The organism is Pseudomonas sp. WC1, from assembly GCF_050586565.1.
Classification (GTDB): Bacteria; Pseudomonadota; Gammaproteobacteria; order Pseudomonadales; family Pseudomonadaceae; genus Aquipseudomonas.
In genome coordinates this window covers 1-55,768 of record NZ_JBOBDQ010000027.1, presented here as the reverse complement: position 1 = coordinate 55,768, position 55,768 = coordinate 1, and the positions used below count along the sequence as shown (strand labels likewise).

The 55,768-nt window shown below is 63.1% G+C and carries 50 protein-coding genes and 1 tRNA gene (1 of these 51 cut by a window edge); 23 read left to right on the top strand and 28 right to left on the bottom strand.

Features of this window, described 5'->3' with window-relative positions; translation table 11 throughout:
• Together ACQ4OD_RS14270 and lpxO are read right to left on the bottom strand one after the other, a co-directional pair.
• On the bottom strand, positions 1 to 196 hold the 5' portion of the coding sequence (locus ACQ4OD_RS14270) for a carboxymuconolactone decarboxylase family protein (RefSeq protein ID WP_046856072.1). Its footprint begins 149 nt before the window's first position; 196 of the gene's 345 nt are visible here — the first part of the coding sequence; its start codon is at positions 194 to 196; the stop codon falls past the left edge of the window.
• A 139-nt stretch (positions 197 to 335) separates the two neighbouring features.
• The gene (gene lpxO, locus ACQ4OD_RS14265) at positions 336 to 1,235 is read right to left on the bottom strand and encodes a lipid A hydroxylase LpxO (protein ID WP_258598332.1); all 900 of its coding nucleotides are present in this window, start codon (positions 1,233 to 1,235) and stop codon (positions 336 to 338) included.
• 216 nt (positions 1,236 to 1,451) lie between these two features.
• Between lpxO and thpR the strand changes: the two genes are divergently transcribed.
• Entirely contained in the window at positions 1,452 to 1,997 is a 546-nt protein-coding gene (gene thpR, locus ACQ4OD_RS14260) for an RNA 2',3'-cyclic phosphodiesterase (protein ID WP_430944465.1), read from the top strand.
• Here thpR and ACQ4OD_RS14255 read toward each other — a convergent pair.
• The 3 genes from ACQ4OD_RS14255 to ACQ4OD_RS14245 all read right to left on the bottom strand — a co-directional run bounded on the left by ACQ4OD_RS14255 (position 1,961) and on the right by ACQ4OD_RS14245 (position 4,191).
• A complete protein-coding gene (locus ACQ4OD_RS14255; RefSeq protein WP_430944464.1) occupies positions 1,961 to 3,388 on the bottom strand; it encodes an ABC-F family ATP-binding cassette domain-containing protein in 1,428 nt (475 codons plus the stop codon). The two genes, thpR and ACQ4OD_RS14255, sit on opposite strands and share 37 nt — an antisense overlap.
• Positions 3,389 to 3,512: 124 nt before the next feature.
• Entirely contained in the window at positions 3,513 to 3,725 is a 213-nt protein-coding gene (locus ACQ4OD_RS14250) for a cold-shock protein (protein WP_007956027.1), read from the bottom strand.
• A 163-nt stretch (positions 3,726 to 3,888) separates the two neighbouring features.
• Positions 3,889 to 4,191 carry a hypothetical protein gene (locus ACQ4OD_RS14245; protein WP_198754842.1) on the bottom strand — a complete coding sequence of 101 codons (303 nt, stop codon included), beginning with the start codon at positions 4,189 to 4,191 and terminating at the stop codon, positions 3,889 to 3,891.
• Positions 4,192 to 4,527: 336 nt separating this feature from the next.
• On the opposite strand from ACQ4OD_RS14245, the gene thrS reads away from it, so the two are divergent.
• The 9 genes from thrS (at position 4,528) to ACQ4OD_RS14200 (ending at position 12,004) form a co-directional block, all read left to right on the top strand.
• A complete protein-coding gene (gene thrS / locus ACQ4OD_RS14240; RefSeq protein ID WP_046856069.1) occupies positions 4,528 to 6,450 on the top strand; it encodes a threonine--tRNA ligase in 1,923 nt (640 codons plus the stop codon).
• Complete coding sequence (gene infC / locus ACQ4OD_RS14235) at positions 6,450 to 7,001, top strand: translation initiation factor IF-3 (RefSeq protein WP_172670897.1); 552 nt, start codon at positions 6,450 to 6,452, stop codon at positions 6,999 to 7,001. The genes thrS and infC overlap by 1 nt, the downstream gene beginning before the upstream one ends.
• Before the next feature lie 63 nt (positions 7,002 to 7,064).
• Positions 7,065 to 7,259, top strand: coding sequence for a 50S ribosomal protein L35 (gene rpmI, locus ACQ4OD_RS14230; RefSeq protein WP_003250667.1), 195 nt, complete (start codon positions 7,065 to 7,067; stop codon positions 7,257 to 7,259).
• A gap of 27 nt (positions 7,260 to 7,286) precedes the next feature.
• Positions 7,287 to 7,643 carry a 50S ribosomal protein L20 gene (rplT, locus tag ACQ4OD_RS14225; RefSeq protein WP_003250671.1) on the top strand — a complete coding sequence of 119 codons (357 nt, stop codon included), beginning with the start codon at positions 7,287 to 7,289 and terminating at the stop codon, positions 7,641 to 7,643.
• Between the two features lie 111 nt (positions 7,644 to 7,754).
• Complete coding sequence (pheS, locus tag ACQ4OD_RS14220; protein WP_023629191.1) at positions 7,755 to 8,771, top strand: phenylalanine--tRNA ligase subunit alpha; 1,017 nt, start codon at positions 7,755 to 7,757, stop codon at positions 8,769 to 8,771.
• Positions 8,772 to 8,802: 31 nt separating this feature from the next.
• On the top strand, positions 8,803 to 11,184 hold the full coding sequence (gene pheT / locus ACQ4OD_RS14215) for a phenylalanine--tRNA ligase subunit beta (RefSeq protein WP_430944463.1): 2,382 nt from the start codon (positions 8,803 to 8,805) through the stop codon (positions 11,182 to 11,184).
• A 4-nt stretch (positions 11,185 to 11,188) separates the two neighbouring features.
• On the top strand, positions 11,189 to 11,491 hold the full coding sequence (gene ihfA / locus ACQ4OD_RS14210) for an integration host factor subunit alpha (RefSeq protein ID WP_009394049.1): 303 nt from the start codon (positions 11,189 to 11,191) through the stop codon (positions 11,489 to 11,491).
• Complete coding sequence (locus ACQ4OD_RS14205; protein WP_023629031.1) at positions 11,472 to 11,828, top strand: MerR family transcriptional regulator; 357 nt, start codon at positions 11,472 to 11,474, stop codon at positions 11,826 to 11,828. The genes ihfA and ACQ4OD_RS14205 overlap by 20 nt, the downstream gene beginning before the upstream one ends.
• A gap of 99 nt (positions 11,829 to 11,927) precedes the next feature.
• A tRNA-Pro gene (locus ACQ4OD_RS14200) sits at positions 11,928 to 12,004 on the top strand.
• 60 nt (positions 12,005 to 12,064) lie between these two features.
• Here the strand turns inward: ACQ4OD_RS14200 and ACQ4OD_RS14195 are convergent.
• Both ACQ4OD_RS14195 and ACQ4OD_RS14190 read right to left on the bottom strand, forming a co-directional pair.
• Entirely contained in the window at positions 12,065 to 13,093 is a 1,029-nt protein-coding gene (locus tag ACQ4OD_RS14195; protein ID WP_430944462.1) for a DUF4238 domain-containing protein, read from the bottom strand.
• A gap of 203 nt (positions 13,094 to 13,296) precedes the next feature.
• Positions 13,297 to 14,388, bottom strand: coding sequence for an HNH endonuclease (locus tag ACQ4OD_RS14190; protein WP_430944461.1), 1,092 nt, complete (start codon positions 14,386 to 14,388; stop codon positions 13,297 to 13,299).
• Between the two features lie 471 nt (positions 14,389 to 14,859).
• Here ACQ4OD_RS14190 and ACQ4OD_RS14185 point away from each other — a divergent pair, with 471 nt between their 5' ends.
• From ACQ4OD_RS14185 to ACQ4OD_RS14175, 3 genes are all read left to right on the top strand, one after another.
• Positions 14,860 to 15,096, top strand: coding sequence for a hypothetical protein (locus ACQ4OD_RS14185; RefSeq protein ID WP_198754847.1), 237 nt, complete (start codon positions 14,860 to 14,862; stop codon positions 15,094 to 15,096).
• Between the two features lie 76 nt (positions 15,097 to 15,172).
• The gene (locus ACQ4OD_RS14180; protein ID WP_198754848.1) at positions 15,173 to 15,481 is read left to right on the top strand and encodes a DUF3077 domain-containing protein; all 309 of its coding nucleotides are present in this window, start codon (positions 15,173 to 15,175) and stop codon (positions 15,479 to 15,481) included.
• 305 nt (positions 15,482 to 15,786) lie between these two features.
• Entirely contained in the window at positions 15,787 to 16,437 is a 651-nt protein-coding gene (locus ACQ4OD_RS14175) for a BRCT domain-containing protein (RefSeq protein ID WP_198754849.1), read from the top strand.
• Positions 16,438 to 16,596: 159 nt separating this feature from the next.
• Here the strand turns inward: ACQ4OD_RS14175 and ACQ4OD_RS14170 are convergent, their stop codons facing one another.
• Positions 16,597 to 16,986 (bottom strand): hypothetical protein, encoded by a 390-nt coding sequence (locus ACQ4OD_RS14170; protein ID WP_430944460.1) that lies wholly within the window; start codon positions 16,984 to 16,986, stop codon positions 16,597 to 16,599.
• On the bottom strand, positions 16,983 to 17,546 hold the full coding sequence (locus tag ACQ4OD_RS14165) for a hypothetical protein (RefSeq protein ID WP_430944459.1): 564 nt from the start codon (positions 17,544 to 17,546) through the stop codon (positions 16,983 to 16,985). Before ACQ4OD_RS14165 ends, ACQ4OD_RS14170 begins: the two co-directional genes overlap by 4 nt.
• Positions 17,547 to 17,850: 304 nt before the next feature.
• Between ACQ4OD_RS14165 and ACQ4OD_RS14160 the strand changes: the two genes are divergently transcribed.
• Together ACQ4OD_RS14160 and ACQ4OD_RS14155 are read left to right on the top strand one after the other, a co-directional pair.
• A complete protein-coding gene (locus ACQ4OD_RS14160) occupies positions 17,851 to 18,060 on the top strand; it encodes a hypothetical protein (RefSeq protein ID WP_110698248.1) in 210 nt (69 codons plus the stop codon).
• Positions 18,061 to 18,078: 18 nt separating this feature from the next.
• A complete protein-coding gene (locus ACQ4OD_RS14155) occupies positions 18,079 to 18,546 on the top strand; it encodes a type II toxin-antitoxin system YhaV family toxin (protein WP_256591494.1) in 468 nt (155 codons plus the stop codon).
• 37 nt (positions 18,547 to 18,583) lie between these two features.
• On the opposite strand, the gene ACQ4OD_RS14150 is transcribed toward ACQ4OD_RS14155, so the two are convergent.
• The 8 genes from ACQ4OD_RS14150 to ACQ4OD_RS14115 all read right to left on the bottom strand — a co-directional run bounded on the left by ACQ4OD_RS14150 (position 18,584) and on the right by ACQ4OD_RS14115 (position 28,459).
• A complete protein-coding gene (locus ACQ4OD_RS14150) occupies positions 18,584 to 19,528 on the bottom strand; it encodes a carbohydrate kinase family protein (RefSeq protein WP_430944458.1) in 945 nt (314 codons plus the stop codon).
• A gap of 41 nt (positions 19,529 to 19,569) precedes the next feature.
• Positions 19,570 to 21,060 carry a xylulokinase gene (gene xylB / locus ACQ4OD_RS14145; RefSeq protein ID WP_430944457.1) on the bottom strand — a complete coding sequence of 497 codons (1,491 nt, stop codon included), beginning with the start codon at positions 21,058 to 21,060 and terminating at the stop codon, positions 19,570 to 19,572.
• A gap of 16 nt (positions 21,061 to 21,076) precedes the next feature.
• The gene (locus tag ACQ4OD_RS14140; protein ID WP_430944456.1) at positions 21,077 to 22,552 is read right to left on the bottom strand and encodes a mannitol dehydrogenase family protein; all 1,476 of its coding nucleotides are present in this window, start codon (positions 22,550 to 22,552) and stop codon (positions 21,077 to 21,079) included.
• Positions 22,553 to 22,929: 377 nt separating this feature from the next.
• A complete protein-coding gene (locus ACQ4OD_RS14135) occupies positions 22,930 to 24,042 on the bottom strand; it encodes an ABC transporter ATP-binding protein (RefSeq protein ID WP_198754856.1) in 1,113 nt (370 codons plus the stop codon).
• Positions 24,043 to 24,168: 126 nt separating this feature from the next.
• Positions 24,169 to 25,002 (bottom strand): carbohydrate ABC transporter permease, encoded by an 834-nt coding sequence (locus ACQ4OD_RS14130; protein WP_046856056.1) that lies wholly within the window; start codon positions 25,000 to 25,002, stop codon positions 24,169 to 24,171.
• Positions 25,003 to 25,012: 10 nt separating this feature from the next.
• Positions 25,013 to 25,936, bottom strand: coding sequence for a carbohydrate ABC transporter permease (locus ACQ4OD_RS14125; protein WP_430944455.1), 924 nt, complete (start codon positions 25,934 to 25,936; stop codon positions 25,013 to 25,015).
• A 70-nt stretch (positions 25,937 to 26,006) separates the two neighbouring features.
• Complete coding sequence (locus ACQ4OD_RS14120; protein WP_139671509.1) at positions 26,007 to 27,317, bottom strand: ABC transporter substrate-binding protein; 1,311 nt, start codon at positions 27,315 to 27,317, stop codon at positions 26,007 to 26,009.
• 236 nt (positions 27,318 to 27,553) lie between these two features.
• Complete coding sequence (locus tag ACQ4OD_RS14115; protein WP_139671506.1) at positions 27,554 to 28,459, bottom strand: AraC family transcriptional regulator; 906 nt, start codon at positions 28,457 to 28,459, stop codon at positions 27,554 to 27,556.
• A 366-nt stretch (positions 28,460 to 28,825) separates the two neighbouring features.
• Between ACQ4OD_RS14115 and ACQ4OD_RS14110 the strand changes: the two genes are divergently transcribed.
• Positions 28,826 to 29,122, top strand: coding sequence for a DUF3077 domain-containing protein (locus ACQ4OD_RS14110; protein WP_102685025.1), 297 nt, complete (start codon positions 28,826 to 28,828; stop codon positions 29,120 to 29,122).
• An 82-nt stretch (positions 29,123 to 29,204) separates the two neighbouring features.
• On the opposite strand, the gene ACQ4OD_RS14105 is transcribed toward ACQ4OD_RS14110, so the two are convergent.
• The 8 genes from ACQ4OD_RS14105 to ACQ4OD_RS14070 all read right to left on the bottom strand — a co-directional run bounded on the left by ACQ4OD_RS14105 (position 29,205) and on the right by ACQ4OD_RS14070 (position 43,407).
• A complete protein-coding gene (locus tag ACQ4OD_RS14105; protein ID WP_102685024.1) occupies positions 29,205 to 30,884 on the bottom strand; it encodes an alpha-keto acid decarboxylase family protein in 1,680 nt (559 codons plus the stop codon).
• Positions 30,881 to 32,635, bottom strand: a complete 1,755-nt coding sequence (locus ACQ4OD_RS14100; RefSeq protein WP_198754858.1) for a flavin monoamine oxidase family protein — start codon at positions 32,633 to 32,635, stop codon at positions 30,881 to 30,883. The genes ACQ4OD_RS14105 and ACQ4OD_RS14100 overlap by 4 nt, the downstream gene beginning before the upstream one ends.
• A 178-nt stretch (positions 32,636 to 32,813) precedes the next feature.
• Positions 32,814 to 33,581, bottom strand: a complete 768-nt coding sequence (locus ACQ4OD_RS14095) for a hypothetical protein (RefSeq protein ID WP_198754859.1) — start codon at positions 33,579 to 33,581, stop codon at positions 32,814 to 32,816.
• A 63-nt stretch (positions 33,582 to 33,644) separates the two neighbouring features.
• Positions 33,645 to 34,922, bottom strand: coding sequence for a bifunctional O-acetylhomoserine aminocarboxypropyltransferase/cysteine synthase (locus ACQ4OD_RS14090; RefSeq protein WP_430944454.1), 1,278 nt, complete (start codon positions 34,920 to 34,922; stop codon positions 33,645 to 33,647).
• A gap of 126 nt (positions 34,923 to 35,048) precedes the next feature.
• On the bottom strand, positions 35,049 to 38,270 hold the full coding sequence (locus ACQ4OD_RS14085) for a DEAD/DEAH box helicase (RefSeq protein WP_430944453.1): 3,222 nt from the start codon (positions 38,268 to 38,270) through the stop codon (positions 35,049 to 35,051).
• Between the two features lie 107 nt (positions 38,271 to 38,377).
• Positions 38,378 to 38,800, bottom strand: coding sequence for a hypothetical protein (locus ACQ4OD_RS14080; RefSeq protein ID WP_139671491.1), 423 nt, complete (start codon positions 38,798 to 38,800; stop codon positions 38,378 to 38,380).
• A 140-nt stretch (positions 38,801 to 38,940) separates the two neighbouring features.
• Positions 38,941 to 39,897 carry an SCO family protein gene (locus tag ACQ4OD_RS14075; protein WP_139671489.1) on the bottom strand — a complete coding sequence of 319 codons (957 nt, stop codon included), beginning with the start codon at positions 39,895 to 39,897 and terminating at the stop codon, positions 38,941 to 38,943.
• A gap of 144 nt (positions 39,898 to 40,041) precedes the next feature.
• Positions 40,042 to 43,407: an Ig-like domain-containing protein gene (locus tag ACQ4OD_RS14070; protein WP_430944452.1), complete on the bottom strand. Its 3,366-nt coding sequence runs from the start codon at positions 43,405 to 43,407 to the stop codon at positions 40,042 to 40,044.
• A gap of 394 nt (positions 43,408 to 43,801) precedes the next feature.
• Here ACQ4OD_RS14070 and ACQ4OD_RS14065 point away from each other — a divergent pair, with 394 nt between their 5' ends.
• On the top strand, positions 43,802 to 44,542 hold the full coding sequence (locus ACQ4OD_RS14065; RefSeq protein WP_198754863.1) for a hypothetical protein: 741 nt from the start codon (positions 43,802 to 43,804) through the stop codon (positions 44,540 to 44,542).
• A 61-nt stretch (positions 44,543 to 44,603) separates the two neighbouring features.
• Here the strand turns inward: ACQ4OD_RS14065 and ACQ4OD_RS14060 are convergent, their stop codons facing one another.
• A complete protein-coding gene (locus ACQ4OD_RS14060; protein ID WP_198754864.1) occupies positions 44,604 to 45,521 on the bottom strand; it encodes a LysR family transcriptional regulator in 918 nt (305 codons plus the stop codon).
• Between the two features lie 183 nt (positions 45,522 to 45,704).
• Between ACQ4OD_RS14060 and ACQ4OD_RS14055 the strand changes: the two genes are divergently transcribed.
• From ACQ4OD_RS14055 to ACQ4OD_RS14040, 4 genes are all read left to right on the top strand, one after another.
• Complete coding sequence (locus tag ACQ4OD_RS14055; protein WP_139671477.1) at positions 45,705 to 47,009, top strand: MFS transporter; 1,305 nt, start codon at positions 45,705 to 45,707, stop codon at positions 47,007 to 47,009.
• Between the two features lie 16 nt (positions 47,010 to 47,025).
• Complete coding sequence (locus ACQ4OD_RS14050) at positions 47,026 to 48,267, top strand: Zn-dependent hydrolase (RefSeq protein WP_430944451.1); 1,242 nt, start codon at positions 47,026 to 47,028, stop codon at positions 48,265 to 48,267.
• A complete protein-coding gene (locus tag ACQ4OD_RS14045) occupies positions 48,267 to 49,292 on the top strand; it encodes a histone deacetylase family protein (protein WP_430944450.1) in 1,026 nt (341 codons plus the stop codon). Before ACQ4OD_RS14050 ends, ACQ4OD_RS14045 begins: the two co-directional genes overlap by 1 nt.
• 485 nt (positions 49,293 to 49,777) lie before the next feature.
• Positions 49,778 to 50,980, top strand: coding sequence for an alpha/beta hydrolase (locus tag ACQ4OD_RS14040; RefSeq protein WP_430944449.1), 1,203 nt, complete (start codon positions 49,778 to 49,780; stop codon positions 50,978 to 50,980).
• A gap of 146 nt (positions 50,981 to 51,126) precedes the next feature.
• Here the strand turns inward: ACQ4OD_RS14040 and ACQ4OD_RS14035 are convergent, their stop codons facing one another.
• On the bottom strand, positions 51,127 to 52,569 hold the full coding sequence (locus ACQ4OD_RS14035) for a PLP-dependent aminotransferase family protein (protein WP_198754868.1): 1,443 nt from the start codon (positions 52,567 to 52,569) through the stop codon (positions 51,127 to 51,129).
• Between the two features lie 438 nt (positions 52,570 to 53,007).
• Between ACQ4OD_RS14035 and ACQ4OD_RS14030 the strand changes: the two genes are divergently transcribed.
• Both ACQ4OD_RS14030 and tam read left to right on the top strand, forming a co-directional pair.
• Positions 53,008 to 54,417: an amino acid permease gene (locus tag ACQ4OD_RS14030; protein WP_046856038.1), complete on the top strand. Its 1,410-nt coding sequence runs from the start codon at positions 53,008 to 53,010 to the stop codon at positions 54,415 to 54,417.
• 144 nt (positions 54,418 to 54,561) lie between these two features.
• A complete protein-coding gene (gene tam / locus ACQ4OD_RS14025) occupies positions 54,562 to 55,338 on the top strand; it encodes a trans-aconitate 2-methyltransferase (RefSeq protein ID WP_046856037.1) in 777 nt (258 codons plus the stop codon).
• Here tam and ACQ4OD_RS14020 read toward each other — a convergent pair.
• On the bottom strand, positions 55,315 to 55,689 hold the full coding sequence (locus ACQ4OD_RS14020; protein ID WP_430944448.1) for a DUF2784 domain-containing protein: 375 nt from the start codon (positions 55,687 to 55,689) through the stop codon (positions 55,315 to 55,317). The two genes, tam and ACQ4OD_RS14020, sit on opposite strands and share 24 nt — an antisense overlap.
• Positions 55,690 to 55,768: the final 79 nt, after the last annotated feature.

Sequence of the window (55,768 nt, the reverse complement as noted above, 5' to 3'; positions counted from 1 at the left end):
TGCAGCCGTCGCAGCGGGTAGTGACGGCCACGGCCAGGGAGATCAGCTCGCGGGTCTTGGCGTCCAGGTGGTTGGTCTTGGCCCCGGCGCCACTGGCGGTCATGTAGCCGGCCACGGTATCGGGGGAGAGTTGCTTGAGATCGCCGATGCCGGCCATCAACTGCTTACGGTAGGCGTCCCAGTCCATCATGCTCATCGTCTTCACCTTGTCAGGTTGGCAACAGGAGCTTTCAGGCTAGTCGAAGACGGGATGTGCAGCGGGGAAAACACTCGCGGGGCAAGCCCGCTCCCACTGTTGGCAGGAGCGGGGTTGCCCCGCGAGGATGACGACTGGATCAGATGTAGATGAACACCAGCACCAGCGCCGCGACCACCGCCCATTTCTCCAGGTAGTAGCGGGTGCGGTTGCGCTTTTTCATGGCCTTGCCGCGCTCACGGATCTTGTAGATACGCGTGAACAGGCGGTTGATGCCGCCGGTTTTGTCATTGGCATCGTTGGGCGCGGCAGCGGCGGCCATCACGTTACGGCTGAACCAGCGGTTGAACGCAGACGCCCAGCGGTACTTCAGTGGACGCTCGACGTCGCAGAACAGGATGATGCGGTTGTGCTCGGTGGTGTTGGCGGCATAGTGAATGTAGGTTTCGTCGAACACCACGCCCTCGCCGTCACGCCAGGAGTACTTCTCGCCGTCCACGTCGATGTAGCAGCCATCGTCGTTGGGCGTGTCCAGGCCCAGGTGGTAGCGGTAGGAGCCGGCGTACGGGTCACGGTGGCGTACCAGCTTGGCGCCCGGCGGCAGGGTGGCGAACATCGCCGCCTTGACTGTGCCGATGCCGGCCAGCAGTTCGGTGGTACGCGGGCACAGGGTCATCGCCGAGGGGTGGCTCTCGCCGTACCACTTCAGGTAGAAGCGCTTCCAGCCGGTCTTGAAGAACGAGTTGAAGCCGACATCGTCATAGTTGTCGGACTTCTTGATCTCGCCGGCCTGCAGCAGTTGCTGGCCTTCCTTGCGGATCTCCTGCCAGTGGTCCTGCAGCACCTGCAGCTCAGGGAAGGCGCTGACCGGCAGGTAAGGCTTGGCCGGGTGCTTGGAGAACAGGTACAGGAAGGCGTTGACCGGGGCCAGGAAGCTGGAGTGGTCACCCAGCTGGCGGGTCAGCTTGTGACGAACCCGACCACGCAGATGAACATAGGCGATCGAGAGGACGAAGATCAGTACGAATGCAATTTTCATGGACGTTTACTTGTCGAAAAAATGGCCATGCGCCATGGCGTAAGCCCGCCAGCATAAACAATCGTGGCCAGGGTTTGTACTTATTGTTACGACAAAACGGCCCGACTTAGGTGGCATGGCCTACAGCTTGCGCAAACGATTCATCCGCATGAGTGGGTATTTCTGACGACCCGGCGTTTACAATCCGGTGGCCGTCCATCCAGCAAGGAACTCCCGATGATTCAGGACGCACGCCCTAATGGGGTCCCCTTCAAGCGGCTGTTCTTCGCCCTGTCGCTGGGCGACGAACAGCGCCGTGGCATCAGCCAGTGGCGGCGTGCTCTGGGCCTGCGCAGCGGCAAGCCGGTGCCGAGCGAGAACTTTCATGTCACGTTGCTGTTCCTGGGCGATGTCGATGCCGCCCAGGTGCCGGCGGTGTGCGCTGCGGTGGATACGCTGCGGCTTCCTGAGGCCAACCTGCGCCTGGTCCTCGACCAGTTGCAGGTGTGGCCGCGGGCTTCGGCGTTGGTGCTTGCGCCCGAGCAGGCGCCGCTGGCCCTGCGCCAGCTGGTGTATGGCTTGCAGCAGGCGCTGCTGCCCCTGGGTATCGAGCCGCAGGTGCGCGATTACCGGCCGCACTTGACCCTGTCCCGGGATTTTCCTGGCCCCTTGCCGGAGGCGGCCGAGGCGCCGGCGTTCCACCTCATCGCCCGCCACTTCACCTTGTACGAGTCACGCAAGGGCCGCTACTGGCCCTTGGCCGAGTGGTCCCTGGCGCAGTGAAAGTGACGGTCGATGCCCAGGCCGTCGAGGAAGTCCTGGTCGTGGGAAATCACCAGCAGCGCGTTGGGGTAGTCCACCAGCACTTCCAGCAGGTGGGTGCGCATGCGCAGGTCGAGGTTGTTGGTCGGCTCGTCGAGGATCAGTAGCTGCGGCGGCCGGGCGGCGATGCAGGCCAGGGACAGGCGCGCCTTCTCGCCGCCGGACAGCCCAGCCACCGGAGTCTGCACCGCATCGGCCTGGCGGAACAGGAAGTCCGCCAGGTGCGCGCGTAACTGTTCCAGCGGCCAATCCGGCACTAGTCGCGCCAGGGCTTCCTGCACATTGGCATCGACGGGCAGGGTGTCGTAGTGCTGGTCGATGTAGCCGATCTGCTCGGGCGCCGGCAGCAGCCAGTCGCCACGGCGCCAGACCCGCGGGTCGCCGAGGATCGCCCGCGCCAGGGTGGACTTGCCGCTGCCGTTGTTGCCGGTCAGGGCCAGGCGTTCGCCGCCGTCCAGCTGCAGGTCGATGCCGCTGAGCACCGGCGCGTCGGCGTAGCCGACGCTGCCGCCACGCACCTGGATCAGCACCCGCGACGACTGGCCCGTCGCCGGCAGGTGGAAGCGTGGCACGATCACCGGCTCCGGGCGCAGCTCGGCCAGTTGCTCGCCGAGCTCGCGCTGCTGCTGCAGGATCTGCGCCTGCTTGCGCCCGGCGGTGGTGTTGCCGCGGCCCAGCTTGGTCGGCGAGCGCACGGTCGCCCACTTGCTGTTCTGGATCGCCTTGACCCCGCGCTTGCGGGCGCTGGCGGCGCGGGCCTGTTCCTGCATCAGCGAGTCGTGGGCGTCGTCGCGGGCGCGGCGCACCTCGGCGATGCGCTTGTCGAGCACGCCGCGCTGCAGGTCGCGCTCGGCCATGTAGTCGGCGTAGCTGCCGTTGAACACATCCAGGCGCCCGTGGTGCAAGTGCCAGAGCGTGTCACAGGTCTGGTTCATCAGAGCCACGTCGTGGGTCACCAGCACCAGGGTGCCGTGGAAATGCTCGAGCATGCGCGACAGCGAGCGGCGGTTGGCGGCGTCCAGATGGTTGGTCGGCTCGTCCAGCAGCAGCAGGTCGGGGCCCAGGGCCAGGGCCTGGCTCAATGCCTGGTTGACACGCTGCCCGCCGCTGAGCGACGACTCGCCGTCCAGTACCTGGGCCACATGGCCGACACGCAAACCGCCGTGGCGCTCGAGGTGCCCCTCGCTGGGCGCCAGGCTGCCCTGCAGCAGGCGCAGCAGTGACGACTTGCCGCTGCCGTTGTCGCCGATGATGGCGATGCGCTGCCCCCATTCGATGCGCGCGTCGAGTTCGCTGAAGAGGTGTTTGCGGCCATGATGCAAGCCCACGCCGTGTAGTTCGATCATTGCCATGGGATGGTGGCCCTCCTGGCCACTGTCGCGCTTGATCGGCAGCGCACATGGGTACAGCCTGCCTTGGCAGGCGCCCAATAAAAAACCCGCCACGAGGGCGGGTTTTTTTGCAGCTATCCGAAAATTACTCCGGACGAACCTGCGCAGCCTGCATGCCCTTCTGGCCTTTTTCGGCTACGAAGGAAACAGTTTGGCCTTCTTTCAGGCTTTTGAAACCGTCGGTTTCGATGGCCTTGAAGTGTACGAACAGGTCGTCGCCGCCGCCTTGAGGAGTGATGAAGCCGAAGCCTTTTTCATCGTTGAACCACTTGACGGTGCCGGTTTGGCGATTGGACATGGGGTGAATCTCCAGAAACATGATTTTTTATCGGGGTGCAGTGTCGCCTAAGCTTCAGTGGCACCGACGACACTATAGTCTAATTCTTCGCATCTAGCCCCTATTACCTTCGCAGGATGTTGATCCAGGGCAAAAGATGCGACGGATCGCCGGAAAATCCGGCCTATTTCGGCTTGCAGCTGGCCTGAACCACCTGCTGGGCCTTCTGCATCAGCTTGGCGTCTACGCCGTCCTTGCTGTCGAGGTCCTCGATCTCCTTGTCATTAAAATTCTTTTTAATGGCTTGGGCACCACATTCGCAGTGCTTCTTGGCCATTGCCGCATCCACGCCCTTGGCGCTCGCCACATCCTGGCACTGCGCCATATAGGACGCTTCCTTGCCGGCGGGGAAATTGCCTGCGTTGGCAGCCAGGGGCAGCAGCAGGGCGCTCGCGGCGCAGGCAGCCAGAAGGGACTGAAGTCGCATAACCGGACACTCCTTGGTTAATGGTCTCATCAAGAGTAGGTTGCTTCAGAAAGTCTGATAGGAAATTTTCCGCAAGAGTTCACCGCCACGGCGTAAATTCCAAATATTTCTGCCGGCCGCTCTAGCCCCGTGCTAGCATGCCTCCCTTGCGCCACGCCCTGTGCGGGCGCATTTCTTTTTATACCTTCCAGTCACTCTGGTTCGTCCCTGGCAGGCCGAAAGGTCTCTGCCACTGTGAGGCAGGCTTTCCCGCGGGAAAGGCAGGGCGGATCTTGTACTGGCTCATCCCAACCCACGTGACCTTTGGTAGGGGTCACCACTAGGAGAGGAGGCGCCATGCCCGTTATTACTCTTCCCGATGGCAGTCAACGCACGTTCGACCAGCCGGTATCCGTAGCCGAAGTCGCCGCCTCGATCGGCGCAGGCCTGGCCAAGGCCACCCTGGCCGGCAAGGTCGACGGCAAGCTCGTCGATGCCTGCGACAAGATCGACCACGACGCCACCCTGCAGATCATCACCCCTAAAGATGAAGAGGGACTGGAGATCATCCGTCACTCGTGCGCCCACCTGATCGGCCACGCAGTGAAGCAGCTGTACCCGACCGCCCGCATGGTGATCGGTCCGGTGATCGACGAAGGCTTCTATTACGACATCGCCTACGAGCGTCCCTTCACCCCGGACGACCTCGCCGCCATCGAAAAGCGCATGCAGCAGCTGATCGACACGGACTACGACGTCGTCAAGAAGATGACCCCGCGCGCCGAAGTCATCGACGTGTTCACCCAGCGTGGCGAAGACTACAAGCTGCGCCTGGTCGAGGACATGCCGGATGAACAGGCCATGGGCCTGTACTACCACGAAGAATACGTCGACATGTGCCGTGGCCCGCACGTGCCGAACACCCGCTTCCTGAAAGCGTTCAAGCTGACCAAGCTCAGCGGCGCCTACTGGCGCGGCGATGCCAAGAACGAGCAGCTGCAACGCGTGTACGGCACCGCCTGGGCCGACAAGAAGCAGTTGGCCGCCTATATCCAGCGCATCGAAGAAGCCGAAAAACGCGACCACCGCAAGATCGGCAAGCAGCTCGACCTGTTCCACCTGCAGGAAGAAGCCCCGGGCATGGTGTTCTGGCACGCCAACGGCTGGACTGTGTACCAGGTGCTCGAGCAGTACATGCGCCAGGTCCAGCGTGAAAACGGCTACCAGGAAATCAAGACCCCGCAGGTTGTCGACCGTATCCTCTGGGAGCGTTCCGGCCACTGGTCCAACTACGCCGAGAACATGTTCACCACTTCGTCGGAAAACCGCGACTACGCGGTAAAACCGATGAACTGCCCGTGCCACGTGCAGGTGTTCAACCAGGGCCTGAAGTCCTACCGCGACCTGCCGCTGCGCCTGGCCGAGTTCGGCGCCTGCCACCGCAACGAGCCGTCCGGCGCGCTGCACGGCATCATGCGCGTGCGTGGCTTCGTGCAGGACGACGCGCACATCTTCTGCACCGAAGAACAGGTGAAGAAGGAAGCCGCCGACTTCATCAAGCTGACCCTGGACGTGTACAAGGACTTCGGTTTCACCGACGTCGCCATGAAGCTGTCGACCCGTCCGGCCAAGCGCGTGGGCTCCGAAGAGCTGTGGGACCGTGCCGAAGGCGCACTGGCCGACGCCCTGAACGAGTCGGGCCTGGAGTGGGAATACCAGCCGGGCGAGGGCGCCTTCTACGGGCCGAAGATCGAGTTCACCCTGCGCGACTGCCTCGGCCGTAACTGGCAGTGTGGCACCCTGCAGTACGACCCGAACCTGCCCGAGCGCCTGGACGCCAGCTACATCGCCGAAGACAACAGCCGCGTGCGCCCGGTGATGCTGCACCGCGCCATCCTCGGTTCGTTCGAGCGCTTCATCGGCATGCTCATCGAGCACTACGCCGGCGTGTTCCCGGCCTGGCTCGCCCCGACCCAAGCCGTGATCATGAACATCACCGACAAACAGGCCGATTTCGCCCTCGAGGTGGAAAAAGCCCTGAACGGTAGCGGATTCCGTGCCAAGTCGGACTTGAGAAATGAGAAGATCGGCTTTAAAATCCGCGAGCATACGTTGCTGCGGGTCCCTTATCTTTTGGTTATAGGGGATCGCGAAGTCGAAACGCAAACCGTCGCTGTGCGCACCCGCGAAGGCGCAGACCTGGGCTCGATGCCCGTCGCGCAGTTCGCTGAGCTGCTGTCGCAAGCGGTTTCCCGGCGTGGTCGCCAAGAATCGGAGTAATGACTATTAAGCGTGAAATGAGAAACGATAAACGAACTGCACCGAAAGCCCCGATCAACGAGAATATCTCGGCACGCGAGGTTCGGTTAATTGGTGCTGACGGCGAGCAGATTGGCATCGTCTCGATTGATGAAGCGCTGCGTATCGCTGATGAAGCGAAGCTGGATCTGGTGGAAATCTCTGCAGACGCGGTACCGCCCGTCTGCAAGGTGATGGACTACGGCAAGCACCTCTTCGAGAAGAAGAAGCAGGCCAACGAAGCCAAGAAGAACCAGAAGCAGATCCAGATCAAAGAAATCAAGTTTCGTCCAGGGACGGAAGAAGGGGATTACCAGGTAAAACTACGCAACCTGGTACGTTTCCTTAGCGATGGGGACAAGGCCAAGATCTCTCTGAGATTCCGCGGCCGTGAGATGGCCCACCAGGAGCTGGGCATGGAGCTGTTGAAGCGGGTCGAAGCTGACCTCGTGGAATACGGCACCGTTGAGCAGCATCCGAAGATGGAAGGACGCCAGCTTATGATGGTCATCGCCCCCAAAAAGAAGAAGTAATCTCCCGGGCACGGCAGGCCTGATGATTATTGTGTAATTTTTATTCGAATGCGGAGTTCCAACATGCCAAAAATGAAAACCAAGAGCGGTGCTGCGAAGCGCTTCCTGAAGACGGCTTCCGGCTTCAAGCACAAGCACGCTTTCAAGAGCCACATCCTGACCAAAATGTCGACCAAGCGTAAGCGTCAACTGCGCGGTGCCAGCTTGCTGCACCCGTCTGACGTGGCAAAAGTCGAGCGCATGCTGCGCGTTCGTTAATTCTGGTTAAGATAGAGGAAGTTACTCATGGCTCGTGTTAAGCGCGGCGTTATCGCTCGTAAGCGTCACAAAAAAATTCTGAAACTGGCTAAAGGCTACTACGGTGCGCGCTCGCGCGTATTCCGCGTTGCCAAGCAAGCGGTCATCAAGGCAGGCCAATACGCCTACCGCGACCGTCGCCAGAAGAAGCGTCAGTTCCGCGCACTGTGGATCGCTCGTATCAACGCCGGTGCCCGCACCAACGGTCTGTCGTACAGCCGTCTGATTGCTGGCCTGAAAAAAGCGTCGATCGAAATCGACCGTAAGGTTCTGGCTGATCTGGCAGTGAACGAAAAAGCGGCGTTTGCTGCGATTGTCGAGAAGGCTAAAGCCGTACTGGCTTAAGTACCCACGACAATCATCCGGCGGCGCCTGCGCCGTCGGGTGTAAAACGTCATCGGATAGGGGAAGAGCCTTCAAAAGCTCTTCCCCTATTTTCGTATCTGGAGTCTGTACATGGAAAACCTGGACGCGCTGGTCGCCCAAGCCCTCGAGGCCGTGGAACGCGCTGAAGACATCACTACCCTGGAACAGATCCGGGTCCAATATCTCGGCAAGAAAGGCGAGCTGACCCAGGTGATGAAGACCCTGGGCAACCTGCCAGCCGAAGAGCGCCCCAAGGTCGGCGCGCTGATCAACGACGCCAAGGAACGCGTCACCGACGTGCTCAACGCACGCAAGGCCGCTTTTGAAGAGGCCGAGCTGAACGCTCGCCTGGCCGCCGAATGCATCGACGTGACCCTGCCAGGCCGTGGCCAGACCACCGGTGGGCTGCACCCGATCACCCGTACCCTCGAGCGCATCGAGCAGTTCTTCACCCATATTGGCTACGGCATCGCCGAAGGCCCCGAGGTCGAAGACGACTACCACAACTTCGAAGCGCTCAACATCCCCGGCCACCACCCGGCCCGGGCGATGCACGACACCTTCTACTTCAACGCCAACATGCTGCTGCGCACCCACACCTCGCCGGTCCAGGTGCGCACCATGGAAAGCACCCAGCCGCCGATCCGCATCGTCTGCCCAGGCCGTGTGTACCGTTGCGACTCGGATATCACCCACTCGCCGATGTTCCACCAGGTCGAAGGCCTGCTGGTCGATCGCGGCATCAACTTCGCCGACCTCAAGGGCACCATCGAAGAGTTCCTGCGGGTGTTCTTCGAGAAAGAACTGGCCGTGCGCTTCCGCCCGTCGTTCTTCCCCTTCACCGAGCCGAGCGCCGAAGTCGACATCCAGTGCGTGATGTGTTCCGGCAAGGGCTGCCGCGTGTGCAAGCAGACCGGCTGGCTGGAAGTGATGGGCTGCGGCATGGTCCACCCGAACGTGCTGCGCATGTCCGGCATCGACCCGGAAGAGTATCAGGGCTTCGCCTTCGGCATGGGCGCCGAGCGCCTGGCCATGCTGCGCTATGGCGTCAACGATTTGCGTCTGTTCTTCGACAACGACCTGCGGTTCTTGGCTCAATTCCGCTAGGCCCAATCGACGCAACTTTCAGGAGAACAGCATGAAATTCAGTGAACAGTGGCTGCGCGGTTGGGTAAACCCGCAAGTCTCCCGTGACGAACTGGTCGCCCGCCTGTCCATGGCCGGCCTCGAAGTCGACAGCGTGACCCCTGCTGCCGGCCAGTTCAGCGGCATCGTGGTGGGCGAGATCCTCACCACCGAACAACACCCGGACGCCGACAAGCTGCGCGTGTGCCAGGTAAGCAACGGCGCAGAGACCTTCCAGGTGGTCTGCGGCGCCCCGAATGCCCGCCCAGGCATCAAGATCCCGTTCGCCATGATCGGCGCCGAACTGCCGGGCGACTTCAAGATCAAGAAGGCCAAGCTGCGCGGCGTCGAATCCTTCGGCATGCTCTGCTCGGCTTCCGAACTGCAGATCAGCGACGAGAACGACGGCCTGCTGGAACTGGCCGCCGACGCCCCGGCAGGCCAGGACATCCGTCAGTACCTGAACCTGGACGACGCCAGCATCGAGATCGGCCTGACCCCGAACCGCGGCGACTGCCTGTCCATCGCTGGCCTTGCCCGTGACGTCAGCGCCCTGTACGACGTGCCGGTCACCCGCCCCGCGGTGCCAACCGTACCGGCTGCCCACGACGAAGTGCGCCCGGTCGAAGTCAGCGCCCCGGCCGCCTGCCCGCGCTACCTGGGCCGCGTGATCCGCAACGTCGACCTGAGCAAGCCGACCCCGCTGTGGATGGTCGAGCGCCTGCGCCGCAGCGACGTGCGCAGCATCGACGCCGCCGTCGACATCACCAACTACGTGATGCTCGAGCTCGGCCAGCCGATGCACGCCTTCGACCTCGCCGAAATCAACGGCGGTATCCGCGTGCGCATGGCCGAGGAGGGTGAGAAACTCGTCCTGCTGGACGGCCAGGAAGTTGCCCTGCGCGCCGACACCCTGGTGATCGCCGACCACACCCGCGCCCTGGCCATTGCCGGCGTGATGGGTGGCGAGCACAGCGGCGTCAACACCGAGAAGACCCGCGACCTGTTCCTCGAGAGCGCCTTCTTCGAGCCGATCTCCGTCGCCGGCAAGGCCCGTTCCTACGGCCTGCACACCGACGCCTCGCACCGCTACGAGCGCGGCGTGGATTCGCAACTGGCCCGTGAAGCCATGGAGCGCGCCACCGCCCTGGTGCTGGAGATTGTCGGCGGCGAAGCAGGCCCCATAGTCGAGGCCGTGAGCGAGCAGCACCTGCCGAACATCGCACCGATCACCCTGCGCGACGAACGCATCACTCAGATGCTCGGCATGCAAATGCAAGCCGCCCAGGTTGAGCAACTGCTCAACGCTCTGGAGCTGAAAACCAGTGCAAGTGGAGCAGGGGAGTGGACTGTCACCGTCCCAAGCCACCGCTTCGACGTCAGCCTGGAAGTCGACCTGATCGAAGAGCTGGCCCGCCTGTATGGCTACAACAACCTGCCGGTCCGTTACCCGCAGGCTCGCCTGGCCCCGCAAGCCCGCCCGGAAACCCGTGGCGAGCTGCCGAACCTGCGCCGCCTGCTGGTCGCCCGCGGCTACCAGGAAGCCATCACCTACAGCTTCATCGACCCGAAACTGTTCGAGCTGTTCACCCCAGGCGTGGAGCCGCTGCTGCTGGCCAACCCGATCTCCAGCGACATGGCCGCCATGCGCGCCTCGTTGTGGCCGGGCCTGGTCAAGGCCATGCAGCACAACCTCAACCGCCAGCAAGACCGCGTGCGCCTGTTCGAAAGCGGCCTGCGCTTCGTCGGCCAGCTTGGTGACCTCAAGCAGCAACCGATGATCGCCGGCGTCGTCACCGGCAGCCGCCTGCCGGAAGGCTGGGCCAATGGCCGCGACAGCATCGACTTCTTCGACGTCAAAGCCGACGTGGAAGCCCTGCTGGGTTACTCCGGTGCCCTGAGCGACTTCACCTTCGCCGCCGGCAAACACCCGGCCCTGCACCCCGGCCAGACCGCCCGCATCGAGCGCGACGGCAAGGAAGTCGGCTACCTCGGCGCCATCCACCCCGAGCTGGCCAAGACCCTCGGCCTCGACCGCCCGGTGTTCGTCTTCGAGCTGGTGCTCGGCGATGTGGTCGAAGGCCGCCTGCCGAAGTTCAGCGAACTGTCCAAGTTCCCGGAAACCCGTCGTGACCTGGCTTTGATCGCAGGTCGTGATGTAGCTTCTAGCTCGGTGCTTGAAGTAATTCGTGACAATGCGGGCGAATGGCTCACAGACCTCAGGCTGTTTGACGTCTACCAGGGTAAAGGCATTGATCCTGATAGAAAAAGCCTCGCCGTCGGCTTGACCTGGCAACATCCATCGCGCACTCTTAACGACGATGAGGTGAATGAAACCCTGCAAACCATCCTCACCTCGCTTGAACAAAGGTTGAACACCACGTTAAGGAAATAACGGCATGGGTGCTCTGACGAAAGCTGAGATGGCCGAAAGGCTGTACGAGGAGCTGGGGCTTAACAAGCGTGAGGCCAAGGAGCTGGTCGAGCTGTTTTTCGAAGAAATTCGGCACGCGCTTGAAGACAACGAGCAGGTCAAGTTGTCCGGTTTCGGCAACTTCGACCTTCGCGACAAACGCCAGCGGCCGGGCCGCAACCCTAAAACAGGGGAAGAGATCCCGATCACCGCGCGCCGCGTCGTCACCTTTCGTCCAGGGCAGAAGCTGAAAGCCCGGGTAGAGGCCTATGCTGGAACCAAGCCATAACGACGAGCTGCCCCCCATCCCGGGCAAACGCTACTTCACCATCGGTGAAGTCAGCGAGCTCTGTGCGGTAAAACCGCACGTGCTGCGCTACTGGGAGCAGGAATTCACGCAGCTCAACCCGGTGAAGCGCCGTGGCAACCGGCGGTATTATCAGCGCCAGGACGTGCTGATGATCCGCCAGATCCGCGCTTTGCTGTATGACCAGGGCTTTACCATTGGCGGGGCGCGGTTACGGCTCTCCAGTGATGAGGTCAAGGATGAGTCCAGCCAGTACAAGCAGCTGATTCGGCAGATGATTGCGGAGTTGGAGGATGTGTTGGTGGTTCTGAAGAAGTGACCTGGTTGGCGACGAGTGGAAATTTTTGAAAAAAAGCTTCCATTATTCAAAAGGTTAGGTTAAATTCTTCAACGTTCTCAGCGGTATCGAGAATGATGTCGGGGCGTAGCGCAGCCCGGTAGCGCACTTGCATGGGGTGCAAGGGGTCGAGTGTTCGAATCACTCCGTCCCGACCAAAAATCCCTAAAAAACCCAGTCATTTAGGTGGCTGGGTTTTTTTATGTTGGGAAAAATTATTATCTGGCCTGCATTTCTCGTTCTGCAGCGCACTGATCCGCGTGCCAACGATCCCACGCTGCCCTCTCGCTCTTGCAAGTTTCTGGGCATACCAGCCTGGGACGGATCAGGTGAATGTCCTCAGGCTCTTTGGCAAACACGTATTGGTGAGCATGTTCTATGATGATCTTCCTGATATGTCGGGCGATATCGGGATCAAGAATTTTCCCACGTTGCCAGCCTTTCTGGCCGATGCAAGTGTGGAGCAAGTGCTTTGGGCTTAATGGAAGGAGAATGTCGCCTTTATTCACACCCCAACCACCTCTAGTGTCATAGTTACGTGGGTCTTGGTAGTTGAGCTTGATTAGAGGATTATCTGAGGTTGGCCAGGAGATACCTGGAGGTGCATGCAGGATCGTCCACCGGTGTTTGGGTAGAATTTGGATTGTCTGCGTTAAAATGCGCTTCATGCTCCAGATCCACATTTGCCGCCCCACGATGGTCTCAACCCTTATGGCTCCTCCGCCCTCCGGCAGCGGTTCGATAAATGTCCTGAACAGCGAGGATGAGTCAATAACATCTGTGGCCGGCTGAGGTAACGGTACACCCTGCTGAATTGCATCCTCTATTTCATGAATAGAACGCTTCAGAACATCATCCATCAATGGTTTCAGCGTTTTATTTTGACGATGGATGAACTCCTTTAGTCGTGCTGGAGTACGGACATCTTGGGCCAATGCGAACCGCACCAAGCGTCTCCAATGCTCTGGGTCTAAGCGTTCCTCCTGCACAACCCTCCGAATTGCTTCCTGGGCAGGGCTCTCGAACTCTCGATCTAGCCAGCACTCAAACTCGTCAGTTTCCGCACCTCCGGCCCAATAGGTGTAAAGGTGCTTTTGGTAGCCAATTCCCTTTAAAGAATGTCTTTTCCAGGTTCTAACATTCTCGTTTGGTACGACTAACCGGTATGCAAGGACACTATTGTTATCTGCCCATTGCTTAAGATAGAGCTCAGGTACGTAGTGGTTGTCCTTGCGTAGCTGCTGCATTACAGAGTCCTTCTGATGGAGTTAACTTTTTATTCGCGCCAATTCGGTTTGTACGGGAGCAGCATTGTCCAGCGCAGCAATTCGTATCGCTCCCGATCACAACACGGTTTTAGCCATTGCTCATTGCACCTCGCCCACAGCTGGCGGCGATGCCTGCTATCAAAGCTAAACAGCGGCGAATCTGCTAGTTTGACAAGTTAAATTCAGCCTTCAATTGTTTTGAGTCTCTGCTTTAATCGCTCATTGAGCGACATGCCGTGCACGCCCGAGTGAATCTCGCGATGGCAAGACGGGCAGACAGCACCTACGTATCGAGGGTGGTCGAGGCCTCCGTCAGAGAGCCGATTTACATGATGCGGCTCCAGGTATGGGGTTCCATCCTTCTTAATGAAGGGGGCTGGCTTGTCGCAGCTTTCACATAAGCCTTTGGCACGCATGAGGACGTAGTGAGCGACCTTCCGGCTGCGCTGGTAAATTTTGCGATGCGCCGATTGGTCCATTGCATTCGTTACCGGCTTGCAGGCAGCCAGAGCGGCTATCCGAGCAGCAGCTAACGAATCTTCGAGTTCAACCTCCGTCCCCAACTCTGTTTCGATGTTCAGCTCTGGACTGCCCACAGGTACTAATCTGAATACAAGAGCAGTACGGTCCTTACCGTCAACATCCGGTTGGATTCGTTCAAAGACATCGGCGCAGCAGAACTCACCTACATAGCGGTTACCTTTTCCTTTACCGAGCGATGTGAACAGATGAAGCGCACGACCTGTCTCAGCATGCTCAGCGACAGCTCTGTTGCCACGGTTCAATTTCATAGGCCCACGCTTCCCTTCACCGGTGTAGAGAAACGCACCGTTGTCCCAGCTGTCGGCATAGCCATATTGCTCGCCACTATCGCCTGTAAACAAGAAAATCGCCGGGTGGGTAGCGGATGCCGCTATGCCGCTCTGCCGGCTACCCCCGAATGGTCCGTTGATTTCACTCACGCGATCGTAAATGGCCCCAGGCTCGAACTGCAGGACTGGTTCTAGACCAGTGCTCTGCAGCTCGATGATGGAAAATCCACGCTTTTCTAAATAGCGGTTTGTGAGGTGTCCGCCTGGGAATTGGCTAACTGCGATACCGGTAGCCAAGGAGACTATTTTCTTTGCTGGATACGATGTACCCCCTACAGCAATCGCGTAGCGGTGGGCAGGGTTCGTCTCCCAACCATGCCACTCTCGTCTTCCTCTAAAGTCGCGGTCAAACTCCAGCAAAGCCTCGACAATACGTTCCTTCGATACAGCTTTGATCGCCACGTGCGCTGCCCTTTGTCGCCGATGTTTGTAGGAAATTTCCCCATCGTCGCCAAAGTGATCAAACGGTTCAAGAAAAACTGGCAAAGCGCCACTGCGATCGTAGCGTCCGCGCGAGAGTTCGTATGCGTTTCAGGTCCATATTCGTTGTGGCAGCAGGCGTGCCCAGGGTCTACGGAATCGGATTTTCCCTCTTCCTTGTAGTCCGTTTCCGAAACATACTCCTACCCCTTACAGCCCGTTGCAGCCGCTGCATCACCCATCTAGTCTCGCCAAGTCGCTGCCAATTCAGCGACCGGTTTTGACAGACCGGGAAGATAGTAACGCGCGTGCATGGCCGTCTATGGTGGCTGTACGTGGGGCACCTCGGTGCGCCGGTTTCCTATTTTCCCGGTCTGTCAACCCGCGTACAGCTGCCACCTTTCTGTTTGACAGCAGAGAACGGTAGCTCCATTTGAAAATAGGAGCTCTACCATGCTGAAAATAGTCCCCGATCCACCCCAACACGACAAATACATCACCCACACCCTCGAAGACCTCCTGGTCCAGATCTCTGAATACCTCGTCTGCGCCCTGACCGTCAGCCAGCAGACCGTTCTGCTCCACGCCAAACCCCCAGGCCAGGTCCTGACCCTCGCCGCCATGCACGAAATCGACAGCGCCCGCACCCTGGTGGAAGTGGCGCTGAGCCGCGTGCAGTCCCGCCACTGACCTGGCGAGCCTGGGCTCGCACTTGATGTTTACCGATCAGGCCCCGCGCCGTTCGCGGGGCCGCAGGAGGAATGGTATGGATAAGGAATTGCAGATCCCGCGCATCAAGAAACTCGCCACCACTGGCGTCGGGCATTTCGGCGAAGGCGGGGAGGTGGGTGTGCAAGACCCGCTGTTCCGCGTGGTGGCGGGGAATCCGCTGGACCATGCGGTGGAGCAGGCGACTGTGCTGATGTGTGCGGTGCACAAGATCAGTGATCTGGCGATGGTGGATACTGATCATCTGCCTACGCTGCTGACGGCGGTACATTACCTCAGTGGCATGGCCAAGGCCTTGGCCCAGGATGTGAATCATGGGTTGATGGTTGGGCGGCGGGCTGAGTAGGGGAGGGTATCTGGCTGGGAGCTTGGTTGCCTCGGCGGGCGCTATCGCGGGGCAAGCCAGCTCCCACAGGGCTGTTCACCACCCGTCCTCTACGCGTTTGAGATTAGGCCGAGCCAGTCGCCACTACTTCCAGTTTCGTTAACTTTAGAGAGCCAAGCTACTATCAGGCTCAATAGCTCGATCAGCAACGTGATCGCGTCGACCAGTGAGTCCAATCGTCTGAGCTGGATGGAAATCCAGTACGCGGCCTGGGGCGTGCCGTAGTAGCGTTGTGCCTTCTGCCTAATGAGCATGGAGCCCTATCAATGACAGATCTTCACAACGAGTTTGCAGCAAGCCGATACTTCAACGCCGAAAGAATCGACAGGCGCGGTGCCGACGCGTTGGCCGGTCTAGCGGCCGGGCTCGTGGCTGATAATGTGGTCACTCAGGAAGAGGCGGTATTCCTCAAAGACTGGATCGAGCGAAACCTAGCTCATATCGACGACCCGGTGATAAACCTTCTCTACCGTCGATTGAGCTGCATGCTGGCTGACGGCAAGCTTGATGCAGAGGAGTCTGCTGACCTGCTGGGTATGCTCAAGAGGCTCGGTGGGGTTTCCCCTCAAGTGATCTCGTCCGCTACTTCTTCCCCAATCGTCTCGCGGCCGACTGATCTACCTTTCTGCGCGCCTCCGCCCTCGCTCTGCTTTGAAGGCAAAAACTTCGTTTTCACAGGGATCATGGCCTTCGGCCCGCGCAAGGACTGCCAGCAGCTAGTTACTGATCGCGGTGGAATTCTTGGCGGCGCGGTTAGCAAGAAGGTGGATTATCTAATCGTTGGCAGCATAGGCAACGAGCAGTGGCGCCATGCGTCATATGGAACGAAAATTCTCAAGGCTGTAGAACTTCGTGAAGCCGGAGCAGCAATAGCCATCGTTTCAGAGGACCATTGGCAGCAAGCCGTCTTCGGCTAATCCGCTTCTCTAGCCTGTCCAAGCATCCAGCGTGGATGGAATGCGAGTACCACGCCAACAATGCTCCGTAGTAGCGCTGTGCCGCCCAACGAGCCCGTTCCCACAGGCCTGCTTCCACAAATCAGCACCAAGGGCCTGCCCCCACGTTTCGGCAAGCCGCTACGGCGCCAGGTTTACCCCGTTACAGCGCCCCTTGGTGGCGAAATCGTTGATCTGCCGCGCCTTGTTCACCGACATCAGGATCGTGCAGCCGCCAGGATGGGCCACGTCGTCCCAGTAGTTGGTATGGACCATCACGTTGCCTTGCATCTCGGCGGTGCTGCCTACCACCTCCTTTTGCACGTAGGTGGTATCGCGGTACCAGCCCAACTGCACCCCAGCGCCGTCGGGCAACGGCTCCATGCGCATGGGCGGGCCGAAGAAGTCGATGGCCTGCTTGGCGTCGCGCCCTTGCCATTGGTTGCCCGCCATCAGCTCCGGCAGGGTCGGGATGCAGCCGGCCAGCGCAGGCAGCAACAGGCCAAGGATCAGCAGATGGCGCGTGCTCATCGTGGGGTGTTCGCCAGCATGTCGTCCAGCTCCTGCACCGCCTGGCTGTTGGCCTGGACGCCAATCAACTGGATGAACATGGCCTGGATGGTGGCGACCATCTTCGCCGCCGGCATCTTGCCGAGCGACAGCATCTGGTTGCGCGCGCGGTTATCGGGGGCGCAGACGAAGGCGAAGGTGCGCTGCAACCAGTAGTCCTTTGGTGCGACCCAGTCTTTGGCGTTGGTTTTCACATCGCGCACGGCGCCGTCGAAGCGACGTATCACCCGGGCGCTGTCCAGGCGGATCTGGCGCTGTTTGCATTTGACCTGCACCTCGTAGGCGGCGAGGGTCGGGAAGGCCGGGTCTTCGAACAGCTGCATGACCTGGGCCGATTGCACGCCACCGGGCTTTTGCATGATGCCGGCGGCATCGGCGACATACACCTCGTTGTGCAGGCGTTCGCCTTTGCCGTAGATGATCCAGTAGTCGCCCGAGGCGGGGGCGGCGAGGGCCGGGGTGCTGCAGGTGAGGGCCAGGATGGCCAGCCATTGGCAGAGGGGTGGAGTTTTGTGACCCATGGAGTCCTTTCCTGGTTATTGTAATCAAGAAGGGACTATACGAGCGCTGGGTGAGCAGGGTCGATTAGGGCGGTTGTGCTAATGGCAAAGGGCCTGTGGCGTTCAGATGCGGTAATACAGAGCGTCCGTGAAAAGTTAGAGCAGGCGCCTGTGCCGATTGAACGGCAAAGGGTATGTAGTCCCGTTCTGAAACATGTAACGGTGGGCTTGGCCCTGATTTCCCTCAAGCGATTCTGCTGTACCATTCCCTTGGTCAGACCGCACATGCGGCAGCTGTCGCATGGTCCGGATGAAGGAGCAAAACATGTCCAAATCAAGGGTAAAAGTGGCCCTTCTAGCCGCCGAGCGCGAAGCGCAGGAGGCCAAAAGAGCCTTTCTCGAGCTTGTGCATGCTGACATTACCGAACACCCCGAACGTATCCAGCCCATTCCGGCATCGTTACTGAATCGCATGGCGCATCTTCGGGCCCGGGCGCAAACGAATCGCGAGCGTAACGAGCTGCTAGAGGGTTGAGACATGCCGTCAGGGACGATGACGATAGTCAACGACTGGGCGCTGTTCGGCCATCCGCTTTTTCTCGGACGCTTCGAAGCGCTGATTGCCGAAGCTGAGATACTGGCTGCTAAAGACCCGAACGGATTTCATCAGCATCCCCATTTCAAGCTTCTGGAGAAGGTCGATACCTCCATCATGGAGCGCGTTCCGGAAGATCCCAGTTCCAGGATCTACCTTCAGGGCAATACGCTCGGCAAAAATTGTCGGCACTGGCGCAGGGTGAAAGCCGGGCTTCCCAATCGATATCGCCTTTTCTTCCAGTACCGTTGCGACGCACCTAAAAGCATTATCTATGCATGGCTGAACGACGAGGCGACCCTTCGCAAAGATGGCTCTCGAACCGATGTCTATGCGGTTTTCAGGGGGATGCTCAAGCATGGCGCGATGCCGGGCACCTTCGCTAACCTTCTCGAGGCATCCCGCCCAGTGCCTGAGCATGGCTGAGCAAATCTGTTCCTTTTCGATGAAGCCAACCGGCCTCTCAGTTCAAGGGCGTCAGTTCGCGTTCGAACGGTAGTACTGGCCCAGACCGTGAACAGGTAACCGCTGCGGCACGGATTGCGTAACTCAGTACTGCGTCGATCATTGCGCGATCGAGCGTCGCCAACGTTGTTGGGTTGTCCTTGCCCAGCCGCGACAGGCAGGCAAGCACCGCCGCCTGGAAAGTATCACCAGCACCCACTGTATCGCTAACCGGCAACGAAGTATCCGCCGGCCGCTGCCATGATCCATGCGCGCAATGCACGCTGGCACCGTGAGCACCATGGGTGATGAGCACCAGCCGGCAACGTTCGTTCAACCAGCCTCGGGCCACGTCACGCGCTTCTCGACCTGGATAGAGGGTGCCGATGTCTTCCTCACTGGCCTTGATCACATGCGCATGCCCGGCAAACGCTTCCACCTGCCGCCGCCACAGCGCCACATCCGGCTGCGGATTAAGCCGCACATTCGGATCCAGGCTGATCAAGCGCCGGTCCCGCTCGCGCTCCACCAGCGCCATCAGCGTATCGGCCACGGGCTGCACCACCAGGGTGTACGAGCCCACATGCAACCCCCGCACACGCTCATCCAGCTCCGGCAGATGCTCCAGTTTCACCTGCCGATCCGCACACCCTTCACCACGAAACTGATACTGCGCCGAGCCATCGGCATCCAGCCCGACCATGGCCAGTGTGGTCGGCGCAGCGCTGGTTACCACATAGCGGCAGTCCACCCGTTCCTCTTCCAGCACCCGGCGTAGCCGGGCACCGAGGTAGTCGCTGGACAACCCGCCGAACAACGCCGACGCCACGCCTAGCCGGCGCAGGCCGACGGCGACGTTGAACGGCGACCCGCCGGCAATCGCGGTAAACCCCAGCTCGCTGCTGCGGGTGCTGTTTTCCAGGCTGAAGACATCGAACAGGGCCTCGCCACACACCAGGTACATGCAGTTCTCCAGAACGATTGATAAGGGCAGGATACCTGCGCTCAGCGCGCAGGCAGTTGATCCCGGTAGCGTTGATAGGCAACCTCGTACTCGGCCTGTTGCGCCGGGCGGGGCAGGGTGCGGGTGCTTTCGTCGAGGGCGACGCAGCGTTGACACAGGGTTTCGAGGCTATCGCCTTGGCCCAGCTGGCGGCCTAGGCTCCAGGCGGACTGAAGCGCGGCGCCCAGGGCGGCGGCTTCGGTCTGTTGGGGGCATACCACCGGCAGGCCGAGCAGGTCGGCCAGCACCTGTCGCCACAACGGGCTTTTCGCCGCGCCGCCGACCAAGCGGATTTCGCTGCCTGGCAGGCCGCTGGCGCGCAGCAGGTCGAGGCCGTAACGCAGGCTGAAGCCGGTGCCTTCGAGCACGGCCCGGCAGAGGTTGGCGCTGGTCAGGTTGGCGCTGGTCATGCCGTGCAGGCTGGCCGTGGCTTCGGGCAACGCGGGCACGCGTTCGCCGTCGAAGAAGGGCAGCATCAGCAGACCGTCGGCGCCGATCGGGGCTTGGGTGGCGAGCTCAGTGAAACGGTCGAGGTCGAGTTCCAGCAGGTCGCGCACCAGGGCGCAGGCGCTGGTGAGGTTCATGGTGCAAATCAACGGCAGCCAGCCGCCGCTGGAGGCGCAGAAGGTCGCCACTTCGCCCTGGGCGCTGACGTGGGGCTGGTCGGCATGGGCGGCCAGGGTGCCGGAGGTGCCGAGGCTCAGGGTGATCATGCCGGGGGCGATATTGCCGGTGCCAATGGCGCCGAGCATGTTGTCGCCGCCGCCAGTGGCTACCCAGGTCTGTAGGCTCAGGCCGAGGGCAGTGGCGGCCTGCGCGCGCAGGGTGCCGATGCAATCGCCGGATTCGACCAGTTCAGGCAGCGCAGCCAAAAGATGTTCGCCTGGCTCGATGTGCTGAAGGACATCAGGCGCCCAGGCGCGGCGGCGCACATCGTAGTAGCCGGTGCCGGAGGCGTCGCCGGGCTCAGTAAAGACGCGACCGCTCAGCCAGTAATTCAGGTAGTCGTGGGGCAGCAGGATATGGGCGAGGCGGGCGAACAGTTCGGGATGTTGGCGCTTGGTCCACAGCAGCTTGGAAATGGTATAGCCCGGCGCGATCACCAGCCCGAGGCGTTCAAGCGAGCCTTGGGCGCCGCCGAGGGTATCGAGCAACTCCGCGTTCTCAGGCGCGCTTTCGGTGTCGCACCAGAGCTTGGCCGGGCGCAGCACCTGGCCTTGGGCGTCGAGCAGCACCAGGCCGTGTTGCTGGCCGGACACTGCCAATGCGCGAATGGCTTGGCCATCCACACCAGCTTCGCGCAAGGCAGCGGACACCGCCGTGCGCAGGGCTTGCAGCCAGTCGGCCGGGTCCTGTTCGCGTCGTCCATCGCGACCTTGGGGCGGTGCATGGGCAGCGCTGCCCAAGCCCAGCACCTGGCCGCTGCCAGCGTCCAGCACCAGGGCCTTGGTGCCCTGGGTGCCGCAGTCGATGCCGAGGAACAGTCCGTCCATTTCGAAAGCCTCCGTGTCAGTCGCCAAGGACCTGGCGCAGGGTTTCACTCACGCCGACTTCGCGCAAGCTGTCGTACAGGCGCTCGAAGGCGCTGACGAAGGCTTTGGACGCGGGGATCGCCGTGCCGAAGATCGCCTCGTCGCCGAGCACCCGGGCGGCCAGGCCGTCACGCTGCGCCACCCGTGCCTGGCAGTCGGCGGCGCGGGGGTCGGGGATGCTGTAGCGCGTGCCCTGTTCGTCCTCGCCGCGCAGGTACAGGGCCCAGGCGGCCACCACCAGGGCCACGCGCTCCAGGGGCTTGCCGTCGGCGATCAGGCGGTTGGCGGTGGGCACGATGAACTTGGGGAATTTCGACGAGCCGTCGGAGCACACGCGCTCCAGCTGGTCGGCGATGGCGCGGTTGGCGAAGCGTTCGGTGAGGCTGTGCTTGTAGCGCGTCAGGTCGATGCCCGGTACCGGGGCCAGTTGCGGGGTTACGTCCTGGTCCATGAAGGTGCGCATGTAGCGCTGCAGCAGCGGGTCGGCGAGGGTTTCGTGGACGAAGCGGTAGCCTTGCAGAAAGCCCAGGTAGGTGAGGGCCAGGTGGCTGCCGTTGAGCAGCTTGATCTTCATTGCTTCATAGGGCGTGACGTCGTCGGTGAACTGCACGCCGACCTGCTCCCAGGCCGGGCGACCGGCGACGAACTTGTCTTCCACCACCCATTGCAAAAACGGCTCGCACACCACCGGCCAGGCATCGTCGACGCCGTGGCGCTCGAGCAGCTGCTGACGGTGGGCCGGGCTGGTCATCGGGGTGATGCGGTCGACCATGGCATTGGGGAAGCTGACGTGGCCGTCGATCCAGCGGGCCAGGTCGTGGTTCTGCAGGTGGGCGAAGGCCAGCAGGGCCTTGCGGGCGACGTCGCCGTTGTGCGGCAGGTTGTCGCAGGACATCACCGTGAACGGCCCGCTGCCGGCCTCGCGGCGGCGGCGCAGGGCTTCGCAGAGGAAGCCGAACACGCTCTGTGGGGCTTGTGGGTTGGCCAGGTCGTGCTGGATCTGCGGCAGGTCGGCGCGGAATTCGCCGGTGCTGTCGTCGATGCAGTAGCCGCCTTCGGTGATGGTCAGCGAGACGATGCGGATGTCGGGTTCGGCCAGTTTGGCCAGCAGTGCTTCGGCGCCGTCCTCGGCCAGCAGCATGCCGTTGATCGCGGCGATCACGCGGACCTGGGTGTCGGGTTGGTCGCCCAGTTCGAACAGGGTGTAGAGGTGGTCTTGCGCGGCCAGGGCATCGCGCATGGCGCGGTCTTCGCGGCGCAGGCCGGCGCCGCAGATGGCCCAGTCGAGGCCTTCGCCCAGGTTCATCAGGGCATCGGTGTAGGCAGCCTGATGGGCGCGGTGGAAGCCGCCGACGCCGATGTGCACGATGCCCTGGCGCAATTGGCTTGGGTCGTAGCTGGGGCGGGCGACCGAAGGGGGGAGGTGGTCGAGGTTGGGGGTGATTAGTTTCATGCTGGGGGCATTCCTTTCGAGGTCGTAGGCCGTTGAGGCTGTTGATCGCGTGATGGCGACGAGGTGCTTGGCGGTAGTTTTGTAGCGCTCTCGAGATCGAGCGCCGCCCGCGCGGCGCATCGCTGGCAAGCCGGCTCCCACATTTGTTTCGGGCCAGTCAATCCTGTGAGGTCTCCACTGTCCGCCTTGGTGCATGTCTCAAGTCTGGTGGTGCGGCATCAGCGCCAATGCTGAAACCGCGTCGTACAAACAAGGCGGACAGTGGAGATGGACCAGAAGTAACTGGCCCGAAACAGATGTGGGAGCTGGCTTGCCAGCGATGCGCCGCGCGGGCGGCGCTCGATCTCATAGGCGCCACAACCCTCTCGGCGAACACCTCAGGCCACCTTCTGCGAGCGCTTGTCGATCGCCTGCCCATTGCTATCAAACAAATGGCAATGGCCCGGATCAAAGCCCAACTCCAGCCCCTCACCAAACCCCGGCGCAAAGTCCCCGCGCACGCGCACGGTGAGCATCTCGCCGGACGCGGCACGCACATGGCAGTAGCTGTCGCTGCCCAGCCGCTCGCTGACATCGGCCGTCACCTGCAGCGAGCCCGGCGTGCCCTGGCACACCGGGCTGATGCTCAGGTGCTCGGGCCTGATCCCCAGGGTCACCTGGCTGCCGGTATGCAGCTCGCCCGCGCACAGCGGCAGGGCGATGCGCGCACCGCATTCGAGTGCCACCTCGCACTGGTTGCCCTGGTTACGACTCAGGTGTCCGCGCAGGAAGCCCATCTTCGGTGTGCCGAGAAAACCCGCGACGAACAGGTTGGCCGGATGGTGGTACAGCTCCAGCGGCGAGCCCACTTGCTCGACGCGTCCGCCGTTGAGCACCACCACCTTGTCGGCCAGGGTCATGGCCTCGACCTGGTCGTGGGTCACGTAGATCATGGTCGCGGCCAGCTCCTGGTGCAGGCGCGCCAGTTCCAGGCGCATCTGCACGCGCAGGGCGGCGTCGAGGTTGGACAGCGGCTCGTCGAACAGGAAGATCTTCGGGTTGCGCACGATGGCGCGGCCGATCGCCACCCGCTGGCGCTGACCGCCGGACAGCTGGCGCGGCTTGCGTTCGAGCAGCGGTTGCAGCTCGAGGATGCGCGCGGCGTTGTCGACCTTGGCGGTGACCTCGTGCTTGGCGACGCCGGCCAGGTCCAGGGCGAACGACAGGTTCTTGCGCACGGTCATGTGCGGGTACAGGGCGTAGGTCTGGAACACCATGGCCAGGTCGCGCTTGGCCGGGGCGGTGTCGGTGATGTCGGCGCCGTCGAGGGTGATGCTGCCGCTGCTGACCTCCTCGAGGCCGGCGATCAGGCGCAGCAGGGTGGACTTGCCGCAGCCGGACGGGCCGACGAACACCACGAACTCGCGATCGCGCACGTCCAGGTCGATGCCCTTGATGATGGCGTGGCCATCGAAGCCTTTGTGCAGGTTGCGGATTTTCAGGTCAGCCATGGCTAGTCACCTCTGTGGTGGCCGGTTGATTGAATGAGGGGCTGTGGGGATCACTGGCTGGCAAAGGGGCCGCTTTGCGGCCCATCGCTGGCAAGCCAGCTCCCACAAGGGAATTGCGAAGCCAGGTCATTTCACAGCCCCGAAGGAGAGCCCGCGCACCAGCTGCTTCTGGCTGATCCAGCCAAAGATCAGGATCGGTGCGCAGGCCAGGGTCGAGACGGCCGAGAGCTTGGCCCAGAACAGCCCTTCGGGGCTGGAGTAGGAGGCCACCAGCGCGGTCAGCGGGGCGGCGGCGGACGAGGTTAGGTTGAGCGACCAGAACGCCTCGTTCCAGCACAGGATCAGCGACAGCAGCAGGGTCGAGGCCAGTCCGCCGCGGGCGATCGGCAGCAGCACGCGGACGATCTCCTGCCAGGTGCCGGCGCCATCCAGGCGCGCGGCTTCGAGGATGTCCACGGGGATGTCCTTGAAGTAGGTGTACACCATCCACACGACGATCGGCAGGTTGATCAGGGTGTAGACGATGACCAGCGCCAGGCGCGAGTCGAGCAGGCCGAACTGCTTGGCCAGCAGGTAGATCGGCATCAGCACACCCACCGGTGGCAGCATCTTGGTCGACAGCATCCACAGCAGCGTGCGCTTGGTGTGGCGGGTTTCGAAGAAGGCCATCGAATACGCCGCCGGCACGGCGATCAGCATGCACAGCAGGGTCGCCGAGAACGAGATCAGCACCGAGTTCCAGGCGTAGGCGAAGTAGTCGCTGCGCTCATTGATGTGCAGGTAGTTCTCCAGCGTCGGCGCGAAAATGAACTGCGGCGGCGTGGCGAAGGCGTCCAGCTCGGTCTTGAAGCTGGTCAGCAGCATCCAGAAAATCGGGAAGAAGATCACCAGGGCGATGGCCCAGCACAGCAGGCCGAGCAGGGCGTTCTTCAGGGTGCGGGTTTGCTTGAGTGTCAGCATGGCGGGCTCCTCAGCTGCGCGCGGTGAGGTTCTTGCCGATCATGCGAACCAGCACGATGGCGGCGATATTGGCGATCAGCACGGCGATCAGGCCACCGGCCGAGGCCATGCCGACGTCGAACTGCAGCAGCGCCTGGTTGTAGATCAGGTAGGCGAGGTTGGTGGACTCGTATCCGGGGCCGCCGCTGGTGGTGGTGAAAATCTCGGCGAATATCGACAGCAGGAAGATGGTCTCGATCATCACCACCACGGCGATGGGCCGCGCCAGGTGCGGCAGGGTCAGGTGCCAGAAGATCGCCAAGGGGCCTGCGCCGTCCAGGCGCGCGGCTTCCTTCTGTTCCTGGTCCAGGGACTGCATGGCGGTCATCAGGATCAGGATGGCGAACGGCAGCCACTGCCACGAGACGATCAGGATGATCGACAGCAGCGGGTAGTGCGCCAGCCAGTCCACCGGTTGCGCGCCGAACAGGCGCCACACGGCGGCGAGGATGCCGGACACCGGGTGGAAGATCAGGTTCTTCCACAGCAGCGCGCTGACCGTGGGCATGATGAAAAACGGCGAGATCAGCAGTACCCGCACCACGCCGCGGCCCCAGAACTCGCCGGCCTCCAGCAGCGCGGCGATCAGCACGCCGAGCACCACGCTGATCGCCAGCACGCTGCCGACCAGGGTCAGGGTATTCAGGGCGCCGGGCACGAAGCCCGCGTCGGTGACGAAGAAGGCGAAGTTCTCCAGGCCCACGAACTGGTTTTCGCCGGGGTACAGCAGGTTGTAGCGGATCAGCGAGAAATACAGGGTCATGCCCAGGGGCACGATCATCCACAACAGCAGCAGCGCCACCGAAGGGCTGACCAGGAACCAGCCGGGGCCGACGCGGCGTTTGCCGGGGCGCGCGGTGGCGAGGCTCGGGGTGTCGAGGGCCGATGTGTTCATGGCGACTCCGTGTGCGGCAAAAAGGGGCGGTCACCGCGCCGGGGTTCGGCGCGGTTGGTGGCGGTAGGGGTTACTTGGGGTAACCGGCGCGCTTCATCTCGCGTTCGGTGGACTGCTGGGCGGCAGCCAGCACCTGCTCCACCTTCATTTGCCCGGTGAGGGCGGCGGCGAACAGCTTGCCGACCTGGGTGCCGATGGCCTGGAACTCGGGGATGGTCACCAGCTGGATGCCCACGTAGGGCACGGGCTTTAGGGTGGGGTGGTTGGGGTCGACGCGCTTGAGTGATTCGAGGGTGACCTTGGCGAATGGCGCGGCGGCCAGGTACGCGTCGTTGTAGGTCGAGGCGCGGGTGCCGGGCGGCACGTTGGCCACGCCTTCTTTCTCGGCCACCAGCTTGCCGTAGGCCTCGGAGGTGGCCCAGGTGGCGAACGTTCTGGCGGCGTCCTTGGATTTGGAACTGGTGGGGATCGCCAGTGCCCAGGAATACAGCCAGGTGGCGCCCTTGTCGGTGACTTCCTTGGGCGCAAAGGTGAAGCCGACCTGGTCGGCGACCTTGCTCTGGGTCTTGTCGGTGACGAACGAGCCGGCGACGCTGGCGTCGACCCACATCGCGCACTTGCCGCTGTTGAACAGCGCGAGGTTTTCGTTGAAACCGTTGCTGGAGGCGCCGGGCGGGCCGTATTGCTTGAGGGTGTTCACATAGAAGTTCAGCGCGTTCTTCCACTCGCTGCCGCTGAACTCGGGTTTCCATTGCTCATCGAACCAGCGCGCGCCGAAGGCGTTGGCCACGGTGCCGATCAGCGCCATGTTCTCGCCCCAGCCGGCCTTGCCGCGCAGGCACAGGCCGTACTGGCCCTGGTCGGGCTTGTTGAGCTTGGCGGCGAACTCACCGAGCTGGGTCCAGGTCGGTTGCTCGGGCATGCTCAGGCCGGCTTGCTGGAACAGGTCCTTGCGGTAGTAGGTGATCGAGGCTTCGGCGTAGAAGGGCAGGGCGTACAGCGTGCCATTGGCCGAGAGGCCGTTGCGTACCGAGGGGAACACGTCGTCGAGGTTGTAGTCGGCGGGCAGGTCGGTCATCGGTGCCAGCCAGCCCTTGGCGCCCCACAGCGCGGCTTCGTACATGCCGATGGTCAGCACGTCGAACTGGCCGCCCTGGGTGGCGATGTCGGTGGTCAGGCGCTGGCGCAGCACGTTCTCTTCGAGCACCACCCACTTGAGCTGGATGTCCGGGTGCTGCTGTTCGAACACCTTGGCCAGGCGCTGCATGCGGATCATGTCGTTGTTGTTGACCGTGGCGATGGTCAGGGTGTCGGCGGCCTGGGCATGCAGCGGCAGGCTGAGGCAGGCGGCGGCCAGGCAGGCCTTGATCGAGTCGTTCATCAGTGAACTCCCTTATTGTTTTTGTATCGCTCGGCGCTGATTACACCCGTGCACGGCGATGCCGACAAAGCCTCGCCTGCACCTTGGCTGATACTTTTTTGCAGTGCTTGGACGGAGGCCGATGCGCGCCCCATCGCCGGCAAGCCGGCTCCCACAGGGATGGCGCTGGCTTGAAGGCGCTGCGGTCGGGGTGGGAGCCGGCTTGCCGGCGATGGGCTGCAACGCAGCCCCAAGGCTCAGGCGCGGTTCTGCTCGGTCAGCCGCTGGGTCACCAGGCTGCGGTAGTCGGAAGGGGTCATGCCCTTGAGTTGCAGGAAGCGCCGGTTGAAGTTCGACAGGTTGCTGAAGCCCGATTCGAAGCACACCTCGGTCACCGGCAGCTCGCCCTTGGCCAGCAGCTCGCACGACTTGCTCACCCGCAGCCGGTTGACGAACTCTACGAAGCCGCGCCCGGCAGCTTGCTTGAAAAACCGCGAGAAGTAGGTCGGCGTCATGCCCAGGTGCTCGGCGACCTGGTTCTGGGTCAGGTCCTGGGCGTAGTGCTGGAAGATGTAGTCCACCGCCCGGTTGATGCGCTCGACGTTGTGTTCGTCGGCCAGCTGCGAAGAGGTCACGGTGGACAGCAGTTGGTAGTCCTCGCAGGCGGCGAGCTGTTCCATGAGGATAAAAAAGTATCCCAGGCGGGTCATGCCGCGGCTGTCGGCGATGCGTTGCAGCAGTTGGCGGCTCTCGTTGATCAATGCCGGGTCGCGGAACTCGATGCCATAGCGCGCCCGGGCCAGCAGCGGGGCCAGCTGGTTGAGCTCGGCGAACACCTGGCTGCCGTGTTCAAGTACCTGGTCGGTGAAGTTGACCAGCATGTCGCGCTTGCCCACCACCTCGTCGGGGCCGACCTGGCTGATCCAGTTGTGCGGCAGGTTGGGGCCGGTGAGGAACAGCGTGTCGGGGGCGAAGTTGCCGATGTAGTCGCCGATGAACACCTTGCCGGCGCTGGCCACGATCAGGTGCAGCTCGTATTCCTTATGGAAGTGCCAGCGCACCAGCGGGCTGGGGAAACCGTGCTGGCGGTAGATCAGCGAGGCGCCTTCGTGGTCGTCCATCAGCTCGTAGGACGGGTCGGTGACTTTACTTGTTCTGGGCATGGCGGTGGCTGGGCCTGGAGGGGCGAGGTGTCATCCTAGCCTGAAGTGGCGAAGCAGGGCAGCGCACAGTTCTGTAGGTGCGTGCCTTGCGATGGACTTATGCGGCCGCTTGCTCAGGCAGATTTTGTAGGTCCTACAGCCGTTCTTCCGTTGTTCGTGTAGTCCTTTTCCTAAAGGTACCTTTTCCACTCGCCGGGCCGTTGTAGCGAGTGGGTAGGCCCTTTAGTCTCGCCCTGCTCGTCGTGTTTCGCCGTCCGGGGTTGGCCGGGCCTTTGGGCAGAGCGCCGCGCAAGGATCGCGCGGTTTGGCCCGCTGGCCCCGGGCGGTGAGACGCGGCGGGCTCTTTCATTTTTCAGGGGGTGGGTCATGGACAAGGACGAACAAGCAAAGGGCAGCGGCGAACTGAAAATCGTCAGCCTGGTCGGCCGTACCCGACGCCGGTCGGTACGCGACTGGGTGCAGGCGATACCGGGGTTGCCGACGGCCGAGGTGCTGCAGGAAACGTCGATCATCCTGGGCTGTATCACCGCGCTCACGTACCAGGCGTTGAGCCAGCCGAAACAGGCACAGACGCTGATGCGCGCAACGTACTACCTCAGCGGGATGGCCAAGGCGATGATCGACGGGCAGTTGCCGGCAAGCAAGGAACAGGGTGACAGTTGAGCAGCGCTGCAAACGCAAGAGCCGCTTTCGAGCAATCGAAAGCGGCTTTTTGTTTACTGCAGGCAAGCGATCAGCCGTGCAATCAACTTACCCCGGCCAACCGCTTGATCTGCTCGGCGAAGTCCTTCTCGGCAATCTTCACCTCCACCAGTACTGGCCGCTGCACCACCATCAGCAACTGCGGCAGCAAGCGCTCCAGCTCGTCCACCGTTTCCACCCGATACCCCAGCGCGCCATACCCGCTGGCCAGCGCGGTGTAGTCCAGCGCTGGCAGGGTATCGAACGGCGCGAATTCACCTTCGGGCGTGAACGCATCAGGGTCGACGAAGGCCTGCTCGATCGCATATACCTGGTTGCTCATCACGAACACCACGGCATTGACCCTGTTGCGCGCCAGCGCCGCCAGCGACTGGCTGACCATCATGAACCCGCCATCACCGGCCACCACCACCGGGCGCCGGCCACTTCCCAGCGCCACGCCCAGGGCGCAGCCGGTCTCGTGGCCGAGCGAGCCCCAGATGGCATCGGAGATGAAGCTGCCGCGGGGCATGCCGTTGATGTTGCTGGCCACGTACAGCGACGAGCTTTCGCCGAGGATCAGCGTGCTGGTCTGCCACAGGCGATGCTCCTGGGCGAAGTTCACCAGGCTGTCGAAGAAGCTTGCATAGCTCAGCGCGCTGGGCACCGCGCCGCTGCCCAGCAGCGGGCGCGAGGCGGCCAGGGCCGTGCCTGGGCGGGGGAACTGGGTGTCCACCTTCAGGGCCTTGAGCAGGGCGTCGACATAGTCGGGCAGGCGCACGTTGGGGTAGTAGTCGGCGCCGGCGCGGGCCAGCTCGCAGTTCACCTGGACGATTTCGCCATAGCGGGCCTTGAGCAGGTCCAGGTAGTCGTCGGTGAAGATCACGCCGATGGCCAGGATGCAGTCGCAGGCATCCACCTGGGCTGATGTTTCCGGGCGCGAGGCGGGGCCGGCGTAGGTGCCGATGAACGGTGCCTGGCTTTCGTCGAGCACGGTCTTGGCGTCGAGGGTGGTGGAGAAGGGCAGGCCGCAACTGTCGATCAGGCGTTGCACGGCGTCCTGCAGGCCGTAGCGGATGATTTCCACGCCCAGCAGCACCAGCGGCTGGCGCGCCGTGGCCAGACGTTGCACGGTGGCCTCGACCAGGCTTTGCAAGGCTTGGGGGTTGGACGGGCGCGGGGCTGGGGTCAGCTGGCCGTGGGGGCGGCTGACCTCGGCGCCCCAGATGTCCTGGTAGGCTTCCAGGTAAATGGGCTGGCGGTGGGTGAGGGCGGCGATCAGCGCGTTGTCGATCTGCCAGGGCGCGCGGTGCGGGTCAGCGAGGATCTCGCAGGCCACGGTCACCTGCTCCAGCACGTTGCGATCGGCCTCGAAGTTGCCGGTGGAGTGATGGAACAGCACGTTCTGGGCATTGGCCTTGAGCCGGTCGCTGGTCGAGGGGCTGGCGGAGATCACCACCACCGGGTTGCGCTCCACATAGGCGCCGGCGATGGCGTTCACCGCGCTGAAGGTGCCCACGCCGTACTGCAGCGACACCGCGCCCAGGCCGTGCACCCGGGCGTAGCCGTCGGCGCTGTAGGCGGCGCCCATCTCATAGACTTCGCCCACGGCGTCGATGCCGTCGAAGGCGTCCAGCGCGCTCATGAACCTGGAGCAATAATCCCCCGGCACCTGGAACACCTTGTCCAGGCCCAGTTCCTTGAGCCGGGTCAGCAGGTAGTCGGCCACGGTGAAGGTGCTCATGGCTTGACCCCCGCACAGATGGCCTGGGTGATTGCTTCGAGCACCTGCGGCGCGTGGCCGGGCATGGGCGGCGTGGCGTAGTCGATCTCTTCCGGTGCCGGGGTCGGCAGCAGTTGGTAGGAGGCCGGCAGCCAGTTGGGGCGCGGCAGTTCGAAGAACTCCTGCAAGGCGGACTCGGCGGTGGTCAGCGCGCCTTCGACCCAGCCCTGGCCATAGGAATAGGCCTCGCCGACGATGAACACCTGCTGGTCCTTAACCGGGTGGCGCATCTTCTGGATGATCAGGTCCAGGCGGTAGTTGGCCTTCCACTCGTGCCAGCCGCCACCGTAGGGGTCGGCATCCCAGGCGTGGTACACGGCGCTGTAGGGTGCCGGCAGCTCGACCTGGGCGTGCAGCTGAGTGACCTGGCGCTGGGCGATGCGCACCATCTCGTCGCTGATCTGGAACTGCGTGCGCGGCACCACCGCGTCACTGGCGATGCGCCCTTCGAGGCTGCGCGGGGTGTAGCCGATGAATTCGGGGCCGTCTTCCAGGCCTTTCCAGAACGGTACGGTGCCGATGTCGTTGTAGGAGGCCATCAGCAGCGAGTTGAAGGTGTTCTCGCCACCTGCCTGATCGCACTCCGTGCCCATGTAGTAGCACTGGCGGATCGGCAGGTCGGTGACCGAGCGCCCGGCCACCAGGCCCAGGTTGCGCCACCAGGGTTGCTCGTAGGCCAGGAACAGCTTGAACGCCGACTGCACCAGCACCGAGCCGAGGTTGTCCTTGAGCCATGGATCGTCGAACAGCGGCGAGTCGATCAGCTCCAGCGCGCGGCGCGGCAGGGCGAGGATCACCTGGCGGGCGTGGACGATGTCCTCGCCTTCGAGGTCGTGGGTCTTGCCGTTGACGGTTTCGGTGTGGCGCAGGTGCAGGCGGTAGGGGTACTCGGTGTCGTCGCTGTAGCTCAGGGCGGCCAGGCGGCGGTTCATCTGGATGCGCTGGTCGGCGGGCACCAGGCCGCCGGCCTGTTCGCTGAAGCGCTGGGCCAGGGTCAGCGGCAGGCTTTGGAAGCCATCCTTGAGCGTGCGGAACACGGTGGCGTCGCTGTATTCGGTGGCGGGCAGCTGGGTCACGGCGCTGGCGTTGGCGACGTTGGCCTCGTAGCCACCGGCGTCCTTCATGAACTGGTAGCCCTCGTTGCTCAGCACGCGGTAGAGCAGGTCCCAGAAGCCGTAGCGCCAGATCGGTTTGCCGAACACCTGCACCTGCATCTGCTCGGCCAGGCTCAGCTTGTCGAAGCCGGGGTAGATACTGTTCATCACGTTGACCTGGAGGTCTTCGGGGTTGTAGCCGCGCTCGGTCCAGCCCAGGTCGTAGGGAATCTTGTGCGGCGCTTCGACGAAGTCGCGGAAACGGAAGCGCTGGCCGCGCAGGTAGAACAGGTTGTCCTGGGCGCCGATGGGCGCGTCTTTGGGCAGTTCGTTGCCCATGGGGAAGTCCTTGCTCGGCAGGCCCAGGTGCTGCACCAGGGTGTCGACCATCACATGGCCGTCGGCGCCGGGCATGTAGCGCATGCCGCCCACCTCGGCGACCACGTTGGGCAGGCCGGGCAGCTTGACGCTGAACAGCCGCCCGCCGATGCGGTCGCCATATTCGAATAGCTGGATACGCTGGCTGTCGCCGTGGGCCTGTTGCAGGCGCCAGGCGCTGTAGGTACCGGAGACACCGCCGCCGATGATGGCGACGTCCAAGGGTTGGGGCTGGCTCATCGCAAATTCCCTTTTGTTGTTGTGGGCAAGGAATCCATGTGTCGAGCCAGTATTGTCGAGGTTTGGCGGAATGCCAGTTTGCCATCATTGAATTTTCGAAGGGGCCCAGGCCCTGGCGCAAGACGCGGTACGGGGTATCAATGTCGGCGATACCGATGTGCCGCCAATTGCGGCAGCTTCAGGTACGCCCTTTCAACAGGGTTGCCAGGGCGATGGTCAGGCCAACGGCGATCGCCATCGCAACCAGCATGGTAATGGCGACGCCCGCCTGCTCGAGCAACCCCGCCATCGCCAGGTAGAACGCAATCACCCCCACCGCACCGATGGCATTGCCCCGCACCATCGCCGCCATCCCGGCGCGGCCGCCCTGCATGTGAGCGAACACCACCAAAGGCCAGGCGATCACCGGGATTGGTGCCAGCATGCCGCTGGTCGCCGGCCCCAGCCAACTGGCCAGGCCGGTGGTGAGCATCAGCAGCGAGGTGGCGGACACCATGCGCAGCGGGATCTCCCAGTAGCGATGCCGGGGCCGGGCGAAGGTATCGGGCCTGGGCTCGCGGCCACTGGCGCGGATCAACACGCCGATCAGCAGCAGCGCCACGCCGACCGACAGGTACAACCCGCCCCAGTGGGTGAAGGCATAGGCCGCCAGGCCGTAGAACAGGATCGCCAGCGATACCGCCGCAGCGATGCCGAGCTTGCGCGTGGCGAACAGGTAGAACGCGTAGGTGGCCTGCACCGCCGCCAAGCCGCCCAACGCACCCGGCACCGCGCCCAGGGCGAAGGCCGTGCCTTGCTCCAGGCACAGGAAGGTCATCACCAGCGCCGAGGTGATCGGCAGGCCGGACAGCAAGCCGCCGAGCAGGCCGCCCCAGCGCCGCGAGGCAAGGGAGATGGCCCACATCAGCAGCGGGGTGACGAGGAGTTTCAGGTAGAAGAGGGTCATTGCGCGCAGTTCCGGTTCTGCAAGGGGGCGCCCGCCGTCGGCATTGGGTGGGGCGCGGGTGGATCAGCCGCGGCTGGCCTCCAGGGCCTGGGCAAGGTCGGCGATGATGTCATCGCTGTGCTCGATACCAATCGACAGGCGCACCATGTCTCGCGGCACACCGGCCTTTTCCAGCTCTTCGTCGTTGAGCTGGCGGTGGGTGGTGGAGGCGGGGTGGCAAGCCAGCGACTTGGCGTCGCCGATGTTCACCAGGCGCACCACCAGTTGCAGCGCATCGATGAAGCGCGCCCCGGCGGCCTGGCCGCCCTTGATGCCGAACGACAGGATCGAGGCTGGCTTGCCGCCGGTGTAGCGCTGGGCCAGTTGGTGCTCGGGGTGATCGGGCAGGCCTGCGTATTTCACCCAGGCCACCTGGTCGTGTTCCTGCAGGTAGCGGGCAACCTTGAACGCGTTCTCGGTATGGCGCTCCATGCGCAGGGCCAGGGTCTCCAGGCCTTGCAGGATCAGGAAGGCGTTGAACGGCGACAGCGCGGCGCCGGTGTTGCGCAGCGGCACCACGCGGCAGCGGCCGATGAAGGCGGCGGGGCCGAAGGCTTCGGTGTAGGTGACGCCGTGGTAGGACGGGTCGGGGGTATTGAGCAGGGCGAAACGTTGCGTGTGATCGGCCCAGGGGAATTTGCCCGAGTCGATGACGATGCCGCCGATGCTGGTGCCGTGGCCGCCGATGTACTTGGTCAGCGAGTGCACGACAATATCAGCGCCGTGCTCGAACGGGCGGCAGAGGATTGGCGTGGCCACGGTATTGTCGACGATCAGCGGCACGCCGTGGCGGTGGGCGGCCTCGGCCAGCGCGGCGATATCGACGATATTGCCGGCAGGGTTGCCGATGGACTCGCAGAACACCGCCTTGGTGCGTTCGTCGATCAGCGCCTCGAGGGCGGCGATGTCGTCGTGGGCGGCGAAGCGGGTGGTGATGCCCTGGCGCGGCAGGGTATGGGCCAGCAGGTTGTAGGTGCCGCCGTACAGCTTGGCTACCGAGACGATGTTGTCGCCGGCCTCGGCGACGGTCTGGATGGCATAGGTGATGGCGGCCATGCCCGAAGCCACTGCCAGCGCGCCAACCCCGCCTTCGAGGGCGGCCATGCGCTGTTCGAGCACATCGTTGGTGGGGTTCATGATGCGCGAGTAGATGTTGCCGGCCACCTTGAGGTCGAACAGGTCGGCGCCGTGCTGGGTGTCGTCGAAGGCGAACGAGGTGGTCTGGTAGATCGGCACGGCCACCGCCTTGGTGGTCGGGTCGGGGCTGAAGCCTGCGTGGATGGCGAGTGTTTCCAGCTTCATGCAATCGTTCCTTGAGCGTGGGGTGGAAGCGGTCGAGCATGGAGTGGGCAGTGGATGTGGGTCAAGTGCCCCGCGACGTGCATGGCCAACCCCGTTGTCAGGGCGGGCCACGCTCGGCACAGGGGCTTACGCTGTGGTTGTGTTGCTGAGTGCCAGCAGGGACTGTTTCGGCAGCAGATGCATGATCTGTTCGAATTGCTGGCGCGTGCTCCAGTCATCGTAGTCACCGATGACGTACAGCCGCTCTCGGGCGCGGGTGACCGCAACGTTGAGCAGGTTCGGCGTTTCGACCGCCCAGTCGCGTGCTCCTCGGTTGTCGGCGCTGCCACCGAGCACCAGGACGATGATCTCTGCCTCCTTGCCCTGCATGGTATGTATGGTGCCGTAGACGATCTGGCTGGGCAGGAATGTCGAGAGTTTGCTTCGCACGTCCTGAAACGGCGTAATGACGGTAATCGCGTCCTTCGTCACGCCATCGGCCTCAAGGCGTTCCAGCAGACGTTTGAGCATGATGCCTTCCTGGCGGACCCAATTGCCTGACGATGGTCCTGGAGCATGCAGCCAGCCGGAGGGCAGGCTGGCCTTGGTAGCTTTCGCGGGTTCAGGCGCGCCTGTGCCATAGACCATGGCACCATCATAGGCAATGAGGTTAGCCATCTTGAACATGGGACGGTCGCAGCGACGATGGACCACCAGTGGCAAGCCTACCCAGGTTTGCGCCTCCTTTGGGCCCAGCATCTTGCCCCATCGCGTGGCAAGGTCGGCAAGGGATTGGGCAGACTGGCGATTGCAGATCCAGTGCGGATCGACCTGGTAGTGGTTTCGCATGTGCTCGAGCACGGCATCACATACCGGCACGATGGGCGGCAACTGCAGCGGATCGCCGACCAGCACGGCGCGGCGTGCACGCCACAGGGCGCCTACGGCAGCCTGTGGCGTGGCCTGGCCGGCCTCGTCCACCAGCAGCCAGCCAATTTCTTCACAGCCAAAGCTGCCGAATGAACGGGCGAACGAGGCAAAGGTGCTGCTCAGGACCGGAACCACCATGAACAGTGATGCCCAGATCGACCGGCTCAGTTCTTGGGAAATGCCCAGATACTGGCTGCCTGTCAGTTGACGGGTGATGCAGTAGAGGTTGGCGCTCAAGCGCTTCGCCTCGATCTGGAACAGGGTCTTGTGCAGGCCGAGTGCCTCGATGAACACCCGGGCCCGTGCCTGGCGCCAGCCTTTCAATTGCCAGGGCTCGAGTTTCTCGATGGCCTCCCCACGGCCAATGTCCTCCTGCGTCAGCCAGGGCAGCAGATGTTCGGCGCCCCCCGCAATGGCAAGTTGCCGAGCTGTTTCGACGTCGGTGTGCAACGCTGCCTCTGCAAGCCCAAGCTGCTGCCTGGCGGTTTCGAGCAGCAGTTGATGCGTCTGTAGCTGCTCGGCAAGACGCGCATCCTGTTTCATGGCGGTGGCGTAGTTGTCGCTGCAAAGCTGGTGGCGTTGCTTCAGGTGGGCACGTTGCGCACGCCATGTGCGGCCCGCTCCCCCGAGGGTGAAAAGATTGAGCCACAAGCCGGGCCGTTGGCCAACCTGGCTGTCCAGGGCATCCAGCGCACTTCTCAGTTCATTCCGCGCCGGCAGCAGATTCGCGTGCTCGTGGTCTAGCTGGCCGGCCTTGAGTTGCTCATGGGCGCGCCAGTGAGCGTCGTGCTCGGCCTGTTGAAGGGTAAACGCCGTTCGGCGTTCACGAACGGCATCGATTCGTTGATTGATCGCCGCGATTTGTTCACACAGCGCGTCGGCTGCATCCTTGCTGGCGGTGTAGCGACGCTTTGCCGCTTTCCAGCGTGCCTGGCGCTCGCTCTCGGGGATGCTGTTGGCTGGGTTGCTCAGCCAGCCGATGAACCCCCGAGGGCCGGTCGGCTTGTCGGATACGTCGATATCCGCGGTGTAGCTGTCTTCGTGCTCAGCGAGCACGTCGGCGGTCTGCAGGTCGTTCGCGGCTTCGCTCGTTCGTGCCTTTTTCTTCTTGGGTGGTGCTTCACCGTAGAAAAACTGGCTGACGAACTGCTTGCGCTTGGTCTTGCTGCCCAATGCCGCAGAGATCAATCCCCAGGCCGGCTGATCGATCAGCAATGTGGCGATGTCAGCGAAGTAATCGATTTCGCCAAGCCAGGATGGGTCGACCTTTCCGGCCTGCGGCAGCTCCAGGGTGATGTTTTCCACCGCACCATTGTTGCTCGAGGCTACCACGACTTCGAAACCGAACAGCTCGGGGTTCAGGCGGTAGCCTTTCTGCGGCCGCCCGCCGTCGTTGAGCTCCTCGCAACCATTGTTGAGGAAGGCTTGGGAAGCCCGGTCGAACGAGGCGAGAACATCGGCTCGGCGGGTCACCACGGCGGCGATCAGGTCGCGCAACAGTGTGGTCTTGCCCGTTCCTGGCGGACCGTTGACTCCCATGACTCCGGCACTTTCACCGAGTTCGGCCAACAGGCTGTTGACCGCCAGTTGTTGCGAGTGCACCAGGCCAAGATGCTTGTCGCTCGGCCAGCAGCCCGGTGCATGGCGATGTGGATAGAGACGTTCGATGATCGGCAGCGAGGCATGCGGCTGGTCCAGGTGCAGCCGTTGGCCTGGGGCATGTTCACGCAGGAACTGGGCGAGCGCGGTGCTGGACACGCCGCGATCCAGCGCCGAGGCGACATGGGTGAGGTCATCGAGCAGGAAGCTGTTGAGTGGATCGTCCTGAGGCGCCGGCTTCTCTGGATCGATCGGGGTGGAGCGCACCCTGTGGCGGCGGGGGGCATCGCCGAAGAATGCCTCCAGCCCCAACGCTTGAACAATCGCCTGGGTAAGCTCGTGCAACGCATCGCAGGTGACGGCTGTGCCAAGCAGCTGGCAGGCCAGTTGGCGGGCGTCGTCCTGGGCGCTGGCGAAGCCATGCTCCCACTTCCGCTCGGCAAGCACGCAACCAAGAAACCATGCTTCGCTGGACAGCACCAGGCTGTCCGGTACCAGCATGCCTTCCGCGCTGAAGCGCAGGGCGAACAGGGCCGTTTCCCGCGACTGTGGCTCGCTGTAGCCCTGGTCGGCGCCAAACCGCTCTCCCAGCGCTGTGGTCACCGCCAGGCTGTCGTAAAGGTGGGCGAACAGGCTGTGGCTCCACACGCGTTTTTCCGGCAGTTTCTGCTTGCCCACCAGGCTGCCGGGCATCCAGGGCAGCGGGTCTTCCTGGCTGCGGATGTCGTGGAAGAACGGCAGATAAATATCGTCCTCGTCACGGATGTTCAGCTTGGGTACGGGTTGAGGTTGCAACAATTCGATGGCGTGCCAGTAGCGCACGATGCTTGACGGGTTCATCGACATCCTTGAAAACGGGGCCTCGGGATCCGGGCGGTCGCTCTAGGCAAAAATGCGGCATGGGAACTGCGGCGCGTTGGCGTCCTGCCGCGCTGACAAGATGGCCTTCAGGGTAGAAGCCAGGTCGTGGTCGGGGTGGTGGCGCGCTGTATGCCGACCGCCTGGCAGTGTTCGAGAATCGGCAGGATGTAGGTGATGACCATGCGCCCAGGGTTGCCGTTGGGCTGAAGACGCGCCGCCAGGCAGACCGGACCGGCCAGTGCCGGGTCCTTGTTGGAGGCGACCGGGACCGCGTTGGAAACGCCGAAGTGCCCGTTGGCTGCGAGATAGTCCAGTGTTTGCTGGAATGCCCCACGACTGATGGTCAGGCTACTGGCCTGGGCGCCGGTGGTGATCGTCAGGTTGTCGGCACCGACCGCATCGACCTGGAAGCGAGCGTTGCTCGGCGTATGGGGTGTTTGCAGCTCCTGACCCTGCAGGCGAGTGATCAGTGCCCAAAGGGTGCTGTCGACCTGGGTGATGTATGGCATGAGAAGACTCCTTGTGATCTCGGCGAGCAGTGCGTGCACCGGACCCAATGGTGCGATGGCTGAGTGTATGCTGCGAGCTTAACGCGATTTGATGGCTTCATGATATCGCCAGCTGCCCCGCAGCGTTCCCCTGCGGTCGCTCAATGCGGTGCTTGCAAGCGCGTCGTTTCCTCTTCGAGATAGCCGACCAGCGCAGCCACCTCTGTTTCCCCCAATCGCATGTTGGGCATCGCCAACTGGTTGTACTGCGCGAACAGCAGCATTGCCAACGGGTCTTTCTCCGCGAGCATCCGATCGGGTTCCATCAGCCAGCGCTTCAACCACAGTTCGTCTCGCTGCCGGGTCACCCCCAGCAGATCCGGGCCGATGCCGTGGGTGGCGCCTGGCTCTGCGTCGCCCAGGGTATGGCATGACGAGCAGCGGGTCCTGAACAGTTGCTCGCCTTTGCTCGGCGGGCGGATGTCGGGGGCCTGGGTATAATCGCGGTGCTGGGCGCTGGCGGTTTTCCAGTTGTGCAGGCTGTTGGCCAGGCGGTCGGCGAGGATGTACGGGCTTTCGAAGGGCGAGGCCTTCATCCAGCGGCCGGTGGCCTGGTTGCCTATTATCAGGCTGAGGTTGTGGTCCTTGCTGCGGCCATTCTCCAGGCCTTCGATGTACAGGCCCAGGCTGCGGCGCAGCTGTTCGATGTCGGCGGCCTCGCCAGTGAGCAGGGTCCAGCCGGGGCCGATGGCGAATTTTTCCGCGTAGCGCTTGAGGGTGGCGGGGGTGTCGTTGTAGGGGTCGATGCTGATCGAGTAGATGAAGATGTCCTGGCCGACGCGCTCGCCCAGCAGCTTCTGTACCTGGCGCAGGCGGGCGGTTTCCACCGGGCAGGAGTCGCCGCAACCGGTGAATATGAAATTGATGGCCACCACCTTGTCCTTGATCAGGTCGTCGAAGAAATGCACCTGGCGGCCGTCCTGGGTGAGCAGGGGGATGTTGGGGAAGTAGTCGGCGCCCCAGGGGGTGGAGGGCGTTGCGCGGGTGCTGGGGGGCAGCGACCAGGCGAGGCTGAGGGTGAGCAGCAACAGGAGCAGCAGGCGGAAGAGGCGGGGCATGGTTTTACCCTCTGGTCAGGGGCAGGCCAGGGCAGCGTGGGAGCGGGCTTGCCCCGCGAACACCGGCAGAGCCGGTGCCATGCGGTGCGTTCATCGCGGGGCAAGCCCGCTCCCACGCCAATTCCCTGTCGGGTCTTGGCGATATCAACGTATGCTCAACGGTACCGTCACGCTCTGCCCCAGCGCTGACTTGACCGTTACCGCCGGTGGCGAGGCCGGGCCGCTGCCGGTAGTGGTTACCGATAGTTTCCAGCGCGCGCCGGAACCGCTGGCGCTCAACGTCGCCAGGCCCAGGTCGAGCGGCCCGCTGGTGGTGTTGCTGGTCACCCGGATGCTGTTGCCGGCGGCCACCGAGGTGGTGCCGGACACCTCCCAGGTCCAGCGGCTGTTGCTGCGCAACTGCACCGAAGCGCTGCTGACCTGGATTTCGTCCATCGGCACGGCGGGCGAAACCGCGATGCTCACCGTGGCCGGGGCCAGGGATTCGAGGCCCTTGGCGTCGCGTGCGGCGTAGGTGAAGCTGGCGGTGAATGCCGTGGCGACGGTGGCCGGTGGGGTGTAGGTGACCTGGGTACCGTTGCTGCTGACCGTGCCCTGGCCGGAGTCGGGCTGGGCCAGGCTGCTGACGCTCAGCGGCAGGTTGCCGTCGGGGTCGGTGTCGTTGGCCAGCACGTTGAGCACGATCGGCTTGCCGGCCATGGTCGCGGCGCTGTCGTTGACCGCCACCGGCGGCTTGTTGCTGTCGTTGCCCGGGCCGCTGCTCGAGGTGCGGAAGGTCGGCAGGGCCGCGGAGTTGACGTACTCCACACCATCCCAGCCAGGCAATGGCGTCGGCATCATCTGGAACTGGCCGGGGTGCTCAAGGTCCCAGCGCAGCAGCATCGAGGTGTCTTCGTGCTGGGTGTTGTGGCAATGCTCCATGTAGGTGCCGGCGAACTCGCGGAAGCGAATGGCCATTTCCACTTCTTCCGAGGAGTCGCTGTCCGGGCCGATGCGGTAGACGTCCTTGCGCGCCCATTTTTCCCATTCCGGCGGGGCCTTGCCGTCGCGGCTGAGAATCACCCCTTCCTCGAAGTGCACATGCACCGGGTGGCTCCAGCCGTTGCCACCGTTCTTGATCTTCCACACTTCCAGGGTGCCGTCGCCGCTGAAGCCGCCGTCGGTAGCCTCGTTGGCCAGTTGCGGGGCGGCGCTGATGCGCCGTGGGTCCATGGTGTAGCCGAAGCCGCCGTCGGTCTTGATGGTCCAGGGGGTGCTGTCGGTGCCGTCGGAGCGGCCGAAAATGAACTCGCGATGGCGGGCGGCCTTGATCTTGGTCTGGTCACTGGCGCTGTTGCGGTCGATCGACAGGGGGATCATCACCAATCCGGCGGTTTTGCCGGGCTTGGCCGGTTCATACAAGCTCGGGTCCATGCTGAGGTCCTGGCCGGTATAGGGCTGCACGATCAACTGCATGAACTTGCCGACCACCGGGTCGCCGCCATCCCATTCCGGGCCTTTGCTGGTCTGCTTGATCACCGCCTTGTACTTCTCCGACAACACGTCGGCCAGGGGTATGGGCTGTTTCGGGCTCTTGCCGGTGTCGTGCTCCATGAGGTTGACGAAGTACAGCTTGTCGCCGACCTTGATCCCGTTTTTGGCGAAATTGATGATGATGTCGTAGCGCTCGGCGATGCCCTGCAGCGGCAGGATGGCGTTGTTGTCCTGCAGGTTGCCGTCACCGTTGAGGTCGAGGGTGCCGTCGAACGGCACGGCGTGTTCCATGATATTGCCGTCGTTGGCGATCATGTGGAACGGCACGCGGGCATAGGAGACGTTGGAGCCGCTCGGGCCCTTGAACTCGCCGCCGTTGCCGGCGATCTCACGCACCACGGCGAACTTGAAGTAGCGCGACACCGAGCCGTTGAGAATGCGGAAACGATAGCTGCGCGCGCGCACCTTGAGCTTGGGCTGGTACTGCCAGTTGACCAGGATCTGGTCGCCGAGGAAGCCGTCTGTGTTGAACGGGTTGAACCACAACTGGCCGTTGGCGTCCCAGGCCTTGTCGGCGATGACCAGGTTGACGTCGTAGTCGCGGTTACCCCATGGCATCGCCGCGCCGCTGGGGAAGCGCAGGTTGACGCCGTCCTGCAGGGCTTCGTTGCCACGGTCGATGGCCGAGTAGTAGTTCATCATCACCGCGTTGCCCTTGTAGACGTTCTGCGCGGTGAAATCGAGCATGTGGTCGTGGAACCAGTGGGTGCTCATGGTCTCGCGCCAATCACCGCGGATCTTGATGCTGCCGTTCTCACAGGTCTTGAGGCCTGGGGACGCGTCGTTGACGTACAGGGTTTCGCCCGGCGCGCAGGGGAAGGCAGCGCGCGGGTCCTGGGCGCGGGTGTTGATGGTGTCGTAGCCGGCCAGCTGGATCGGCCAACGGTAGTCATAGTATTGGCCGGGGAAGAAGTAGGCGTTGGCGAAACCGTCGCTCTCGGCCGGCGAGTGGCCGTTGTGCTCGTGGGTGGAGATGGTGTGCAGACCGAAGCCGTTGTTGGCCGAGGGGTCGATCGGCAGGGCGTTGTAGTGACGCATCAGCACCGGCTGGCCATAGCGCACCATCAGCAGCTTGGGTGGGAAGGTGCCGTCGAAGGTCCATAACGCCTTGTGGCCCTGCAGGGGCATTTTCGGGTGGAAGCGGGTATCGATACCCTTGGTGGTGCCCTGGGTGGTGGGGATGTCGGAGGTCTGGTAGTACAGTCCGCCCAGGGCGAATTCGCCCTGGGCGTAGTTGTGCAGTTGCTTGCGGTCACGCAAACCCTGGTTGATGCGTGCGCCGGCCTGCGCGGTCTTGAATGCGGCCTGTGGGTAGAACTCGTTCCAGCGCTGGTGCGACCAGCCCTTTCCTGGTGGGCGGCCCTCGGCGGGAGAGCCGACCCCGCTGCGGTTGAGGAACATCTCGATCTGCGCCTTCCACGGGTTGCGGTCGAGCACGTTGGCGTACTGCGACGGGAACGGTGTCAGCCCCGGTTGGGTGAGGAACGCCTCCAGGGCATTGCCGTTGGGGCTGCTGCGCGCGGCGTAGTCTGGGTCCTGCGCGGGCGCGGCACCGATCACCGGGGGCGGGAAGGTCAGGCTGTAGGGCGGGGTGGCCGGGTCGAGTTTCTCTGGGCCGAATTCTTCGAACAGCAGCAGCTGCTGGGTAAAGGGTTCGGCGCCGAACAATGGGCTGGGCTTGCCGTTGGTGGGGTATTTGCGTGAGGTCTGCTGCGCCGGGGGCAGGGCATTGTTGCTGGTCACCGTGGCGCGGGTGCCGTAGACCCCGTTGCTCAGTTCGAGCGAGCCTTCGTTGGCCTCGGGCATGTTCTTCAAGGCCTCCAGCGCCGCCGCCAGGGCTACCGGATCGGCGGCCAGGTCGCTGAAGGCGGAAGGGTCGGTGGGCGGTGGTTGGCTCACGTCGTCAAGCGACCCAGCGAACACGTTGGCCATCCCCAGGCTGAGCAGCAGCGCCGTGAGGGAGGACAACCTGAACATCTGGGTCGATGTTGCAACTGGTTTCTTCATTGCCGTATGCCCCGTGTTGTGCAGGTTGGCATCTGTTGCCACTGCGATAAGTGGCGATGTGCCTTGAACAGGGGTCAGCAACCGCTGTGCCAATCGGCAAATGGCTAAACGCCACGTGTTTCAAGATGTTGCAAGAGTGCGAATGAGACACGCTCGGGCAACTGCCACAAACCTGGGGATAGACACCCAGGGCTGGGTGGGGAATGCTCCCCACTTCACGAACACCAGGTAGGCTAGGCTCCTGTCGCGGGCTTGCCCCGCGATAGTGTCGCCACAGGCAGCCAGGCCTTGCCCGAAACCGGTGTTCTTGGCACCCTTGCCTGCCTTGCGTCTCGTCACGCCCATCAAACAAGGAACCTTCAAGGTGAGTTGGGAGAAAGTCGGTAAATCCCTGGTGGGCCTGCTGGCCCTGGTTGCCGTCGGCGCCACGCTCTATGCGGTGCTGCACGACGACGACCGCCTGCAGGCGCGCCTGACCTACGCCCATCTCACCTACCCGGGCCAGTTCAACGAGCGCATCAGCCAGGCCAACGACCTGCTCAAGTACGAGCGGCTGCATTCCCAGATCAGCGAGATCGGCGCAGGCGCCCTCAGCCACCCGCAGATCGACAAGCTGGTCGACCTGGCCCAGGCGCCGTACCTGCACCTGTTCGCCAGGCCCTTCGAGGCCGGTTTGGTGGACCATCGCACCGGTCTGCTGATCGAGCTGTACAACCCAGCAGGGGTGCCACTGAAGGCCGTGCACATCCGTCTGCCGGCCAAGGGCCTGGTCCAGGTGCGCGATGCGGCCGGCAACGACACGCTGGTGCCGACGTCGACCAGCAGCATCGACCTGCCGGCCATCGACGGGGTGAGCGAGAGCAAGGTCTGGGTGTACTTCGATGCCGACTTTTCGCAGATCCGCCAGGGTGGGATCAGCATTCGCGATGCCGATGGCAGTGCCGATATCCAGGTGGTTCGTGAAGTGACGGGGTTCCCGGCGCTGCTGGCGCGTTACAGCCAGGTGGTGGTGGCGGTGTTCGCCACGCTGGGGCTGGGGTTGCTGGCGCTGGCGTATATCTGGTTGGGGCGGGCGCGGGTCACCGGGGTGTCGCATAGCCTGTAGGCGATGAACCGCGAACCTGGCAAGTCTACCGCTCGGCTGCTGATCGCCTACAGGATTGCAGCTAGATCACAGGCGTGGCGGCCGACAGCAAGGCGTCGATGAACAGGCTTTCCGCTCGACTCATACGCTGGTCCTTGTTCCACAACAGGTGGATGTCGACGTCGGCGATGCCCTCCTGCGGCGGCAGTTTCCACAACAGCCCCGCGTCGACATCCGGCGCCACCACATGCTCGGGCAGGCAGCCGATGCCGAAGCCGGCGATCACCAGGCGGCGCACCTCTTCCAGGCTCGGCGACGAGGCGACGATGCGCCCGGCGAAGCCCTGCTGGTCGCGGAAGATGGTCAGCGGCGAGAGCATGCCGCCAATCTGGTCGCTGGTGAAACTGACGAAATTCTCCCGCTGCAGGTCGCCTTCGGCCTGGCCGAACAGCGCGTGGTGCTTGCCGCAGAAGAACGCGTAGCGCTGGCGCAGGAACAACCGCTGCTCCAGCCGTGGCTGGGGCCGACGGTTGAGGCTGAGGCCGGCGGTGGCGGTTTTTTCCTGCAGGGCGGCGACGATGTCGGAGCTGCGCATCACGTCGATCTCCAGCTCTACCCGCGGGTGCTGGCGGTGGAAGTCGGCGAGGAAGTCGTCGAAGCGTTCGCTGACGATACGGCTGATCATCAGCAGGCGCACCTTGCCTACCAGTTCGTCTGCCGGCTGCTCCAGCAGGCCGCCGATCTGCGACATCTGCCCGTACACCTCGCCGGCCAGCTGGAACAGCTGCTCGCCCACCTCGGTCAGCACGAAGCGCGGCCCACGGCGGGCGATGAGCTGGCGCCCGAGTTGCTCTTCAAGGCGCTTGAGCGCCTGGCTCACGGCGGGCTGGGTAAGGTGCAGGCGGGCGGCGGCGCGGCTGATCGACAGTTCCTGGCCGATGACGCGGAAGGTGCGCAGCAGGTTCCAGTCGAGGCGGTCGTTGAGCAGGCGGTCGGGCATGGTCGGGCTCGATGATAAGCGTGGTTAATAATTCGAATAATAAATAGAAAATTGAATTATAGGCGCCCGCGATGAATGATCTCCAGCAGTGCGGGCCTCATCGCGGAGCCCGACCCAGGCGCCGCCAGAGCGCCACCGTGACCCGACAACTCCTGCCAGAAAAACAACCAAAGGAGCCACCCCATGAAGCCCGCCGCTTCGCCCCAACCGCGCCGTGCCGCCGCCGCCGCGTTCATCGGCACCATGATCGAGTGGTACGACTTCTACATCTATGCCACCGCCGCCGCGCTGGTGTTCGGTGCCTTGTTCTTCCCCTCGGACAACAGCCTGTTCAGCACCATGGCTGCTTTCGGCACCTTTGCCGTGGGCTTCTTCGCCCGGCCCTTGGGCGGCATCATCTTCGGCCATATCGGCGACCGTATCGGGCGCAAGAAATCGCTGATCATCACCTTGCTGATGATGGGCGTGGTCACCGTCGCCATCGGCCTGCTGCCGACCTACGCGCAGATCGGCGCCAGCGCGCCGGTGCTGCTGGTCCTGTTGCGCGTGGTCCAGGGCATCGCCGTGGGGGGCGAGTGGGGTGGGGCGGTGCTGATGGCCGGGGAGCATGCGCCCAAGGGCCGGCGCAACTTCTTCGCCTCGTTCGCCCAGCTGGGTAGCCCGGCAGGACTGATCCTGTCGCTGCTGGCGTTCAGCGCGGTCACCCGCCTGCCGGAAGAAGACCTGATGAGCTGGGGCTGGCGCGTGCCGTTCCTGGCCAGCGCGCTGTTGCTGCTGGTGGGCCTGGCAATCCGCCTGGGGGTCAACGAGTCGCCCGAGTTCCTCGCCAGCCGCGAGCACGCCGAACAGGCCCGGCGCAAGGAGCAGGCACCAGTGCTGGAAGTGCTGCGCAGCGCCTGGCGGCCGCTGCTGCTGTGCATCGGCGCCAACACCCTGGGCATCGCCGGGGTCTATTTCACCAATACCTTCATGATCAGCTACACCACCCAGCAGTTGCACCTGGAGCGTTCGCTGATCCTCGAATGCCTGTTCTTCGTGGCGATCATCCAGTTCTGCGTGCAGCCGTTGGCGGCGTGGCTGTCGGAGCGGCTCGGCGCCACGCGCTTCCTGGCCCTGATGGCGCTGCTGGCGATGGCCTCGCCGTACCCGATGTTCGTGTTGGTGAGCAGCGGCGAAGGCCCGCTGATCGTGCTCGGCATCGCCCTGGCGGCGGCGTGCATGGCGTCGTTCTACGCCGTGATCGCAGGCTACGTCAGCGGCATGTTCGCCACCCGCGTGCGCTACACCGCCATCTCCCTGGCCTATCAGGTGTGTGGCGCCATCGCCGGTGGCCTGACCCCGCTGATCGGCACCTGGTTGGCCCACAGCTTCAGCGGCCAATGGTGGCCGATGGCGGTCTTCTACAGCTTGATCGCCTGCACTTCCCTGGTCTGCGTGCTGGCGCTGGCGCGCCGCTACGCCCTTGGCCGGCAGCTCGAGCTGGCCTGAATCTGGAGTATCCGCAATGTTGAAAAGCAATGGCGATCGCCTGTGGGCGAGCCTGATGGCCATGGCCGAGATCGGCGCCACCGCCCGTGGCGGCAGCTGCCGCCTGGCCCTGAGCGACGAGGACAAGGCCGGGCGTGAATTGTTCGACCGCTGGTGCCGCGAGGCCGGGCTGAGCCTGAGCGTGGACGCCATCGGCAACCTGTTCGCCCGCCGCGAAGGCAGCGACCCGCATGCCGCGCCGGTGATGATGGGCAGCCACCTGGACACCCAGCCCGAAGGCGGGCGTTTCGACGGCGTCTACGGCGTGCTGGCCGGGCTGGAAGTGGTGCGCCGCCTGAACGACCTGGGTATCCGTACCCGCAAGCCGCTGGAGATCGCGGTGTGGACCAACGAGGAGGGCGCCCGCTTTACCCCGGCCATGTTCGGTTCGGCGGTGTTCACCGGCACCTTGCCGCTGGCCCAGGCCCTGGCGATCCGCGATGCCGACGGCATCAGCGTCGCCGATGAACTGGCGCGCACGGGTTATGCCGGCCAACGCCCGCTGGGCGGCAAGGTGGACGCCTATTTCGAGGCGCATATCGAGCAGGGCCCGATCCTCGAGGACAACGCCAGGAGCATCGGTGTGGTCAGCGGCGGCCAGGCGATCCGCTGGCTCGACGTGACTGTCGAGGGCATGGCCGCGCATGCCGGCACCACGCCGATGAAGTTGCGCAAGGACGCCTTGTACGGCGTGGCACGGATGATCCAGGCCATCGAACAGCTGGCCAGCGACTTCGCCCCCGAGGGCCTGACCACAGTGGGTGAGCTGAGCATCGCCAAGTCGTCGCGCAACACCATTCCCGGCCAGGTGCGCTTCACCCTCGACCTGCGCCACCACCGCGACGAGGCCATCGACGCCATGGAGCGCGATATCAGCCTGCAGTTGCAGGCCATCGCCGGCCAGCGTGGCCTGGCGGTGCGCATCGAGCGCCACTGGGTCAGCCCGGCCACGCCGTTCGACGCCGACTGCGTGGCCGCCGTGCAGCGGGCGGTGGATGGCCTGGGCTACAGCCAGCAGTCCATCGTCAGCGGCGCCGGCCATGACGCGATCCTGCTGGCGCGCTACTGCCCCACGGCGATGGTGTTCATCCCCTGCGTCGGTGGGCTGAGCCACAACGAGGCTGAGGATGTGCTGCCCGAGGATGCCCGCCAGGGCGCCGATGTATTGCTCAACGCCGTGCTGGCCCGTGCCGGCCAGGTTGTCGAAGGAGAAGCCTGATGCGCTGCTATTTCCACCCTGAACAATTGTTCCACCATCCGCGCAGCTACTATTCGCGCGGCGCCATGCGCACCCCGCAGGAAGTCCCCGAACGCGCCCAGCGTCTGCTGCAGGCCGCCAAGGCCCTTGGCTTCGATATCCGCAAACCCGAGGATGCCGGCCTGGCACCGCTCAAGGCAGTGCATGGCGAGGCCTACCTCGCCTTCCTCGAAGAAGCCCATGCGCGTTGGAAGGAGGTGCCCGAGGACTGGGGCGACGAGGTGATGTCCAACATCTTCGTCCGCGAACCCAACGCCCTGCGCGGTATTCTTGCCCAGGCCGGCCGCTACCTGGCCGATGGCAGCTGCCCGGTGGGCGAGCATACCTGGCGCTCCGCCTACTGGTCGGCACAGAGCGCCGTCGCCGGGGCCCAGGCCATCCTTGACGGCGAACCCGCCGCCTATGCCCTGTGTCGTCCGCCGGGGCACCATGCCCGGTACGATGCCGCCGGTGGCTTCTGCTACCTCAATAACGCCGCCGTCGCGGCCCAGGTGTTGCGCGGCCGCTATCAGCGCGTGGCGATCCTGGATACCGACATGCACCACGGGCAGGGCATCCAGGAGATTTTCTACGAGCGGGACGACGTGCTGTACGTCTCGGTGCATGGTGACCCGACCAATTTCTATCCAGGAGTGGCGGGCTTTGCCGACGAGCGCGGTAGCGGAGCAGGAGAGGGCTGCAATCTCAACCTGCCGATGGCCCACGGGGCGAGTGAAGCGGACTTCATGGCGCAGCTGGAGGTTGCGTTGCAAGCGGTGAAGGACTTCGGCGCCGAGGTGCTGGTGCTTTCGCTGGGCTTCGATATCTACGAGCTGGACCCGCAGAGCAAAGTGGCGGTGACTACCGAAGGGTTCGCCCGGCTGGGTGAACAGATTCGTGGGTTGCGTGTGCCGTGCCTGATCGTGCAGGAAGGTGGGTACCACCTGGAGAGCCTGGAGGCGAATGCGCGGGCGTTTTTTACTCATTGTCGCTGGACTACAGAGTAGTGCCAATAAGGGTATGTGCCAACGGCTGCTTCACGTCGAATCAACGCAGTTGGCCCGTGCCTGCAGAACGCTGTCCGGTGCTATAGATTCATTGCGCTTACGATTGGCAAGTAGAGATTTGGCTGCGGTTTCAGACATCCCTTCAATACTCTCCGGAATGTCTGGGATGCATTGTCAGTGGCCTCACTTACAGGGTCTAGACGGATTCTGTTGGCACATTCCTATAATCCTGCGTATCCCTTCACGATCAATGGAGGGATCTATCTCCCGAAATCGACTGCTATTGTTTGCATTCTTGCGTCATGATCTCTTTAATCGAATGAGATCGGGAGATGCTTTGCCCACGTCTCATGTGACGGCAAGCTCGACTGCCGGATGTCGTGCAAGCATGACTCCACCGCGTCAGGGTATCGAAATATCAGCGTGGTCCGAGCCCCTTGGAGGGGCGCCGAAGGGATGGAGCAGATGGACTTATGGAGCAGCGAATGGCGTACAGGTTGTTCAAACTAGGGGTGGCCGTGATCTGGTCAGTGAGCTTGATCGGTTGCCAAACACCCGTAAAGGACCAAGGAATTCTGAGGGTCGATTCATCACAGGGTATTCACTCTATTTTGTCTCAAACCCTTCTTTCTGCAGGTAGTGAGAAAAATGGTGCGCTCTATACAGCCGGCGCTATGGCAGGGTTTGCAAAAAGTTTCCAGCCAGCAAAATACAAGGTGGTCCGGGTGCGCTACGCTACCGACAGGCGAGCGGTCGATGCTACCTCTGATGAGGTATTTGGCGGGGAACCAGGCACCATGAGCTACGGCTCCTGCCATGTAAGTATTCCTTCTGTCCACCGAATTGGCGAGATAGAGTCCCCCTCTTTATTGAAGTGGGAGTTCACTGAAGACCCCAGGAAACACGTGGTTGTGTTGCGCACAGAGCTCGAGCCGGCAGCCTCTTTTTTTGAGGGTATCGCCAGTGACATTAGTGCCACGCCTGAACAGTCTGCGTTGATTTTCGTACACGGCTACAATGTGTCCTTCGTGGACGCAGCCAGGCGTACAGCGCAAATGGCGGACGATTTGCAATTCTCTGGCGTTCCGGTGTTCTTCAGTTGGCCCTCCAGAGCCAAGTATCAGTCGTACACCGTGGATGAGAGGAATATCGAGTGGGCGGAGCTCGATATCAAAGACTTCCTTAGAGACTTCATGGAGAAAACGAAAGCTACGCATGTTTACCTGGTCGCGCACAGCATGGGAACTCGGGGGCTGACCCGGGCACTTGCAGCGTTGAGCACTGAGCGTCCTGAGCTCGTGCAAAAGATCAAAGGGCTTATTTTGGCTGCACCGGATATCGACGCAGAGGTTTTCAGACGTGATATTGCACCGAAGCTGGTTTCGCAAGGACGGAGCTTTACTCTTTATGCGTCATCAAATGATAAGGCGCTTCGTGCGTCAAAAATGATTCATGGATATTCGCGAGCGGGCGAGTCAGGCAAGGGTATTGTTGTTGTGGATGGCATGGATACGATTGATGCGTCCAAGGTGGATACAGATTTGGTAGGTCATTCATATTTTGGTAATACAAGAACAATCATCACGGATATGCACTATCTTTTTCGTGGGGCTCCCCCTCCGGATAAAAGATCCGGTCTGGAGTCGATTGGCGTTCCGCCGGATAAATACTGGTTTATCAAACCTTGATGGTAGCCACGGCTAGGCTGACTAAGCCTCTCGCTTTTTCAACGGCGTGAGGCGTCACACTTGTGTGGGTGCCACTGACCAGGCCAATCACAACGGGGCGGAATCCGTATTGCGTTCAACATGATTGTGCAGCAACGTTCAAATCTCTACATGCGTGACTTGCCTTGAGTTGCGCCCCGGCGCACATGCTTCACCAACACCTTCTCCAGCAACTCCCACATCGCCGGGTCGGTACTGAACGCCACGTTGAAGCGCATCCACCCGGTAGCCTTGGCATCGACCATGAACAACTGCCCGGGCCCGAGCATGATGCCTTTCTCCAGCGCATCGTCGAGCAGCGCGGCGCTGTCGGGGATCGCCGGATGGCGGGTCCAGATGTACATCCCTTCGTCCGACTCGATGAACAGTTCGAAACCCAGCCGATGCAGGTGCCGGCCCACTTCCTGGTGCGCCTCGGCCAGGCGCTGGCGCAGGCGCTTGAGGTGCTTGCGCCAGCGGCCGTCGATGATCGCGGCGTACACCACGCGCTCCATCACCTGCGAGGTGGTCAGGCCCGAACGCATCTTCAGGTGCAGCAGTTGCTGGGTCAGCTCGGGGTTGGCCAGCAGGTAGCCGACGCGCACGTTGGGCGAGATGCTTTTCGAATAGCTGCCCACGTACACCACCTGCTGCAGGTGGTCGAGGCTCGCCAGGCAGGGCAGCGGGTCGGCGATCATGTCGGCGTAGAGGTTGTTCTCCACCAGGCGGAAACCATGCTGGCTGGCCAACTGCAACAGGCGGTGCAGCTGCGCCAGCGGGGTGCGCGAGCAGGTCGGGCTGTGCAGGTGCGGCTGGGTGAAGAAGGCCGTGGGGCGGTGGTGGGCCAGCAGGCGCTCGAGCTGGTCGAGGTCGTAGCCGGCCGGGGTGCGCGGCACGCCCACCAGGGTGGCGCCCTGGGTGCGCAGGATGCTCATCAGGTTGGGGTAGCCGGGGTCGTCCACCAGCACCACGTCGCCGGGGCGCACCAGGGTACGCACGGCCAGGTCCAGGGCCTGGCTGGCACCGTGGGTGAGCATGAGTTGTGCCGGGTTGGCGACGATCGACAGCTCCTGCTGCAGGTTCTGCGCAGTCAATGCGCGCAACTCCGGCAGGCCCATGGGGTCGCCGTAGCCGGACAGCTCCAGCGGGCTACCGGCGACCTGGCGCAGGCCACGGCGCAAGCCTTCTTCGTACATCCAGTCGTTGGGCAGCCAGCCGCAACCCGGTTTGAACGGCAGCTGGCGGATCTCGAAGATCTGCTGCAGGTACCATTCCGAGTTGAACGTGGGGCGGCTGGTATCGGCCTCGACGGAGTGCTTGTCCAGCAGATCGTTGGCCGCACGATTGACGAAGAACCCCGCATTGCCCTTGCTCACCAGCAACCCCTGGGCCACCAGGCGGTCGTAGGCCTCGACCACGGTGAAGGTGCTCACCGAGTAGGTCGAGGCGAACGCCCGGATCGACGGGACCTTCGCCCCGGGCTTGAGGGTCTGGTCGTCGATCAGCGCGCGCAAGCCGTCGATGATCTGGTTGACCAGCGGGGTGGAGGAGTCCGGATGTAGCTGGAGCATTCGGGGGCCTTCAGGTGTGCGGGACGCCAGGCGCCTGCGGGGCACAGCGGGTGTATTGCATCGGCGGCCTGTACAGTGCAGTGCGTTTTTCATGCCGCTGTGCATGGCTCAATGTGTTCGACATTTTTACATTACGTGTCAGATATAGCCAACACAGCACATGACAGCGCCATGAATAATCACAACATCGCTGCTTTACCGTCGAGGTCCGCCTCGCACCTTCTTCCCGCGTGGCCGGACGCTGCTCGTCCGTCCCCAGCATGGTTCAGTTCGTCCAGAGGGTCGCCTCTGGCCGCGTAAGCAGGCCGCCACGGATGGCCTGCGTGTGCTCGCGCACACCTCCCTGCCCGCAGTAGCACTGATGTACAGGTGAGACCGATAACCATCGGGGTTTCACAGTTTTTCCTTGGATAAAAAGAAGCACGGGGTAAATAACTGATGGACGCAACATCCACATCCACCACCGCGAAGGATGGGCACGAGAGCAAGCTCAGTGCCTCGCTCAAGTCGCGCCACCTGACGATGATGTCCATCGCCGGGGTGATCGGCGGCGCCTTGTTCGTCGGTTCCGGCAGCGTGATCCACAGCGCCGGCCCGGCTGCTGTCCTGGCATACCTGGCCGGCGGCATCCTGGTGGTGCTGATCATGCGCATGCTGGGTGAAATGGCGACTTCGTCGCCGGACACCGGCTCGTTCTCCACCTACGCCGACCGCGCCATTGGCCGTTGGGCCGGTTTCACCATCGGCTGGCTGTACTGGTGGTACTGGGTGATCCTCATGGCCTGGGAGGCCTACGTGGCGGGCAAGATCCTGCACGGCTTCTTCCCGGACGTGAGCGTCAACGTGTTCGTGCTGGCCACGACCCTGCTGCTGATCACCGTCAACTTCTTCAACGTCAAGCACTACGGCGAGTTCGAGTTCTGGTTCGCGCTGATCAAGGTGGTGGCGATCGTCTGCTTCCTGGTGGTGTGCACCGCCGCAGTGATGAACGTCTGGCAGTTCGGCGAGGTGCGCGGCATCAGCCACCTGACCGCCGAAGGCTTCATGCCCAACGGCATCACCACGGTGATCGGCGCCTTGCTGGGGGTGATGTTCGCCTTCCTCGGCGCCGAGATCGTCACCATCGCCGCCTCCGAAGCGAAGGACCCGGCCACCCAGATCGTCAAGGCGACCAACTCGGTGGTCTGGCGGGTTTGCCTGTTCTATGTCGGCTCGATCTTCCTGATCGTCTGCCTGGTGCCGTGGAACGACCCGCACCTGGGCGTCTCCGGTTATGGCGCCTACCGACGCACCCTGGAGCTGCTGGGCGTGCCGTATGCCGAGCTGCTGATGAACTTCGTGGTGCTGACCTCGGTGAGCAGCTGCCTGATCTCCGGCCACTACACCGCCTCGCGCATGCTGTTCTCCCTGGCCCAGCGTGGCGATGCGCCGCGCCTGTTCAAGTTCACCCGCACCGGCACCGGCGTACCGGTGAACGCGATCATCGGCTCGTGCCTGGTGGCGGTGTTCTGCGCGCTGATCAACTTCAGCGACACCCTGCGCCCGAAAGACGTGCTGGAAACGCTGATGAACACCACCGGCATGATCGCCCTGCTGGTGTACCTGGTGATTGCCTTCTCGCAACTGCGCATGCGTCGCAAGCTGGTGGCCGAGGGCAAGGAAGTGCGCCTGAAGATGTGGTTGTTCCCGTGGCTGACCTACCTGGTGATCGTGTTCATCGTGGCGGCGCTGGTGACCATGGCCTTCATGCCTGACTACCAGATCCTGGTGATCTCCACCGGTATCGCTGCGGCGATCGTGGTGGCCATGGGCGTGGTGCACCAGATGCGTACCGCCAAGCGTCACTGAATACGGTAGCGCCTCGCGCAACGGCCGGTCTCCGTCAGGGGACCGGCCGTTTTCATTTTCGCCTGCGCCAATCGGATCATCCCTACGCTGTGGGGTGCCGACATGGCTTATGCTGCACGCAATTGCCCTACAAGGAGTCGTCCCATGTCCTGGTCCGCCACCCAGTATTCGCTGTTCGAAGACGAACGCACTCGCGCCGTACGCGACCTGCTTGCCGCCGTGCCGACGCGCCCGGTGCGCCACGCCACCGACCTTGGCTGCGGTCCGGGCAACTCCACCGAAGTGTTGCTGCAACGTTGCCCCGATGCGCAGGTCGTCGCCCTGGACAGCGATCCGGACATGGTCGACAAGGCCCGGCAGCGGCCACGGTTGAGCATTCCACGGGTGCGTTGCGAGATTGGCGAGATCGCCGGCTGGGCGGCCCAGGTGCCCCAGGATCTGATTCTTGCCAACGCTTCGCTGCAGTGGGTGCCGGACCATGCCAGCCTCTATCCGCATCTGGTACGGCAGCTGAACGAAGGTGCGAGCCTGGCCGTGCAGACGCCGGACAACCTCGACGAGCCGGCTCATCGCCGCTTGCGCGAGATTGCCAGCCAAGGACCTTGGGCTGACAAGTTCGCTGACTTCAGCCTGCCGCCGCGGCACAACGCAGGTTTCTATTACGACCTGCTCAGCCCTTTGTGCGCGCGGGTGGATGTGTGGCGCACCACCTATCACCACCCCTTGATCGGTGGCGCCGAGGCGGTGGTGGAGTGGTTCAAGGGATCGGCGTTGCGGCCTTACCTGGCGCGGCTGGATGAGCAGGAACAGGCGGGTTTTCTGCAGTTGTACCTGCAGGCCATGCAGCATGACTACCCGGCGGCCAGCGACGGTCGGGTGTTGTTGCCGTTCCCGCGGCTATTTGTGGTGGCCACGCGTTAGGCGCCAGAGCACCCAGGCATAGATGCCGAGGTTGAGCGCCAGCACGATGGTGCCCAGCCACAGCTGGATCTGTGGGGTCAGGCCGGCGGGGTAGATCACGGGCCAGATGTAGTGTTCGACGAAACCGCCGTGGTAGCCGGCGTCGCCGGCGGCTTTACGCAGGTGGTTTTCCCAGTCGGTGAGGGGGCACTCCAGGTGCAGGCCTTCCACGGCCAGGCCCCAGGCTAGGGCGGGGAGGTGGATCAGCAGGGCGCGGCGGCGCCAGAGCACCAGCAGGCCGCCGAACAGGACGAGCAGGATGAACGAGAGGTGGAACAGGACCAGGGTGTCGGCGGCCAGGCGGTGGAACATGGTGGGTGGGGCCTTGCTGGGGGAGATGGGTTAGTTTGTCATGGTTTTTCGGTTTTGAGTTTGGGGTAATTGTTTTGAT

Excerpts from the sequence above, each read along its gene's own strand:
- lpxO (WP_258598332.1), bottom strand. The coding sequence starts at position 1,235 with ATGAAAATTGCATTCGTACTGATCTTCGTCCTCTCGATCGCCTATGTT.
- thpR (WP_430944465.1), top strand. The coding sequence starts at position 1,452 with ATGATTCAGGACGCACGCCCTAATGGGGTCCCCTTCAAGCGGCTGTTC.
- ACQ4OD_RS14255 (WP_430944464.1), bottom strand. The coding sequence starts at position 3,388 with ATGGCAATGATCGAACTACACGGCGTGGGCTTGCATCATGGCCGCAAA.
- ACQ4OD_RS14250 (WP_007956027.1), bottom strand. The coding sequence starts at position 3,725 with ATGTCCAATCGCCAAACCGGCACCGTCAAGTGGTTCAACGATGAAAAA.
- ACQ4OD_RS14245 (WP_198754842.1), bottom strand. The coding sequence starts at position 4,191 with ATGCGACTTCAGTCCCTTCTGGCTGCCTGCGCCGCGAGCGCCCTGCTG.
- thrS (WP_046856069.1), top strand. The coding sequence starts at position 4,528 with ATGCCCGTTATTACTCTTCCCGATGGCAGTCAACGCACGTTCGACCAG.
- infC (WP_172670897.1), top strand. The coding sequence starts at position 6,450 with ATGACTATTAAGCGTGAAATGAGAAACGATAAACGAACTGCACCGAAA.
- rpmI (WP_003250667.1), top strand. The coding sequence starts at position 7,065 with ATGCCAAAAATGAAAACCAAGAGCGGTGCTGCGAAGCGCTTCCTGAAG.
- rplT (WP_003250671.1), top strand. The coding sequence starts at position 7,287 with ATGGCTCGTGTTAAGCGCGGCGTTATCGCTCGTAAGCGTCACAAAAAA.
- pheS (WP_023629191.1), top strand. The coding sequence starts at position 7,755 with ATGGAAAACCTGGACGCGCTGGTCGCCCAAGCCCTCGAGGCCGTGGAA.
- pheT (WP_430944463.1), top strand. The coding sequence starts at position 8,803 with ATGAAATTCAGTGAACAGTGGCTGCGCGGTTGGGTAAACCCGCAAGTC.
- ihfA (WP_009394049.1), top strand. The coding sequence starts at position 11,189 with ATGGGTGCTCTGACGAAAGCTGAGATGGCCGAAAGGCTGTACGAGGAG.
- ACQ4OD_RS14205 (WP_023629031.1), top strand. The coding sequence starts at position 11,472 with ATGCTGGAACCAAGCCATAACGACGAGCTGCCCCCCATCCCGGGCAAA.
- ACQ4OD_RS14195 (WP_430944462.1), bottom strand. The coding sequence starts at position 13,093 with ATGCAGCAGCTACGCAAGGACAACCACTACGTACCTGAGCTCTATCTT.
- ACQ4OD_RS14185 (WP_198754847.1), top strand. The coding sequence starts at position 14,860 with ATGCTGAAAATAGTCCCCGATCCACCCCAACACGACAAATACATCACC.
- ACQ4OD_RS14180 (WP_198754848.1), top strand. The coding sequence starts at position 15,173 with ATGGATAAGGAATTGCAGATCCCGCGCATCAAGAAACTCGCCACCACT.
- ACQ4OD_RS14175 (WP_198754849.1), top strand. The coding sequence starts at position 15,787 with ATGACAGATCTTCACAACGAGTTTGCAGCAAGCCGATACTTCAACGCC.
- ACQ4OD_RS14170 (WP_430944460.1), bottom strand. The coding sequence starts at position 16,986 with ATGAGCACGCGCCATCTGCTGATCCTTGGCCTGTTGCTGCCTGCGCTG.
- ACQ4OD_RS14165 (WP_430944459.1), bottom strand. The coding sequence starts at position 17,546 with ATGGGTCACAAAACTCCACCCCTCTGCCAATGGCTGGCCATCCTGGCC.
- ACQ4OD_RS14160 (WP_110698248.1), top strand. The coding sequence starts at position 17,851 with ATGTCCAAATCAAGGGTAAAAGTGGCCCTTCTAGCCGCCGAGCGCGAA.
- ACQ4OD_RS14155 (WP_256591494.1), top strand. The coding sequence starts at position 18,079 with ATGACGATAGTCAACGACTGGGCGCTGTTCGGCCATCCGCTTTTTCTC.
- ACQ4OD_RS14150 (WP_430944458.1), bottom strand. The coding sequence starts at position 19,528 with ATGTACCTGGTGTGTGGCGAGGCCCTGTTCGATGTCTTCAGCCTGGAA.
- xylB (WP_430944457.1), bottom strand. The coding sequence starts at position 21,060 with ATGGACGGACTGTTCCTCGGCATCGACTGCGGCACCCAGGGCACCAAG.
- ACQ4OD_RS14140 (WP_430944456.1), bottom strand. The coding sequence starts at position 22,552 with ATGAAACTAATCACCCCCAACCTCGACCACCTCCCCCCTTCGGTCGCC.
- ACQ4OD_RS14135 (WP_198754856.1), bottom strand. The coding sequence starts at position 24,042 with ATGGCTGACCTGAAAATCCGCAACCTGCACAAAGGCTTCGATGGCCAC.
- ACQ4OD_RS14130 (WP_046856056.1), bottom strand. The coding sequence starts at position 25,002 with ATGCTGACACTCAAGCAAACCCGCACCCTGAAGAACGCCCTGCTCGGC.
- ACQ4OD_RS14125 (WP_430944455.1), bottom strand. The coding sequence starts at position 25,936 with ATGAACACATCGGCCCTCGACACCCCGAGCCTCGCCACCGCGCGCCCC.
- ACQ4OD_RS14120 (WP_139671509.1), bottom strand. The coding sequence starts at position 27,317 with ATGAACGACTCGATCAAGGCCTGCCTGGCCGCCGCCTGCCTCAGCCTG.
- ACQ4OD_RS14115 (WP_139671506.1), bottom strand. The coding sequence starts at position 28,459 with ATGCCCAGAACAAGTAAAGTCACCGACCCGTCCTACGAGCTGATGGAC.
- ACQ4OD_RS14110 (WP_102685025.1), top strand. The coding sequence starts at position 28,826 with ATGGACAAGGACGAACAAGCAAAGGGCAGCGGCGAACTGAAAATCGTC.
- ACQ4OD_RS14105 (WP_102685024.1), bottom strand. The coding sequence starts at position 30,884 with ATGAGCACCTTCACCGTGGCCGACTACCTGCTGACCCGGCTCAAGGAA.
- ACQ4OD_RS14100 (WP_198754858.1), bottom strand. The coding sequence starts at position 32,635 with ATGAGCCAGCCCCAACCCTTGGACGTCGCCATCATCGGCGGCGGTGTC.
- ACQ4OD_RS14095 (WP_198754859.1), bottom strand. The coding sequence starts at position 33,581 with ATGACCCTCTTCTACCTGAAACTCCTCGTCACCCCGCTGCTGATGTGG.
- ACQ4OD_RS14090 (WP_430944454.1), bottom strand. The coding sequence starts at position 34,922 with ATGAAGCTGGAAACACTCGCCATCCACGCAGGCTTCAGCCCCGACCCG.
- ACQ4OD_RS14085 (WP_430944453.1), bottom strand. The coding sequence starts at position 38,270 with ATGAACCCGTCAAGCATCGTGCGCTACTGGCACGCCATCGAATTGTTG.
- ACQ4OD_RS14080 (WP_139671491.1), bottom strand. The coding sequence starts at position 38,800 with ATGCCATACATCACCCAGGTCGACAGCACCCTTTGGGCACTGATCACT.
- ACQ4OD_RS14075 (WP_139671489.1), bottom strand. The coding sequence starts at position 39,897 with ATGCCCCGCCTCTTCCGCCTGCTGCTCCTGTTGCTGCTCACCCTCAGC.
- ACQ4OD_RS14070 (WP_430944452.1), bottom strand. The coding sequence starts at position 43,407 with ATGTTCAGGTTGTCCTCCCTCACGGCGCTGCTGCTCAGCCTGGGGATG.
- ACQ4OD_RS14060 (WP_198754864.1), bottom strand. The coding sequence starts at position 45,521 with ATGCCCGACCGCCTGCTCAACGACCGCCTCGACTGGAACCTGCTGCGC.
- ACQ4OD_RS14055 (WP_139671477.1), top strand. The coding sequence starts at position 45,705 with ATGAAGCCCGCCGCTTCGCCCCAACCGCGCCGTGCCGCCGCCGCCGCG.
- ACQ4OD_RS14050 (WP_430944451.1), top strand. The coding sequence starts at position 47,026 with ATGTTGAAAAGCAATGGCGATCGCCTGTGGGCGAGCCTGATGGCCATG.
- ACQ4OD_RS14045 (WP_430944450.1), top strand. The coding sequence starts at position 48,267 with ATGCGCTGCTATTTCCACCCTGAACAATTGTTCCACCATCCGCGCAGC.
- ACQ4OD_RS14040 (WP_430944449.1), top strand. The coding sequence starts at position 49,778 with ATGGCGTACAGGTTGTTCAAACTAGGGGTGGCCGTGATCTGGTCAGTG.
- ACQ4OD_RS14035 (WP_198754868.1), bottom strand. The coding sequence starts at position 52,569 with ATGCTCCAGCTACATCCGGACTCCTCCACCCCGCTGGTCAACCAGATC.
- ACQ4OD_RS14030 (WP_046856038.1), top strand. The coding sequence starts at position 53,008 with ATGGACGCAACATCCACATCCACCACCGCGAAGGATGGGCACGAGAGC.
- tam (WP_046856037.1), top strand. The coding sequence starts at position 54,562 with ATGTCCTGGTCCGCCACCCAGTATTCGCTGTTCGAAGACGAACGCACT.
- ACQ4OD_RS14020 (WP_430944448.1), bottom strand. The coding sequence starts at position 55,689 with ATGTTCCACCGCCTGGCCGCCGACACCCTGGTCCTGTTCCACCTCTCG.